Here is a 57,528-nt window from a genome sequence, read left to right as displayed (position 1 = left end):
GGCCTGCTGCCGCAATGCCTCCGCGCGCGGCGTCGGGACCAGGCCGCGGCCGGCGCGGACCAGCAGCGGATCACCGGTCGCTTCCCGCAGCCGCGCCAGCGTGCGGCTCATCGCCGACGGGCTGAGCCGTAGCCGGCTGGCGGCGCGCGCCACGCTGCCTTCGGCGAGCAAAACGTCGAGCGCGAACAGCAGATTGAGATCGGGCGATGCCATCGGCGGATTGTAGCACATGCCATGGCGTTTGGCGCACGAATAAGATGCAAATGCTGCGCCTTCCGCCATTCCACCCCGACGACTAGATCTCGGTTGCGGGACTGACAAGGAGGAAATCGCCATGGCAACTGCCGAGCAGAACGAGTGCGCATCGGCGCCGCAGAAAACCCGGTCCGCAGGCCTGGCCCACTCTCCTGTCTTGGCATTGGCCAGCCTGTCGTTCGCCACGCTGCTGTCGTCGCTTGGAACCAGCATTGCCAGCGTCGGACTGCCTACCCTGATGCAGGCGTTCGGTGCGTCGTTCCAGTCCGTGCAATGGGTGGTTCTCGCCTATCTGCTCGCCATCACGGCCCTGATCGTCAGCGCTGGCCGACTGGCCGATATGGTCGGCCGCCGGCCGTTGCTGCTCGGCGGCATCGCGCTGTTCACGCTGGCTTCGGTGCTCTGCGGCCTGGCGCCCACGCTCTGGCTGCTGGTCGCGGCGCGCGCCGTGCAAGGGCTGGGTGCCGCGCTGATGATGGCGTTGACGCTGGCCTTTGTCGCGGAGACCGTGACCAAGGAGAGAACCGGCAGCGCCATGGGCCTGCTCGGCGCCATGTCGGCGATCGGCACGACGCTCGGACCCTCGCTCGGCGGCTTGCTGATCGCCGGCTTTGGCTGGCGGGCGATCTTCCTCGTCAATGTGCCGCTCGGCCTCCTGACCTTTGCCCTCGCCTGGCTGGCCCTGCCTGCCCGCGGCAAGGCTGCGGGCGTTCAAGGCGGGTTCGACGCGATCGGGACGGTCTTGCTAGGCCTGACGCTCGCCGCCTATGCACTGGCCATGACGCTCGGCCACGGCCATTTCGGCGCCCTCAACACCGGCCTGCTGGTTGCCGCCGGCATCGGCGTCGTTCTGTTCGGCGTCGCGCAGACGAAGGCGAAAAGTCCCTTGATCCGGCTTGCCCGGTTGTACGACATCCGGCTCAGCGCCAGCCTCGCCACGAACCTCGTTGTCGCCACAGTGATGATGGCGACCCTGGTGGTCGCTCCATTCTATCTGTCGCGAGCGCTGGGGCTCAGTGCTGCGATGGTCGGCGTGGTCCTGTCGACAGGTCCGCTGGTCTCCGCGCTCTCGGCGCTCGTCGCCGGCCGCCTCACCGATCGCTTCGGCGCGCACAGGATGATGGCCGTCGGACTGTTCAGTCTTGCCGTCGGAACCTCATTGTTGTCGCTCGCCGCAACAAAACTCGGCATTGCCAGCTATATCGTGCCGATCGCCGTCACCTGCTTCGGGTACGCCCTGTTCCAGACATCCAACAATGCCGCCGTCATGAGCGGTGTCGCTGCCGGCGAGCGCGGCGTGGTGTCCGGCCTGCTCAATCTGTCGCGCAATCTCGGCCTGATCACCGGCGCATCGCTTATGGGCGCCATTTTTGCGGCTGCCTCGACGGGAGAACGGCAAAGCCAGGACATGCTGACCTCAGCGGCAGCCGCGCACGGCATGCAGGTTACCTTTCAGACGGCAACGGTCCTGGCGGTGGCTGCGCTGTTGCTGGCACTGCTCTCGACCCGCGCCGGCGGCAGGCTGTCGGTGCGGCAACAGCCATCATGACCGAAGATAGGGAGCTTACGCTCCCGCCCGCTTGCGCCGCTCATAAAGCATGACCAGCGTTTCGGCGGTCAGCGCCGGCCTCTGTTCGCCCTCGATCTCGACCGTATTGGCGGCCTTCATCAGATACTGGCCCGGCCCCTTGTCCTCCACCGACAACAGCGTCGTGCGCAGCCGGATGCGTGCGCCGACCCTGACGGGCGCCAGGAACCGCACCTTGTCGAAGCCGTAATTGAAGGCGGCTTGCGTGTTTTCGGGGACGATGCCCATGCCCAGCGCCAGCGCGCCGATGATCGACAGCGTCAGATAGCCATGCGCGATCGTGGTTCGAAATGGGCTCTGCCGCTTCGCCCGCTCCGGATCGACGTGGATCCACTGATGGTCGCCTGTGCATTCGGCAAACTGGTTGATGCGGTTCTGGTCGACGGTCGTCCATTCCGACACGCCGAGCTCCTGCCCGGCCATCGCCCTTAACTGCTCGAAGGTCGGCGGCGTTTTCGGCCGTAGTTCCGTCATTCCTGCTTTCCCGGTGGCTCCCAGTGCCTCGGACCACGAACGGACGGCTCCTGTCAATTCGCCCGTTGCGATTCCGTTCCGCCATTTTCCGCCAAACAGCGTCCCTCGTCCATGCTCATGCGCCGCAACCGGCCCACTCCTCTCATGGTTGCGTTGAGAGTCACTTCTTGTCATAGCCCGAGCGGATTTCCTCCATCGCTTCCTTGATGCGGCTGCGCAGGATTTCGATCGATTCGGTGCCGGATTTCTTGACCAGCTCGGCCACTTCGCCGGCATTTTTCAGGGCGGCTTCGAAGGATTTCCTGGCGAACTCCGCCTGTTTTGTCATCAGTTCCTGGGGATTGCCCGGCGCCTTGTAGCTCTGCGCCATGTCGCTGACTTCACGCAGCGTGTCCTGCAGCATCTCGCGCTGTCTGGACAACAATGAGGTCGCGCCGGCAGCTCCCGCCCGCGCCGATCTTTCCAGCGCCTCGAGGTTCTTGCGGTGATGCGCGAGGATCGCCTCGACATTCGGCACCTTCAGGTCACGGCCGAACCGGCTGAACATGTCCAGGAACGAATCGGAGTCGGGTTGTTTGGCCATTGCTCGTGCTCCCCAGTTGTCGCAAATGCTGAACCTCGAGCAATTCCAGGAAAAGTGTGAAACGGTTTTCCGTCAGGAATTGCGTCAAAACAAAGAGTTAGAGCAGGTCGCCGTTTCCTTGAAACGGTGAACTGTTCTGTTCTGGACAATAGCACTCGCGCGCCGTGTGTCCATTCGGACGCCCAAGCAATTCAGCGGCAAATGCAGCATCAGCCAGCGAGAAACAGCCTCTCCGCCGTGTAGAGCACGAGACCGGCCAGGCCGCCGATAATCATGCCATTGAAGCGGATATATTGCAGGTCCCTGCCGATGTTCATCTCGATCAGCCTCGTCAGCTGGGCAAGGTCCCAGCGCTTGACCTGATCGGCGATGAACGTCGACACACCGCTCTTCTGGCTCTCGACGAATGACGACAGCGCCACGACAAAGCCCTGGTTCATGTCGGCCCTGATCTGCGGATCGCCTGAGAGATGGCGGCCGACCTCGACGAACATGTTGGCGAGATGCGCGCGAACAATCGAATTCTCCGCCTTGGCGTCCTGTTCGATGAACAGGCTGAGGCTCTGCCACATGTCGCCGGCGAGCGACTTCACTTCCGGCCGCGCCAGGAAATCGCGCTTCAGCTTCTCGGCCCGTTTGGCGTATTGCTTCGAGGTTCTGAGCCGCTCGATGAAGCTGTGCGCGAAACGGTCGAATTCGGCGCGCATCGGATGGTCGGGATCGGCCCGCACCTCGTCAAGCAGCGAACCGGCGGAAGCGACGATCTTCTTCAGCAGATAGGCGTCGGCTCTGAACAGGTTGAACAGCGACGGCAATTCCTCGCGGATCTTTTCGCGCATGGTCGCCAGCGCTTCCTCGTCGTTCAGGAACCGGCCAATCACCCTGGTGAATTCGTCGAACAGTTTCTGGTGGCGGCGGTCGTCGGTGAGCGCCGACAGCAATTCGGCGGCCAGCGGCGCCAGCGGCACCTTGTCGATCTGCTCCAGCATGCGGCTGGTGACGAAGCCGCGCAGGCCGGATTGCTCGATCGCCGCAAGCGTCTGCGGCACCAACCGCACGACGAAGCGCGACAGGCCGGCAGAGCGTTCGGCGTCAGTCAGCCAGTCGGCGACGAGTGCTGCAAAATCAACCTCGGCCAGCTTTTCGCGCACCGGCTCCGGCGCCAGAAAATTGACCTCGATGAAGCGGCCCAGATTATCGGCGATGCGGTTCTGGTTCGCTGGGATGATGGCGGTGTGCGGGATCGGCAGGCCCAGCGGCCGCTTGAACAGCGCCACCACCGCGTACCAGTCGGCCAGGCCGCCAATGGTCGCCGCCTCCGCGAAGGCCGCCACGAAGCCCAGCCACGGATACTTGGCCTCGAACGATTTGGCCACGGCAAAAACCACGACGCAAAGCACCAGCGCAGCCGTGGCGAGGAACTTTGTCCGCCGCAACGCGAAAAGCTTGGCGCCCGTCTCGGCATCAAAACCGCCAGGCGCCAGGGACGAAGCCGATTGGGACATGATACGCCGCTCCTCATCGATCTCTTGGCTATCTGGCATGGGCTATTTAGGGGGTGTTTGGGCCCGTAGCATGATCGGATGGGCCGATTTCGTCCGGGAATTGCCGGTTTCGCACGCAAAGTTGACAAGAATGTTCATCTATCATGCAATCCCAGTCTGGAATTGTTCCAAGGTATAGGCCATATTCCGATCAGGCCAGTGTGGGCGAATCCGAAACTCCGGGTGAGAAAGCCGCACCAGCACAATCTAAAATCTGGTGCAGTTCCAACGCGCCAGGACTCGGGTGAGGAATGAAATGCGGCTGACGCGCCAGACCAACTACGCCATGCGCATCCTGATGTATTGCGCCGCCAACAACGATCGCCTGAGCCGCATCCCCGAGATTGCGGCCGCCTATTCGGTGTCGGAGCTTTTCCTGTTCAAGATCCTGCAGCCGCTGGTCGAGCATGGCCTAGTCGAGACGGTGCGCGGCAGGAATGGCGGCGTGAGAATCGGCCGCCCCGCCGAGCAGATCAGCCTGTTCGACGTCGTACGGGTGACCGAAGAGAGCTTCGCCATGGCCGAGTGCTTCGAAAACGACGCCGCCGAATGCCCGCTGGTCGACAGCTGCCAGCTGAATTCGGCGCTGCGCGAGGCGCTCAACGCCTTCTTTGCCGTACTCTCCCGCTACACTATCGCCGATATGGTGGCGGCGCGCCCGAATGTGCGTCATTTGCTCGGCATCGACATGCTGGTCCAGCGAGCTCCGGCCGCCTGAGTTTTCTAGTGCATGTCGCTCAAAAGTGGCCCCGGTTTTGAGACAACGACATGCATAAAGACAAAGACCTAAAGCGCGTCGCCTGAGTCCGTTCAAACGCGACGCGCTTTAGGCGGCTGACTGCGGCAAGACGAACGGCATGTTCGCCGCCGGCAACACACCGACCCTTAGCCGACAATCGAACACCTTTTCGATCAGATCGTCGCTCAGCACCTCCTGCGGTGAACCGTCGGCGGCGAGCCGGCCGCGATGCATGACGAAAATCCGGTCGGCATACATGGCCGTCAGATTGAGGTCGTGCAGGATGGCGATCACACCGCCGCCGCGCCGGGCGAAATCGCGGGCGATGTTCATGATGATCAGCTGGTGCTTGATATCGAGGCTGGAGACCGGCTCGTCGAGATAGAGATAGCGCGGCTTGCCGTCCAGCACCGGCGCCCAGACCTGGCACAGCACGCGCGCCAGCTGCACACGCTGTTGTTCGCCGCCCGAAAGCTCCTGATAGAAGCGGCCGGCAAAGCCGTCGAGGTCGACCCGCGCCAGCGCCCGCTCGGGCAGACGATCATCTTCGCCCGGCAGAACGCCGGAACGGCCGCCGATAAGGCCGAGCCTGACCACTTCGTGCACGGTGAAGGGAAAGGACAGCGTCGCGGCCTGCGGCAGCACGGCACGCACGGTGGCGGCCTCCACCGGCCTCATCGCGGAGAGGTCGCGCCCGTTGACGGCCACTGTCCCCGTAAACGCCAGATCGCCCGACAACGCCTTCAAGAAAGTCGTCTTGCCCGAGCCGTTCGGTCCGACGATGGCGGCGATCTCGCCCGGCCGTGCGACAAAATCGACATTAGCGACGATGCGCTTGCCGCCGATCGCCACCGAGACATCGCGTGCTTCGATCATGCCGCCTCACAAGTCGATTACGCCGCGCTTGCGCAGCAGGATCCAGAGGAAGAACGGCGCGCCGGCGATCGCCGTGACGATGCCGATTGGCAATTCGGCCGGCGCCACGATGACGCGGGCAACGGCATCGGCGATCAGCAGCATGGAGGCGCCGAGCAGCGCCGATGCCGGCAAGAGATAGCGATTGTCCGGACCGATCAGCAGCCGCAGCAGATGCGGCACGACGATGCCGACAAAACCGATGCCTCCGCTGACTGCGACAGAGGCGCCGACCGCTGCCGAGACGCCGACGATCGCGGTGTATTTCAGCCGCTGTACCGGGATGCCGAGATGTCCGGCCGTCGCCTCGCCGAGCGCCAGGGCGTTGAGGCCTTTGGCCAGGAACGGCATTGCCGCAAGCGCCAGGATGATGATCGGCCCGACGGAAGCGATCTTCGGCCAGGTCGCGCCGCCAAGCGAGCCCAGCTGCCAGAAGGTCAGGTCGCGCAACTGCCGGTCGTCGGCCATGAAAATCAGGATACCGGTCAGCGCCATGGCAAGGGCTGCGAGCGCAATGCCGGCAAGCAGCATGGTGGCAACCGATGTGCGACCCTGCCGCGTGGCGACGCGGTAGAGCACCAGCGTGACCGCAAGGCCGCCGCAGAAAGCGGCGAGCGGCAAGGCCAGCCCGCCGAGCGCCAGAGTGAGCGGCGCCAGCCACGTCGTGCCGAGCACGATGACGGCGACCGCGCCGAGGCTCGACCCGGCGGAAACGCCGATCAGGCCGGGATCGGCGAGCGGGTTGCGAAACAGGCCTTGCATGACCGCACCCGATACGGCCAGTGCCGCCCCGATGAGCACACCGAGAAGTACGCGCGGCATGCGGATATCGTAGACGATCAGCCGGTCGCGGGCACCAAGCGCGGCGTCGTCCGGCATGGTGCCGGTCAGCCAGTCACGAATGACAGCAACGGCCGATGCATCGGAAGCGCCCGACCTCAGCGACAGGAACATCGAAAGGGCAAGCGCCACACACAGGAGCACAATAACCAGGCGAGCGCGCCCGGAACGATCGCCCTCGGCCACCTTGCCCGCCGCGCCGGTGATCGACTGATCCACCATCGGCTCAGTCCGTGACCTGGCTGCGATAGAGCGAGGCGGCCAGATCGTGGATGGCATCGGCCGTGCGCGGCCCGAAGCCGAGCAGATAGCTGCCATCCATCAGGATCAGTTTGCGGCCTTCACCCGCCGGCGTCGAGGTGATCGACGGGATGGCGAACAGCTCGGCCTCCGCAATCGGCGGTCCGGCATTTTTCATCGCCAGGATCACGTCCGGCCTGGCGGTTACGATGGCCTCGTCGGACATCTGCTTGTAGCCGGAAAAACCTTCAACGGCGTTGACCGCACCGGCGAGCTTGATGATGCCGTCGCCGGCGGTGTCGGTGCCGGCGGCCAGGATCTTGCCGCCCTGGATCGACAGCACGAACAGGACGCGCTTGCGCTGCTTGATCGACGCCGTCTGCTTCTCGGCCGCCTTCAGCTTGGCATCGGTCTCAGCCACCAGCGTCTCGGCCTTGGCGTCGACGCCGAGCGCCTTGCCGACGATGCGGATCTTTTCCAGGATGCCGTCATGGCTGTAATGCTCGGGCACGTCGATGAACGGAACGCTCGACTTTTTCAGCACATCGACCGCTTCCTTCGGCCCACTGCCATGCAGCGCCAGAATGCCCGAAGGATTGACCGACAACACGCCTTCCGGCGACAGCTGGCGCATATAGCCGACGTCGGGCAGCGCGACCGCGGCGGCGGGGTAGCGGCTGGTCGAATCGCGGGCGACGAGATGACCTTCCTCGCCAAGCGCGTAGACGATCTCGGTGATCGAACCGCCGATCGCCACGATCCGCGACGTGTCGGCAAACACGGCCACGTTCTCGCTGGCCGGCACTGGGGCGGCAATAAACAGCGACAGGCCCATGGCCGCGGCAAGCATCCTGAACAGTGAAATCATCGTCGTTTCCTCAGGCTGCGGTCGGGCTTGGAATGCGCGGCAGGTTCTCGGCAAGGAACCGCCAGTCGTCGCGCTCGCCCTCGCCTTCATGGCGCTTGCCGAAGAACTGGATGATCATCTTGCCGTCGGCGCCATAGGCTTCGAGCGAGGTGACATGACCGTCCTTGGTCGGTTTGCGCACCGCCCACACCTCCTGGATGTGGTCGGTGCGCAGATGCAGGTGGAACGTCTCGTCCATCACGTTGATCCACGGCCCCATCGGCCTGATCGACTTGACGGGACCGGAATGGATCTGGATGCAGCCTCGGTTTCCGACAAAACACATGATCGGCATGCCGTCGGCGGCGGCATGGTGGAACATGGCGCCGATGGCGTCATTGTCGAGCAGCCAGGCATAGTCCTGGCCGACCATGCGCACGGCCTGGCGGCGGGTGAGCTTCAGCGTTTTCAACATGCCAAAGAACTGATGCACGTCGGTCAGCCGGCTCCAGCGGTCGCGCAGATCATCGATGTCTGCGGCAATGCCCGACGTCTCCGCGTCGTCGTCGGCCAGGCCTGCGATAGACACGGTCGCCTCCTGGTTCGGCGATTCGAGTGCGGCCACGAGCTTCTGGTAGGCATAGAGATTGGAAGCCGGCCGCAGATGCACCTTGTGCACCGCATCGCCGGCCGCGTCGAAGAATTGCAGGCTGCGGCGGATATCGCCGCCGTCGCGCTTTTCCACGGCAAAGCCATGCGCCCAGACTTTGGGAAAAATGCGCAGGTCGATGTTTTCGCCCAGCACCATGGCGTTGTGCGTGCCTGTGACAACCTTGTCGTAGACGCCGATCTTCTCGTGCACCGCGCTTTCGTTGCGGGTCAGCGCCATCACTTCGCCGACGGCGTCGAGGCCGGTCAGAAGATCGTTGACCCTGGGCTCGACGCGCACGACGCCGTCGCCGCAATGCGCGGCCACCAGCTCGGCCTCGGAAATACCGAGCTCGGCGGCAAGATCGCGCTCGCGCGCTTTCGGATTGTCTGCCCGCGCCCGCCGGATTTCATGCGGGGCGGGTTTTGCGCGCTGGTCCATGTCCTGCTTACCTGTCTGCCGTGTTTGGTCGTTTCGTCACTTGTTGAGGATGAGCTTGCCCTGGCGGGTGATCTTCAGCCGATAGAGCGCGCCATGGTGCTCGATGCCGATCTCGTGCTCGCCCTGGAACAGCGTGTTGGAGGACAGCGTCCGCACCGCCAGCGGCACCCGGTCGAAGCGGGTCGGCGTCTCCTCGGAACGGCGGACGCGGTAACGGAAGTCGTTGGGATTGTGGGTGTTCATCTCTTTCGATCCCTTTCCTGTGCCGGGCAACTGGCCAGGCGTTGCAAAAATGCCGATTCATTTCTTGACTTGAATGATCATGTTTATTAGTCAGTGCAATACCGGACCAAATGAGTCAACATTTAAGACGCCGGACAGAATGAAAAATGCCAGCGAGCACCAAGCCAGCCAGCATCGAACCTGGAATTTTGGAGTTGGGGCATGGGCTTGGGAAATTGTGGACGACTGGGTCTGGCGAACGCCGATCCGGTGCATCGGCCTATGGCAAAGGCAATGGCAGCCTTGCTTGCGGGGGCAGCGACGATCGCGCTGCTGACATCGCCGGCCAGCGCTCAGCCGGCCGCTGACCAGGCCGACCAGACCAGGAAAACCGAGGACACCAAGCCGGCGCCCGCCGGCGCGACCCTGCTGGACAAGATCCTCGTCATCAGCCGCACCGGCGAGACGGCAATCGAATCGCTGGCCTCGGCCAGCCATGTCGACCAGGAACAGCTCGACCGCCGTATGGCGACGACGCCGAGCGAAATGCTGCTCGGTGTGCCTGGTGTCGCCGTGCAGGCCGATGCGCGACGCGTCAGCTCCAGCATCAACATCCGCGGCCTGCAGGATTTCGGTCGCGTCGCCGTCATCGTCGACGGCGCCAGGCAGAATTTCCAGCGCTCCGACCACGGCACGCAGTCGACCTTCTATGTCGATCCCGAGCTCATCAAATCCGTCGATGTCATCCGCGGACCGGTAGCCAACACCTATGGCTCCGGCGCCATTGGCGGCGTCGTCTTCTTCGACACCAAGGATGCGGTGGATTTCCTCAGGCCGGGCGAAACCTGGGCCGGCTCCGTCACCGGGCGCTATGAAGGCAACGGCAAGGGCTGGACCACCAGCGCCAGCGGCGCCTACAAATTCAACGACGATTTGGATGTGCTGGGCAACATCGTCTACCGCGACTACGGCGACTACAAGAATGGCAGCGGCGACACCGTCGCCGGTACCGGTTTCGACGTGCTGAGCGGCCTGCTCAAGACCACAATCCGCCCGAGCGAGAACAGCGAATTGAAGCTCGGCTGGGTCGGCTCGAGCGACGGCTGGACGGAAACCAGCGGCGGCGTGCCGGCCAACGACGTCGACCTGAAGTCGAACACCTTCACCGCCCGCTACAACATCACTGACGACGCCAGGAGCTGGCTCGATCTCCACATCAACGCCTCCTACAACAAGACCAATCTCGACCTCACCACGCTGGTCCCGCAGAACCGCTTCGATCCGTCGACCGGCCTTCCCGTGCTGCTGCCCGTCGGTTCGACCTCGACCTTCGACGTTGGCACGGCCGGCGTCGACATCTGGAACACGTCGCGCTTCGAAACAGCCGGTGGTGCGCACGAATTGACCTATGGCGGCGACTGGGTGGGTGACGATGTCGAGACCGGCGGCACCGCCGGCGGCGACAGCTTCTACACCCCATCGGGCAAGCGTAGTGTTTCGGGCGCCTACATCCAGGACAAGCTCACCTGGGACTGGCTCGAGGTCATTGCCGGGCTGCGTTACGACAATTACAGCCTGGAGGATTCCGACAATGGAACGTCAGGTGATCGTCTGTCGCCGCGCATCACCGTTGGTGTCACGCCCTTCGAAAGCGCCAGCCTGGCGGGCCTGCAGTTCTATGGCACCTACGCCGAAGGCTATCGCTCACCCTCGCTGACCGAAACGCTGATCAGCGGCAACCATCCGGCAGGCGTCACCTTCCCGTTCCTGCCCAACCCAAACCTGCGGCCTGAAACCGGCAAGACCACCGAGTTCGGCGTCAACTACAAGCTGAACGACCTTATCGAGGCCGGCGACGCGTTCCGGCTCAAGGCCGCCTACTTCCACAACGATGTCGACGACTACATCGAAGGCGTCACACTGTCGGCATTCGACCCGACCAGCGGCTGCCCGTTCGGCCCCGGCATTCCGATCTGCTTCCAGTACCAGAACGTCGCCCAGGCCAAGATAAACGGCTTCGAACTGGAAAGCGTCTACGATGCCGCCTGGGGTTATGCCGGGCTCTCCGCCTCGATCACCAACGGCCACACCATCTCCGATGAAGGTGAGCGCGCCGACCTTGCCACCATCCCGTCCTCGCAGGTCACCGGGCAGCTCGGCTTCCGCTTCCTTCAGGACAAGCTGACCGTCGGCGGCGAGGTGCAGTACAACGGCAAGCCGAAGGGCAACCCCGTAGCCAAGGATTATACTCTGGTCAACGCCTTCGCCAGTTACCAGGCCACCGGCAATCTGAAGGTGGACTTCCGCGCCGACAATTTGTTCGACGTCAAATACACCAACCCGCTGAACGGCGGCACCACCGCCGTCATCTATGAACCCGGCATCACGCTGAAGCTGGCCGCAACCATGCGCTTTGGAGGCTGACACCCATGACAAGTTTGACGGCATCGCTTCGGCTCCTGACCTCGACGCTGGCGATGTCGCTTGGCTTGATGCCGGCGTGGGCTCAGTCCGCGCCGGCTCCGCAACTCAGCCTCGAGCTCAAATGCCGCGCAGCCCTCCGAAAAGGGTTGCCGCCTGACCTTCGTCGTCAACAATGCGCTCGGCGCCGATCTTTCCAAGGCGGCATTCGAAATCGCGCTGTTCAACGAGGCCGGCATTGTCGACCGCCTGAGCGTGCTCGACTTCAAGGACCTGCCGGCCGGCAAGACCAAGGTGATCCGCTTCGACCTCGCCGGCACCGACTGCACCAAACTCAGCCGCGTGCTGATCAACAGCGCCACCGAATGCGCCGGCGTCGAACCGGGCGCCTGCATGCGCGGCCTGAAGACGCAGACCAAGACCGGTATCGCATTCGGCGTTTGAGGTGGGTCTGCATCGCGCCTTCCTGCACGACAATGCGACACGACCCGTCGCAGCTCCGCCGTTATGGCCGGCAACCGATCTTGATTTGACAATCCCGCCGCGCTCGCGGCAGGTCTCGCCGCGAACCATGCAGGACATCACCCCCCTCCCCGACGCCGGCAACGAACCGGCGATAACAATGGACGAGCTCGTACAGCCGGCGGCCGCGGACCGCAAATGGACTGTGGCGATCGTCGCGTCCTGCCTGCTCCATGCCGCTGCCGCAGCGGCGTTCATGGTCGCACCCGCCGGGACATTTGATACCGGGAAGGCAATACAGGCCGAAGGCGCCGATCGATCAGGCGCAGACGTCCTCGGCACCGCTTTGCAAAACCCGGTACCCGACGCGGTGGATGTTACCCTGGTAACCGATCCGCAGCCGGCCAACCCCGTCCAACCCACGCCCCAAACCGGGGCGCCTCAAGCCGTAGAGGAGCCGGCGGCGCCCAAATCTGCGCCGGAAGCTGCCAAGCAGGCAACCGTCGCTCCGGATGCACCAACGGCCGCCATCCCGGATGATCAAAGTGTCGCCCCAGAGGGTGAGACGCCTGCACCGTCACCGGTTCAAACGCAGAGTTCGGAGGCGTCTCCCGCCAATGAGCCTGCCGTTGAATTGCCTGCCGCGAGGCCACCAGTCCCAAGCCCGAGGCCAAGTACATCAATATCGGGCGCACCAATATCGGGAGAGACTGGCGGCACGGCAGATGGCGAGGAGCGCGAGGCAACGGCGGTTGCCAGCAAAGGCGGAAAACAGAGCGCGGCGGGCAATTCGATGGAGTCCGGCTACAGCGTTGAAGTACAGAACAAGCTTGTCCGCGCCAACCGCCACGTTTCGAAGGCGGTTCAAGCCAAGGCTCGCAACAATGCCAGGGTCTATTTCGTCGTCATGGCCGACGGCAGCGTCAGCGACTTGCAGCTTGTCGAAAGTTCAGGGTCTGCCGAGCTAGACCAATTCGCTTTGAAACTGGTGCGCCAGCAAGCCCCGTTCCCGCCCATTCCACCCGAGACCGGATTATCAAGTTGGGTGTTCAGGGCGCGGATCGGTCCGTTTTAACCAGCTCGCAGACCTTCGCCAAATCGTCCATCAATTCAAGAGGAAGCCCAATGTACATCGCCATGAACCGCTTCAAGGTCCAGAACGGCTCGGAGACCGCCTTCGAGGATGTCTGGAAGAACCGCGATTCGAGCCTCTCGGAGATGAAAGGCTTCAGGGAATTCCGCTTGCTGCGCGGCCCGGTCAACGAGGCCGAGGGTTACACGCTGTTTGCCTCGCACACGGTGTGGGCAAGCCATGAGGATTTCGTCGCCTGGACCAAATCCGAGAATTTTCGCGCCGCCCATCGCAACACCGGCACCTCGAAGGTGCATTATCTCGGCCATCCGCAGTTCGAAGGCTTTTCGGTCGTCGAAGGGGCCTGATTGAGATTTCACCCGTCGACGAGATCTGACGACGGGCAGATGCCGTCATGTTCCGGTTGAATTCCGGCCGCCCAGTCGCCGAAGCCGCTGGGCAATGTGCAGGCGCAGCCGCCGCCAGGGCTGTCCGCGTGTCAGGTAGCGCGCCAACCGCGGATCACCGGCCAACTCCGGGAACTGGCGCACATGCTGCGTCAGGAATGCAGGTATGAAATTGCGCCCGTTGAGATCGCTGAGCCAGGCAGAATTCGCCAGCAAATAGTCTGCGGCATCCGCCGCCAACACGCTCCTGTAGCTCCTGTATGCAGGCGTTTGCCGCACATTGCCGCCGGCAAAGGCAGTTCCGGTGGACAGGTTGGAGCCATGCAGGCGATAGAGGCCGAGACCTTCTGACAGGATGAGGCTGCCGCCGGCCTGGTGCGCGAGTGTCGCCGTCAGATAATCCGTCCCGACCTTGGCCTTGAACGGGAAGGACAATACCGGTTCCAGCGCGCCACGCCGGTACATGATCGCCGAGCATTGCGACCACAGCCAGCCCGTCACCGCAGGTGCGAAATAGGTTACCGGATGCTCCGATGCGTAGGCGATCCCGGGCGCCATGCCGGCAAGCCGGCCACCGGGCGCGATGGCGACGCCACTGCGATCCGCTCCGGACCGCGGTTTGCGCAAGGCAAGGAAGGTACCGCCCAGCAAGGTGCCGTCGCCATCGACAAGGAACACATCGGAACTCGACAGTGCGGCCGAATGCGTCGTGTTGAGGTGGGCGGACAGATGCGCGAGGAGAAAATCCGGCAGCCACACGTCATCGGCGTCGAGAAACGCGACGAAGGGCGCGTCGGTTGCGGCAAAGCCGTCGCGGAATCCCGCGGTCTGGCCGCCATTCTCCTTGCGCGCCAACAGGCGCAGGCGCGGGTCTTCTATATCCCTTAGAAGCTGTTGGACATGGTCGGCCGAGCCGTCCGTCGAGGCATCGTCGACGATGACGCATTCCCAATTCCGGTAGGTCTGCGCAAGCACCGAGCGGATCGCCTGTTCGACGTACGGCCGATAGTTGAAGCAGGTGATGACCACCGCCACGCGCGGCAGCTCAAACGGTCGGGACGTGTCTTCCATCTGTTCGGCTGCCCCGCTCGAGTTGCTCTCTGTCCCTTGCGCATACCCTTGCAACCCGACGCAGGCAAGCGAGCCGCGAAAAGCCCCCTAGGCCGCCGCGAGCAGGCTGGCATTGCCGCCGGCAGCCGTGGTGTCGACGCAGACAGCGCGTTCATGCGCATAGGCCGCCGGGTTGAGCACCTCGCTGACCAGCGGCACGATCGGCCCGCTGCGGTCGGCAATGACCTTGCGCACGATCCGCGCCGCCTCGGGCCTGCCCGAGAAGGCGACGACATCGACGCGCAGCGAACGCGCTTCGACTGGGTCTGGCCGACCGTCTATGGCCGCCAGCGGCAACCCCTTGCCGGTCAGCGCCGACAGTGCTGCCGGCGCGCCCGGCGCCACGGCCAGCACCGCATTGCCGGCGGCCAGCGCCTGGATCGTCTGGGCAAGCAGCGTTTCGGCGTCCGGACCGAGGCACAGCACCCGGCCGCGCGGCGACAGCGACAGCGTGTTGGCCTCGCCGGTCGGTCCGGGCAGGTCGACCTGGCCGAAATCGATGGCGGCTGCAGCGCCGATCGCTGCAGCGCCCTTGCCGCGCAGATGCTTTCTCAAGATGGCGATGCGGTCCGGCCGCGTCGACCAGCCGCCAAGCGTCGGATCGGGCAGATTGTCGGCCAGTTCGGTCGCCGTCACCTTGTGGCCCTCGGCAATCTCCGTGCCCGCCTCCGGCCCCTTGCGGAACCGCCGGAGATAATGCGGCCCGCCGGCCTTCGGCCCGGTGCCCGAAAGCCCCTCGCCGCCAAAGGGCTGCGAGCCGACGACGGCGCCGATCTGGTTGCGGTTGACATAGATGTTGCCGGCATGGATGCCGTCGACGAAATGCTGGACGCGGCCTTCTATGCGGGTGTGCAGGCCGAAGGTCAGGCCATAGCCCTTGCGGTTGATGGCGGCGATGACGGCGTCGATCCCGTCGGCGTCGAAGCTGGCGACATGCAGCACCGGGCCGAACACTTCGCGCTCCATCTCCTCGATGCCTTTGACCCGGACCACATGCGGCGCAACGAAGCGGCCATCTTTGGGTGCTTCGAGCTTGGCGATCAGCCGGCCCTGCAGCCCCATCTTGGTGCAATACTCGCGGATCGATTCCTGCGCTTCGTCATCGATGACCGGCCCGACATCGGTCGAAATCTGCCAGGGATCGCCGATGGTGAGCGCCTCCATGGCGCCCTTCAGCATCTCCAGCATCTTCTTCTCGACATCCTTCTGCACGTAGAGCACGCGAAGCGCCGAACAGCGCTGGCCTGCACTCTGGAAAGCCGATGCCAGTATGTCGCGCACCGCCTGTTCGGGCAGAGCGGTGGAATCGACGATCATGGCATTGAGACCGCCGGTCTCGGCAATCAGCATGGCGTCCGGCGCAGCCGTCTCGGCCAGTTGTTTCTCGATCAGCTTGGCGACCTCGGTCGAGCCGGTGAAACAGACGCCGGCAATGCGCGGATCCGCGGTCAGCGGTCCGCCGACCGCCGGACCGTCGCCCGGCAGAAGCTGGATGATATCTTCCGGCACGCCGGCCTCGCGCAGCAGTTCGACGGCGCGGAAGGCGATCAGCGGCGTCTGTTCGGCCGGCTTGGCGATGACCGAATTGCCGGTGACGAGCGCTGCCGCGATCTGGCCGGTGAAGATGGCGAGCGGGAAATTCCACGGCGAAATGCACACGATCGCGCCGCGCGCCTCGGTGCCCGCTTCGTTGTTGGCCGCTTCGGCAGCGTAGTAGCGCAGGAAGTCGACGGCTTCGCGCACTTCGGCCACGCCGTCGGCCAGCGACTTGCCGGCTTCCCTGGTGGCGAGCGCGAAAAACTCGACCGCATTGGCCTCATAGAGGTCGGCCGCGCGGTTGATGATGGCGGCGCGCTCGGCGACGGGGCGTTTTGCCCAGGCCGGCTGCGCCTCCACCGCGAAGCGCACCGCGGTCGCGACCTGCTTGGCAGCGGCTTCGGCGACCGTGCCGACGATCTCGGCAGGCTTTGCCGGATTGACCACCGGGCGCTGCTTGCCGTAGCCGGCGGCGCGCGTGATCGGCTTGGCATGCCAGCGCTCGGGTCCGGCAAAGGCCGCCTTGGCATTGTCGATCGCCGCCAGCGTCACCGGATCGGTAATGTCGAACCCCTTCGAATTGCGCCGCCCAGTGCCGAAGATCGCCGCGGGGCGAGCGATTGCCGGATTGGCGGCGGGGCCCTGGCTCTCGACCGTCTCGAGCGGATCGCGCGCAATATCCTCCGGCTCGACGTCCTCGTCGGTGAGCTGATGGACGAAGGAGGAGTTGGCGCCATTCTCCAGCAGGCGGCGAACCAGATAGGCCAAGAGGTCGGAGTGCGCGCCGACCGGCGCATAGATGCGGCACCGCGTGCCTTCGGCCTGGCGCACCGTCTCATGCAGCGCCTCGCCCATGCCGTGCAGGCGCTGGAATTCGAAAGCGTCACGGTTGTCAGCCATCGACAGGACGGCAGCGACTGTATGGGCGTTGTGCGTGGCGAATTGCGGATAGATGCGGTCGGTCATCGACAGCAACTTCCTGGCGCAGGCCATGTAGGAAACATCGGTGTTGGCCTTGCGGGTGAAGACAGGGTAGCCGGAAAGCCCGAGCGTCTGTGCCCGCTTGATCTCGGTGTCCCAATAGGCGCCCTTGACCAGCCGCACCATGATGTTGCGGTCGTACTTTTTCGCCAGCGCATAGAGCCAGTCGATGGTGAAGGCAGCGCGCGGGCCGTAGGCCTGGACGACGACGCCAAAGCCATTCCAGCCGGCAAGCTCCGGCTCGGACAACACACGCTCGATGACGTCGAGCGACAGGTCGAGCCGGTCGGCCTCCTCGGCGTCGATGTTGAGGCCCATGCGCGAATGGCGTGCGGCCAGCGCCAGCGACAGCAGCCGCTCTGCCATCACCGGCAGCATCTTTTCCTTCTGTGCCTCTTCGTAGCGCGGATGCAGCGCCGACAATTTGACCGAAATGCCGTGGTTCTGGCGGATATCGGGACCGTTGGAGCCCGAATCCAGCGAGGAGATCGCGTCGGCATAGGCCTTGAGGTAGCGCAGCGCGTCGGCCTCGGTGCGGGCCGCCTCGCCCAGCATGTCGAAGGAATAGAGATAACCTTTCTGGATCATCGACTTGCCGCGCTTGACGGCTTCCGCAATGGTGCGGCCGAGCACGAACTGCTCGCCCATTTCGCGCATGGCGGCGGCGACCGCCTTGCGGATCACCGGTTCGCCCAGCCGGCGAACCATCGAGCGCAGCGTGCCTTCAATGCCGCCCTCGCCCTCGTCGAGCACACGGCCGGTCAGCATCAGCGCCCAGGTCGAGGCGTTGACGAAGATCGAGCTCGAACCGCCCGAATGCGCCGACCAGTCATGCGGTGCGATCTTGTCGGCGATCAGGTCGTCCATAGTCTCGGTGTCAGGCACGCGCAGCAGTGCCTCGGCCAGGCACATGAGCGCCACTCCTTCCTTGGTGGAGAGGCCGTAGGCGGAGAGAAAAACCTCCATCAGCCGCGGGTCGGACGAGCCGCGCACCGCGCGCACCAGATCCGCGGCACGGGCCGAGACGGCTTTGCGGTCATCGGCCGAAAGTTCTGTCGCCGCAGCTAGCCGCTTCACAGCCGCGTCTTCGTCAGGCAGGTAGTTGGCGCGGATCTGCTGGCGGATGGTGTCGAGCGGCATGGCGGTCCCTGCGGAGCAAGCATCTGTGAGCGGGCCGGCGGTCGCCGGACCGAATGGCGCAAGCTAGCACAGAGCCGCATTTTCAGCCGGTCCAAAGAAATCGACATGGCAGGCGGAGCGGTCTATCATTGCAGCTAAATTGTTATCAAATGGACTGTGATATCGGTGACAGAAGACCAATTGGACCGCATCGACAAAAACATCCTGTCGGCGCTGGCGCGCGACGGGCGGCTATCCATGTCTGGACTGGCCGGCAAGGTCGGCCTGTCGAAGACGCCGGTGCAGGCGCGGGTGAAGCGCCTGGAGAAGGACGGCTATATCAAGGGCTATCAGGCGATCATCGATCGCGAGCGCATGGGCGAAGGCCATGTCGCCTTCGTCCAGGTCAAACTGTCGGACACACGCTCGGCCGCGCTCGATGCTTTCAATCGCGCGGTGCAGGCCGTGCCGGAGATCGAGCAGTGCCACATGATGGCGTCGAGCTTCGATTATCTCCTGAAAGTCCGTACCACCGACATCGCCGCCTATCGCCGTGTTCTCGGTGAGCGCATCTCGGCGCTCCCCCACGTCGCCCAGACCTCGACCTTCGTGGCGATGGAGACGGTCAAGGATCGCTGACTCTTCAGTCCGACAGCGTCTTCAAAAACGCCACCAGCGCCGCGCGTTCGCGATCCGACAGTTGCAACGGGTGCACTTCGGAGGTGCCTTCAACGGCCGCCTCCGCCTTCGCATAGTGCGCCACCACCTCCTCCAGCGTGGAGAACTGTCCGGCATGCATATAGGGCGGCCGTGTCGCCGCGCCCCTGAGCGACGGCGTCTTGTAGGCACGCATCAGTTCGGGTGCTGCCTTGACGATGAAGCGCAGCTCGCCGCAGGCGCCGGCGTCGCCATCGCGGAAGGCGCCGAAGCAGTTGAATGGGTCGGCCTGAACCTGGGCCACCGCATCGAAACGGCCGCGATCCAATGGCAAATCCCTGACCGGCGGCACGCCGGTGTTGTGGAAAGCGTTGTCGGTGAAGCGCGGGCCGTTATGGCAGGTGACGCAATTGGCCTTGCCGATGAACAGTTTCAGCCCGAGCATCTCCTCCGGCGAAAAGGCATCGTCGGCTTTCGGCTTGGCGCCTGACACAAGATCGATGGCAAAGCGGTCAAAGCGTGTCTGTGCCGGTTCGATCGACCGTTCGAAGGCAGCGATCGCCTTGCCGATATTGGAAAAGACGCGGTTGACGCCCTCAGCCTGAGTTGGGGTCATCGCCTTCCAGGCCGCCTGCTCGGCCTCGTTGCCAAGCGGGCTGGCGTTGGCCGGCACGGCGGAAAGATCCGGCAGTGGCCCGAAGATGCGCTCGTAGCGCGCACCAAAGCGCTTCTGGATGTAATGGGCGAAGGCGGCGCGGTTTCCCGCCTGCTCGAGCGGATTTTCCAGCGGCGTCAGCGCCTGCGCCCACAGGCTGTCGCGCCGCCCATCCCAGAAGAACCACGGATTGCGGGCGATGCCGGCCAGCGGCATCGAGCGCCTGTTGGTGCGGCCGACACCGACGGATTGCGGCAGGTCATCCTGGAACTGCCGGTCGATCTTGTGGCAGGTCGAGCAGGATACGTTACCGTCACGGCTCATGCCCTGGTCGAAGAACAGAGTGGAGCCCAGGGCGGCGGCGGCTGGCACGTCGGCGAAGCGGTTGGTGGTGTCGGGTTTGAGCGCCGGCAAGGTGTTCAGCGCCAGCGAAGCGATGGTCTTCTTCTCGGCATCGGAAAAATCCGGTTTGCCGCAGCCGGCAACGAGCACGACCGCCGCCAATGCCAGAAGGCGCAACAGGCCGTTCATCCGCTCACAGCACCACGTTGAAGACGACCGTGTCGGAACCGGCCGCCGCCGAAATGGCGAAGCGCAACTGCCACACGCCGCTCATGGTGAATTTCAGCCCCTCGATGCGGTAACGCCCCTCGCCAAGATAATCGGTCGCCTGCGGACTGGTCGGCAAGCCGTGATTGTGCTGCGGCATGCCGCCGGACACCGAGATCGCCGCACCTTCCACGGAATCGCCCTTGACCGTCTTCAGGGTCAGCAACCAGGATTGCAGTTCGCCTTGCCGGATAACGCCGCGTTCCGGCTGAATGCTGGCGACAAACAAGCCGTTCGCCGTCTTCTTCGAGCGCGAAACATCGGGGCCCGGCGCCGACTGCGGCGCGGTCAGATAGACGATCGCCAATATGCCAGCCAGCAAGGCGGCCAGACCAACGCCCGCAAGAAGATAACGCCATATCGATGCCAAACCGGTTCCTCTTCTGGACATAACGTCTCGGGAAGCAATTCGCGTCCCGCCGCTTCTGTGGGAAAACGCTTCTGGCGCAAAAAACCGCCGCCGCCAAGCATGGCGCTGCCGGCCGCAAAAAGCTACAGCAGCGAACTGGTCCGGAGACAGATACATGGCAGCAGACGGCGTCGCTTCGATCGGTGAATGCATGCTCGAGCTGTCCGGCCAGGCCGGGCCGAACTGGCGCATGGGCTTTGCCGGCGACACGTTCAACACGTTGTGGGCGCTGCATGCGCTGAGCGGCGAGCGGCCGGCGACCTATGTCTCGGCCTTCGGCGACGATCCCTTCTCGCAGGGCCAGATTTCGTTCTTCGCCGAAAACGGCATCGACATCGGCGCCAGCCCGGTCATCCCAGGGGCGCGGCCCGGCCTCTACGCCATCACCTTGACCGGCGCCGAACGCGCCTTCACCTACTGGCGCAGCGACGCGGCGGCCAGGCGGCTTGCCTCGGACCCGGCCGCCTTGGCAAAAAGCCTTGAAAACCAGGCTCTTGTGTATTTTTCCGGAATCACCTTGGCAATTCTGGATGCCGCCGCGCGCAAGACGTTGCTGGCAGAAGTGGCCAAGGCGCGGGCTGCCGGTTCGCTCGTCGCCTTCGACCCCAACTACCGGCCGCGCCTGTGGCAGAGCCGCGAGGAGGCGCAAGCCGCGATCCTCGACGCGCTTGCCGTCACCGACATCGCGCTGCCGACCTTTCCCGACGAGCAGATGCTGTTTGGCGATTCGGCACCGCAAGCGACCGCCGAGCGGTTCGGAAAACTGGTCGGCGAAGTCGTCGTCAAGAATGGCGAGGAACCCGCGCTGATCGCCACTGGCGGAGCCCTGCAGCCGGTTCCGGCCCAGCATGTCGCCACCCCGGTCGACACCACCGGCGCCGGCGATTCCTTCAATGGCGGCTATCTCGCCGCCCGGCTTGCCGGCCATGCCCCGGCGGATGCCGTGCAGCGCGCGCATCGCGTCGCCGCCGCTGTCGTGCAGGTGCGAGGCGCGCTGGCGCCGTTCGAGGTTCTAAGAACCGCTTTCGAGGGCTAAGACCTTAGGGAAGCCTGAAACGATATTCCGTCACCTGATGATAGATCTGGCCCGGCCACAGCGTGGCCTGTGGGAAATAGGGCCGGTTCGGCGCGTCGGGCCATGTCTGCGCTTCCAGGCAAAAGCCGGAAAACGCCTTGTAGCGCCGTCCGTCCAGGCCGCCTGAGGTTGGCGCGACATACTGGCCGGTGTAGAGCTGCAGGCCAGGCTCTGTGGTCCAGACCTCCATCTCGACGCCGGAATTGGCGCCTTGCGCCCACGCCACCTGGTGAAGCGGGCCTCGGGCTGACGCCAGGCAGAAATTGACGTCGTAAGGAAGCTGCTCGCCTTCCGTTTCCATGCGCAGCGGCCGCGCCTGGCGGAAGTCGAAGGGCGTGCCGTCGACAGGTTTGACGACGCCGGTCGGGATCATCTCGCCATCGACAGGCGTATAGGCGCCGGCGTTCAGCATCAGCCGGTGGTCGAGAATGTCGCCGGCGCCGCCATCGTCGAGATTGAAATAGGAATGCTGCGCCAGATTGCACAGCGTCGGCTCCTCGCAAGTGGCGGTCAGTTCCATCGAGAGCGTGCCGGGGATCTTCAGCCGGTAGGTGCAGGTGACGTCGAGCGCGCCGGGAAAGCCCATCGTGCCCTCGGGATCGTGCAGGGTCAGGGTGACAAAATCCCGGCCGTGCAGCGAAACCGTCCACGGCCGATGGAAGAAGCCCTCCGAGCCGCCATGCAGCGTGTGCTTGCCGAGGAAATTGCGCTCGGTCTGGTAGCGCTGGCCGGCAATGGTGAAGCGGCCGTCGCGGATGCGGTTGGCATAGCGGCCGACGACCGCGCCGAAGAAGGCCCGGTCGGTCTCGTAAGGCTCGAAGCGATCGTAGCCCAGCACCAGCGGCGCGTCGTGGCCGGCGAGCCGCAGATCCTGGATGATTGCGCCGAGCCCGATGATGTTGGCGCTGACGCCGCCGCCCCGGATGGTGAAACGGCGAACGGGTTCGCCTGCCTGCGTCGTGCCGAAGACTTCGCCGTCCTTCATCGCTATGTCCAAATGCTAATTCGTCGATCTGTCGACTTAGAGCAATTCCAGGAAAAGTGTGAAACGGTTTTCCGTCCGGAATTGCAAAAAACAAAGAACTGGAGCGGTTCGGCGTTTCCGTGAAACGCTGAACCGCTCCAGTCCGGCTGAATGTCGTCTGGCAAGGGCCGGCCCGCGGCCTGCCTTGCCCTGCCCGTCAATGATTTAGAGGCCGAGGCCGCCAATGCAGACATATTTGGTGTCGAGATAATCCTCGATGCCCTGATGTCCGCCTTCCTTGCCGAGGCCCGATTCCTTGACGCCGCCGAACGGCGCTTCCGGCGTGGTGATCAGGCCTTCATTGACGCCGACCATGCCGTATTTCAGGCCTTCCATGACCCGGAAGGCGCGGCCGAGATCGCCGGTGTAGAAATAGGCGGCCAGGCCGAACTCGGTGTCGTTGGCGAGTGCAATGGCTTCCTCCTCGGTCTCGAACTTGAACACCGGGGCGATCGGGCCAAAAATCTCTTCCTTCATGAAGCGCATGTCAGGCTTCGCATCGGCGATGACGGTCGGCTGGAAGAATGAGCCGCCAAGCGCGTGGCGCTTGCCGCCGGCAACGACCTTGCCACCCTTCGACGTGGCGTCGGCGATGAATTCCTCGACCTTCTCGACCGCCTTCACGTCGATCAGCGGTCCCTGCTGCACGCCCTCTTCCAGGCCCGAGCCAACTTTCAGCGCATTGCTCGCGGTGGCCAGCTTCTCGACAAACTTGTCGTAGATGCCGGCCTGCACCAGGAAGCGGTTGGTGCACACGCAGGTCTGGCCTGAATTGCGGTATTTGGCGGTGATGGCGCCGGCGACGGCGCGATCGAGGTCGGCATCGTCGAAGACGAGGAACGGCGCGTTGCCGCCGAGTTCCATCGAGACCTTCTTGACGGTGACGGACGACTTCTGGATCAGCAGCTTGCCGATCTCGGTCGAGCCGGTGAAGGTGATCTTCGAAACCAGCGGATTGGCGCAGATCTCGTCGCCGATTTCGCCGGCAGCACCCGTCAGGATGTTGATGACGCCCTTTGGGAAGCCGACCTCCTCGGCGAGCGCGCCCCATGCAAGGCCGGAATACGGCGTCTGCGAGGCCGGCTTGACCACGGCGGTGCAGCCGGCGGCAAGCGCGGGGCCAAGCTTGCGGGCAAGCATCGAGGAGGGGAAATTCCACGGCGTGATGGCGGCAATGACGCCGACCGGCTCCTTGGTCACCAGGATGCGGCGATCGCCCCATGGCGATGGCACGACATCGCCATAGGTGCGGCGGCCTTCCTCGGCAAACCACATGATATAGGCGGCGGCCGAACCGATCTCGCCCTTGGATTCGGCGAGCGACTTGCCCTGCTCGATGGTGAGCAGTTCGGCCAGCACATCCTGATTGTCCATCATCGCGTCATGCAGCTTGCGCAACAGCTTCGAGCGCTCAAGCGCGGTCGTCTTGCGCCAGGTCTTGAAGGCTTCGCTTGCGGCTTCGATGGCGCGGCGGGTTTCCGCCTTGCCCGACTTCGGCACGGTGCCGATCTTGAGACCGGTGGCCGGGTTGTTGACGTCGACCGTCTGGCCGCTGTCGGCCTGCACCCATTCGCCGTTGATGAGATTGGCCTGGCGCATGAAATGGCTGGTTTTCTGCAGCATGGTCTAGCCTCCGTTCGGCGCACTGACGGGCCGGTTTCCTGGATCTCTTGAACGAGCGTGCACAATGGCGGCGGAGCCGACACGCTGAAGCCACTGCTCTTTACCTAGGGCAAGCCCGGCAAGCAATTGCAAGATGGCATATAGGCTTTGGGCCAGCCCAACGCCAGAGAAAATTCACATGTAAATTAGTTTGGGCCGCAGCCTTGTCAAAGACCAGCCTTGCCAAAGACCAGCCTTACAGAAGACCAAGCCTACCCAAAGACATGCACCACCACCGTCAGCCAAAAGGCGGTTGTAACAACCGCGCTTGCCGTGGCGATGGTCATCTGGTTCGACGCCAGCGCCTGGCCGGTGTTGAACTGCACGGCGATGAGATAGGAATTGATGCCGGACGGCAGCGCCGCCACCACGACCGCCACTTTGGCCGTCAAGGGCGGCAGGCCAAACAGCCAGACCAGGCCGAGCACCAGCGCCGGCATCAGGAACAGTTTCAGCGTCGACAGCGTCAGCGCCGGTCGGATGTTACCGGAAATGCCGAAACGGCGCAGGCTGAGCCCCATGGCGAACAGCGCCACCGGCCCGGCGGTGTTAGCCAGCGCATCGACCAGCCGCGTCGCAAGGTTCGGCAGCGGCGCGCCGGTGAGGCGCCATGCCAGCCCGGCCAGGATGCCGATGATCAGCGGGTTCGTGAACAGTCTTCTCAGAAAGCTCTGGATGATGCGCAGCGGGTGTACGGGCTCGCTGCCGCCGCGGCCAAATATCTCGAACATGATGATCGAAGCCATCATCATGGTCGGCAGGTGCACGGAAACGAGCAGCGACAGCACTTCGAATCCGCTGGACCCGAATACGCCGAGAACGAAGGGAATGCCCAGCAACACCACATTCGAGAAGGATGACGACACTCCACCGACGATGCCGGTGCGCGCGTCCCGCCCAAAGATCCGTGTCGTCACCAGATGGCCGGCGGCCCATGTCATTGCAACCGCCGCGAAATAAGCACCCCACAGCGACCAGGGCGCCACGCCGTGGAAATCCGAATTCACCATCGTCCGAAACAGCAGCAGCGGCATCGCGACGTTGATGGCGAATTCGGAGATGCCGTCCCCGCTGGCCGGTTTCAGATAGCCGGTGAGCCCGGTGACATAGCCGAGCGCGACGAGGCTGAAGACGAAAAGAACGGTTTCGGTGAGCGGAGACATTTTTCAGGGATAGGCGAGCCCGGATTCCAGCGCAATCGCCATGATCTTCAGAAACTGATCCTCGATCCGCCCGGCGCCTGAATTTGATCATGGTCGGGTGGCAGCGCTATACAGGCTTGGGATCATCAGGGCGGACATACAGCGAATGGTTGCGACGCCGAAACAGCGTCATTTCAGACAGGAGTGGCTGGTCAGACAAGTGTGGCTGGTCAGACAGGGGTGGCTGGCGGCTTTCGTCGCTATACTGCTTTGCCTTGGCGTATCTGTGGCCCAGGCCGCCGAGACCAAAAGTCTCAAGGGCGTGGCGCTGATCATCGGCCAGTCGAAATACGAACACATCGCAGCCCTTGCCAACCCGGCCAACGACGCCCGCGACATGGCCAAGATGCTGACCGACCTCGGCTTCGACGCCCGCAACGTCACCGATCGCGATGCCGCCAAGCTGAAGCGCGATCTCGATCGCTTCGTCGAGGACGCCGAAGGCGCCGACGTAGCCTTCATCTATTATTCCGGCCACGGCATCGAGGCGGGCGGCGAGAACTATCTGGTGCCGGTCGACGCCGACGTCTCGTCGCTGAAAAATGCCGGTGAGGCGCTGGTGCCGATTTCAGCCGTCATGGACGAGCTGAAAAGGGCCGTGCCGGTGACGATCGTGCTGCTTGACGCCTGCCGCACCAACCCGTTTCCGCCGGAGGCGGTCGTGCGCCGCGGGCCGACGGCTTCCGCCGAGCCTGTCGGCGCCGGCGGGCTGGAACCGGTGCGCGGCGCAAAAGCCCTCGCCGATGCCTCATTGGATAATGCCAGCCTGGGAACCGTGGTCGGCTTCGCCGCTGAGCCGGGCCGACCCGCACTTGATGGCGCCGCCGGCGAAAACAGCCCCTACGCCGCCGCCCTGCTGCGCCACCTCACCGCGATGAAAGGCACGGAATTCGGCTCGGTCATGCGCATGGTCACCGAGGAGGTCTATCTCGACACCAAGGCAAAGCAGCGACCTTGGGTCAGCGAGAGTCTGCGTCGCCTGCTCTATTTCGGCGTCGCGCCGCCGGAACCGACCGGCGACGACGGGCTGATCACCGGTGAGCGGCGGCAATTGCTGCTGACCATTTCCGACCTGCCCGATCCCAAACGGGCTCAGGTGGAGTTGGCTTCTCTGCAGGACGGCGTGCCCCTTGACGCGCTCTACGGCGTGCTCAAGGCGCTCGGCACGGAAAAGATCCCTGAGGATCCCAACGACCTGCAGAAGGTGCTGGACAGCCAGGCCGAGCGTCTGAAGAAGATGATGGCCGAGCGCGCCGCATTACGCACCGACGATCCCGAGATCAGTCGCCTGGTCGCATCCGCCGACAAGGCCATAGGCCAGGGCGCCATGGTGACGGCGCGCAAATTCCTCGACGACGCGGTCGGCCGGATCGAGGAAAACAGCGGTGCGGTCGACGAGGCCGAGGACCTGCTCCGGCAAAAGCGCATCGCCGACGCCGCCATCTATGCCAAACGCGCCGACGCCGCCGCGCTGGTCTTCGACTACAAATCCGCCGCCAACGACTATGCCAAGGCGTATTCGTTGGTCGAGAAGTGGGACGAAAAGCTGCGCTGGAACTACAAGAACCAGGAGGCCGAGGCGTTGAACGCTCATGGCTACGCCACCGGCGACCTCGATGCGCTGCAGCACTCCATCGAGGCCTATCGCACCATCTTGAACTTCATCCCCAACGGCGAACAGAATCGCGACTGGGCAATCACCCGCAACAACATGGCGGTGGTGCTGCAGACCATTGGAGAGCGCGAAACCGAGACTGCGCATCTCGAAGAAGCAGCGGTGATTTTCCGCGATTCGCTGGTGGTGTTCGAGCGCGAGAAGGACGACCGCAACTGGGCCGCGGCGCAGAACAACCTGGCCAACGTGCTTCTGAAGATCGGCGAACGCGAGAGCGACCCGCAGCGTCTCAATGAGGCGGTGGCGGCGACGCGCGCCACCCTTGAGAAGCGTCCGCGCGACAAGCTGCCGTTGGACTGGGCCGGTTCGCAGAACAATCTAGGCCTCGCGCTCTATGCACTCTCCGAGCGTGAGCCTGCCGGCGAGCATCTCACCCAGGCGGAAGCAGCCTACCGGCTGGCGCTTGAGGAATACACACGCGAGAAAGCACCCGTGGAATGGGCGATGGTCGAGAACAATCTCGGCAACACGCTTGTAACGCTTGGCATCCAGCTCAACGACAAGGCGAAGATCAACGAGGCGGCCGACGCGTTTCGCGCCGCGCTGGAAGTGCGAACCCGCGAAACTTTCCCGGTGTCCTGGGCGACCAGCCGCCTCAACCTGGGCAATGCGCTGAGCGGTATCGCCCGCTTCGATATGGGCACGGCTACGCTCGAAGAAGCTGCTGCTGCCTATGACGACGCTCTGACGGTGTTTACCCGCAAGCGCTTCCCGATGGACTGGGCGTCAGCCCAGAACAATCTCGGCTCGATCTATCAGACGCTGGGCCAGCGCACCCGTGATGCGGCCAAGCTGGAACAGTCGGCGGCAGCCTTCCAGGCGGCACGGCAGGTCTATGTCAGGCGGAAGTTCCCGCAGGACTGGGCGATGAGCTACTACAATCTCGGCAACACGCTGCAGCTTCTCGGCGGCGTCACCGACAAGCCCGAGCATTACAGCGAGGCGGTCGACGCCTACGGCAATGCGTTGCGCGAGTACAAGCGCGAGACCAACCCGCGGCAATGGGCAATGGCCCAGGCCGGCCTGGGCTCGACGCTGCACTGGTTGAGCATGAGCAATGGCGATGCCAAGACGCTGCAGGATTCGATTGCGGCGCGGCGGGCAGCGCTCGAAATACTCACCATCGAGGCCGCGCCGGTCGACTGGGCCAACGCTCAAAATGGCATCGGTATGAGCCTGCTCAATCTCGGCAATCTCCAGCGGACCGACAAATATCTCAACGACGCCGAAGCGGCGTTCACGGCGGCGCTGAAGGTGTTTACGCGCGAAAGTCAGCCGCTGCAGTGGGCCTTCGAGCAGAACAATATCGGCGACGTCCACTGGAACCGCGCCAGCTATGGCGCGGGCAAGCCGGAATATCTCAAGGCGATCGAATTCTTCGAGAACGCCAAGCAGGGCTTCACCGAAGCCGGCTACACGATCCCTATCCCGCTCACCGATCAGAAGATCGAGCTGGCGAAGAAGCAAATGGCGAAAATGTGAAGCGAACCGAGGGTTCGCCTTTCGCTTGTCTTTGTGCCGGCTTTCCGATCCCTATATCAGAATGACCGGAGCCGGCATCCGGCTCCCGGAAAGGTTTCGATGATTCGATTTGTGCTGTCGCTGTTCCTGCTTGCTGTTCCCGCCGTCGCCCACGCGACCGACGCCGGCTGGGCGCTGCTGCGTGACGGCGGCCATGTCGTGCTGCTTCGCCACGCACTGGTCACCGGCACCACCGACCCCGCCAATTTCGTCATCGACAACTGTGCCACCCAGGTCAATCTATCGGCGCGCGGCAAGCAGCAGGCGAGCAAGATCGGCGCGCTGTTCGGCGCCCGCGCCGCCCCCATCGAGCGGGTGCTGTCCAGCCGCTATTGCCGCTGCCTCGACACTGCCCGCATCGCCTTCGAAGCGGAGCCGGAGCTTTTTGCGCCGCTCGACCTCCTGAGGAGCGATCCGACCGAGAAGGCCGCGCAGCTCGACGCGGTGATGAAGGAAATCCGCGCCTACACCGGTTCCGACAATCTGGTCATGGTCACGCATCTCGAAAACATCGTCGCGCTGACCGGCGTCTCGCCGCGCGAGGGCGAAGCGGTGGTGGTCGAGCCGCAGGGCGATGGCTTGCGCGTGCTCGGCCGCGTCACGTTCTGAGAGAGCCAGTGGTCAAGCTCCGTGAAAACTAAGCTGACGTAACGTCAACTGGAAGGGCCACCGGCTTGTCGGGCGGCCCTTCTTGTCTTCACGGGAGGGCCATCCCATCTGCGCCCCGCGCATCAGGCCTTTTCCTGCCGGGAAAAACCGATTAGACAGCGCCCAAACCAGATGCGGACAGATTCCGCCCGCAACCGAAGGAAGAGCCCTTGTCCACCACGTTCGACAAAGTCGCCAAGATCATTGCCGACACCAGCGAGATCGATATCGACACCATCACTCCCGAGAGCCACACGATCGACGATCTCGGCATCGACAGTCTCGATTTCCTCGATATCGTCTTTGCCATCGACAAGGAATTCGGCATCAAGGTGCCGCTGGAAAAGTGGACCCAGGAAGTCAATGACGGCAAGGCTTCGACCGACGATTACTTCGTCATGAAGAACCTGTGCGCCAAGATCGACGCGCTGGTCGCCGCCAAGACCGCCTGATATCGGCTGGCGCGCGGCCTTGACGGGCTGCGCCGCCTGACCCACAAAGCCGCTCATGAGCAGCCCTCGCGACGTCGTCATCACCGGTATCGGCCTTGTCTCCTCGCTGGGAGAGGGTCCGGATACCCACTGGCAGAAGCTGGCGCAGCCCGGCCTGCAGCCGGTGCTCGAATCCGCGCGCTTTGCGCCCTACACCGTGCATCCACTGCCGGAGATCGACTGGAACCTGCAGATCGCCAAGCGAGGCGACCAGCGGCAGATGGAAACATGGCAGCGGCTCGGCACCTATGCGGCCGGCATGGCGCTGGACGACGCCGGCATCAAGGGCAATGACGAGCTCTGCACGACCATGGACATGGTTGTCGCTGCCGGCGGCGGCGAGCGAGACGAGGCGGTCGATGCCGCCATCCTCGCCGCGTCCGAGAGCCGCAACGACCGCGACGTGCTGCTCAACGAGAAGCTGACCACCGAATTGCGGCCGACGCTTTTCCTGGCCCAGCTCTCCAATCTGCTCGCCGGCAACATCTCCATCGTCCACAAGGTGACGGGATCGTCGAGGACCTTCATGGGCGAGGAAGGTGCCGGCGTCGCCGCCGTCGAGACCGCCGCGGCGCGCATCCGCTCCGGACAGTCGACCCACATACTGGTAGGTGGCGCCTTCCAGACCGAACATTCCGACATGCTGCTCGGCTATGAATTGGCCGGCTATCTGCATCGCGGCCCATGGAAGCCGGTCTGGCAGAGACAGGGCGCCGAGGGCGGCGGCCTGGTCTCCGGCTCCGGCGGCGCGTTCCTGGTGCTGGAGCAGCGCGAACACGCGCAAAGCCGCGGCCGCAAAATCTATGCCGAGCTCGGACCGGTCGTCTCAGGCCGCGCCCGGCGTTCGCGCGGCGAGCTTGACGCCGAGATCGCGACACTGCTCAAACAGGCAACTCTCCCGAACGGCAAGTTGCTGGCCCTGTCGGGCGCATCCGGGGCGCATACCGCAACGTCAGCCGAAAAGGCAGCGCTGGATGCCAATCCGGCGATATCGGCGCGCGGCTTCGCGACGCTGACCGGGCATATGAAGGAAGCGCAGTTTCCATTCGCGGTCGCCCTCGCCGCCCTGGCCGTCGACCGCAAGGCCGCCTACCCCGTTTTCGACGCCGCGGCCGAGAAGCCGTTCGAAGGCATTCCCGAAACCGTGCTCGCAACGGCAATCGGCTATCACCAATTCGAGGGCATGGCGCTGGTCAACGCTGCTTGAAGCAGCGCTGCGCGATCATGCTGCAAAGTTAAGAGGTTCCGGATGGCCAATCTCAGAGATCACATGGGCAGGCCGATCGTCGCCGTCACCGGCATCGGCGTGGTAACCTCGCTCGGCATCGGCAAGGCAGACAATTGGGCGGCACTGACCTCCGGCAAATCGGGCATCCACCCGATCACCCGCTTTCCCGTCGACCACCTCAACACCCGCATCTCCGGCATGGTCGATTTCCTCGACTCAAGCTCGAAAGGCGCCAGCCTGCTGACCTACGAACTGGCCGAAACCGCCGCGAATGAGGCGGTGGCCGAATCCGGCCTCGATTCCTCTGATTTCGGTGGCCCGCTCTTCCTCGCCTCGCCGCCGGTCGAACTCGACTGGCACGACCGCTTCGCGCTCTACAATTCCGACGGCAAAGGCGCCGGCGCCGAAAGGCTGCTCAGGGTGGCGCGCGGGCTGAAGGAAACAGATAGGTTCGCAAGCACGCAGTTCGGCGCGATCGCCGACCGGCTGGCCGACCGCTTTGGCACGCGCGGCCTGCCGATCACGCTGTCGACGGCCTGCGCTTCGGGCGCCACCGCCATCCAGCTCGGCGTCGAAGCGATCCGCCGCGGCGAATGCGACCGGGCGCTGTCGATCGGCGCCGACGGTTCGGCAACCGCCGAGGCGCTGATCCGCTTTTCGCTGCTCTCGGCGCTGTCGACCCACAATGACATCCCTGAAAAGGCGTCAAAACCCTTCTCCAAGGACCGCGACGGCTTTGTGCTGGCGGAAGGCTCCGGCGCTCTGGTGCTGGAATCGCTTGAGGCAGCCCTTGCCCGGGGCGCCAGCGTTCTCGGCATCCTGCGCGGCTGCGGTGAAAAGGCCGACGATTTCCATCGCACCCGTTCCAAGCCCGACGGTTCGCCGGCGATCGCAGCAGTCCGCGCCGCCCTTGCGGATGCCGGCCTGAGCAAGGACGAGATCGACTACGTCAACGCTCACGGCACCTCGACGCCGGAAAACGACAAGATGGAGCATCTGTCGCTGTCGACCGTGTTCGGCGATCGCATCGGCTCGATGCCGGTCTCGTCCAACAAGTCGATGATCGGCCACACGCTGTCGGCGGCCGGCGCCGTCGAAGCAGCGTTTTCGCTGATGACCATGCTCGAAAGCGTCATTCCGCCGACCATCAACTACGACAATCCCGACCCGGCAATCGTGCTCGACGTGGTGCCCAACAAGAAGCGCAATGCCGAAGTCGGCACCGTGCTGTCGAACTCGTTCGGCTTCGGCGGCCAGAACACCTGCCTTGTCATGGCGCGGGAACCGGTCTAAGCGACCTTTTTCAGCCAGACTGAACTGACAGGCCCCATGCGCGCACTGCAACTTATCGAGGACCGCCGTCTTGAAACGGTGGACCTGCCGCCCCCGCCGCCCCCCGCATTGGGCGAAGTCACGCTGCGCATCAAGGCGGTGGCGCTGAACCATATCGACGTCTGGGGCTGGCGCGGCATGGCCTTCGCCAAGCGCAAGCTGCCGCTGGTCGTCGGCGCCGAAGCCTCCGGCGAGGTCGAGGCTGTCGGCCCCGGCGTCTCCAGCCTGCTGCCCGGACAATTGGTGTCGATCTACGGCGCGCGCACCTGCGGCCTTTGCCGCGCCTGCCGCGAAGGCCGTGACAATCTCTGCGAAAATGTCTCGGGCGTCCACGGCTTCCATCTCGACGGCTTTGCCCAGGAGAAGATCAACCTGCCGGCGCGCCTGCTGGTCCCTGCTCCTCCCGGCGTGACCGATGTCGGCGCGGCTGTCGCCCCCGTCACCTTCGGCACCGTCGAGCACATGCTGTTCGACAATGCCAAGCTGCAGCCCGGCGAAACCATCCTCATCCATGCCGGCGGCTCCGGCATCGGCTCGGCGGCGATCCAGCTGGCCAAGCGCATGGGTTGCACCATCATCACCACGGTCGGTTCCAACGACAAGATCGACAAGGCCAAGGCGCTCGGCGCCGACCATGTCATCAACTACCGCGACGATCGTTTCGAAGGCGTCGTGCGCAAGCTCACCAGGAAGAAGGGCGTCGACGTCGTCTTCGAACATGTCGGCGCCGACACCTTTGCCGCCTCGATGCTGTGCCTCAAGCGCGGCGGCCGCCTGGTCACCTGCGGCTCGACCTCCGGCGTGTCGACGCAGATCAATCTGATGCAGCTGTTCCAGCAGCAGCTGAAGCTGCTTGGGTCCTTCGGCTGCCGCATGGAGAACATGGCCAACGCCATGCAGAAGATGGCGGCGGGACAGGTCGCACCTGTCATCGACACCGAAGTCGGCTTCGACGGCATCGACGCCGCGTTGAAGCGCATGGAAGGCCGCGACGTGTTCGGCAAGATCATCCTGCGCGTTTCTTAGGACTATGGTCGGCAAGGTGTTCAAGAAAGCCCGCCGGGACTTCATGTTCCGCTATGGCCGAAGACTGCGCCAGATGGAGCACTGGCTGGTGGCGCGCGTGGCGATGACGATCATCTCGCTGCTGCGCCTCTTGCCCGCGGACAGGGCGCTCAATTTCGCCGACCGGGCGGCACGGCGCATCGGTCCGTGGGTCGGGCGCCACCGTGTCGCCATCAACAATCTGCGCCTTGCCTATCCCGAAAAGAGCGATGTCGAGATCGAGGCCATCGCCTCCGACATGTGGGGCAACATGGCCCGGCTCGCCGCCGAATACATCTTTCTTGACGCCCTCTTCGACTATGATCCGAACGCAGCGACGCCCGGCCGCGTCGAAGTTGGCGGCGCCGATCATTTCCATCAGATAGCTGGCGAGGACAAACCGCATATCCTGTTCACCGGCCATCTCGGCAATTTTGAATTGCTGCCGGTGGCTGCCGCGACGTTCGGCATGAAGATCACGGCGCTGTTTCGTCCGCCGAACAATCCCTACCTCGCCGATTATATCCATTCGACGCGGCGTTCGAGCATGGGCGCCTTGCTGCCGTCTTCGACCGGCGCCTCCTTCGCGTTGGCGTCGATTCTGGAGAAAGGCGGCAATATCGGCGTTTTGGTCGACCAGAAATTCTCCAGCGGACTGGAGACGATCTTCTTTAATCGCCCATGCCAGAGCAATCCGGTTCTGGGCATGCTCGCCCGTCACTATGATTGCGACGTCTATCCGGCGCGATGTGTGCGGCTGCCTGGCAACCGCTTCCGCCTCGAGATCGAGGACAAGCTGACCTTGCCGCGCAATGAAAGCGGCAGCGTCGATGTCGCGGCCACCACCCAACTGCTCGCCAACGTGGTCGAGCGCTGGGTGCGCGAGGATCCGGGACAGTGGATGTGGTTCCACAAAAGGTGGGAAATCTCAGGCCGGCGTCGCCGCCGGCGCGGACAGGCCAACGCCACCGGCCAGGGGCAGCGTCAATCTTAACTCGTCGAAAGCCTCAGTTCGTCACAACGATCCGCGTATTGCCGAAGCCGACTTCGCGCACCATCGCATAGAACATCGCGGCATTGCCGGTGTGCAGCCGCACGCAGCCATGCGATGCCGGACGCCCTAGCTGCCTGACCGCGCCGGTGCCGTGGATGGCATAGCCGCCATGGAAGAACACCGAGTAAGGCATTGGCGACATGTGGTATTTCTTCGAATACCACATCCGCGCCGTGCGTTGCGGCCGATAGGTGCCGCGCGGCGTGAAATAGCCACTGCGGGCGGTCGACACGCTCCAGCGATAAAGCACCTGGCCGTATTGGCTGACGGTCATGGTCTGCGACGAGACGTCGATGCTGGCCACCAGCGAGGCAGCCCTGCTTTCGATGGACGTGCCGAACAGCATCGCCGCAAAAGCAGCTGCCATGAGAACGATTTTAGTCATGGATCAAACCCCTTTGATGCCCCTTGCCTGCCCTGTCATCACGCGGTTTTTCATCTTTTTAACGACAGGTGAGTGATCTAACACACACTCCTTGATAAATTCGCCAATCTAAAGCAGCCAATTTGAACGATTTTCCCGCCATAGTTGCCGCTGCGACACGAAGTTTTCGGCGCCAGCGGCGCGATGCTTGCAAAACCACCCCCTTGCCTGCTCAAATCCGGGAATGAACGAACGACTCTTCAAAGCGATAGACGCCCGTGTTGATGACTTGGTCGCACTGACCGCCGACCTGATCCGCTTCCCGACCATCAACCCGCCTGGCGAAGCCTATCGCCCCTGCGCCGAATATATCGGTGCGCGCCTAGGCAGGCTTGGCTTCGAAACCGAATTCATCCGCGCCGCAGGCACGCCCGGCGACACCGACCGCTATCCCCGCGTCAATGTCGTCGCCCGCTTCGACGGCCGCTCGCCTGGAGCCTGTGTCCATTTCAACTCGCACATCGATGTGGTCGAAGCCGGCGAGGGCTGGAGCGTCGATCCCTTTGCAGGCGTGGTGAAGGACGGCAAGGTCTACGGGCGCGGCGCCTGCGACATGAAAGGGGGCATGGCCGCCTCGATCATCGCGGCGGAAGCCTTCATGGAGGTATTCCCCGACTTTCCTGGCGCCATCGAAATCTCCGGCACCGTCGATGAAGAGTCCGGCGGCTTCGGCGGCGTCGCCCATCTGGCGAAGCTTGGCTATTTCTCGAAACCCAAGGTCGACCACGTCATCATCCCCGAGCCGCTGAACAAGGACCGCATCTGTCTTGGCCATCGCGGCGTCTGGTGGGCAGAGATCGAGACCAAGGGCGAGATCGCGCATGGCTCGATGCCGTTCCTCGGCGACAATGCCGTGCGCCACATGGGCGCCGTGCTGCAGGCCTTCGAGGATGAACTGTTTCCGGCGCTCGACCGCAAGGTGACGCGCATGCCTGTCGTGCCCGAAGGCGCAAAGCGCTCGACCATGAACATCAACTCGATCCATGGCGGCCAGACTGAGGATTTCCGCCCCGGCCTGCCCTCACCCAACGTGCCCGACGCCTGCCGGCTGACCATCGATCGCCGCTTCCTGCTCGAGGAGGACCTTGCCACGGTCAAGAGCGAGGTGACCGATATCCTCGACCGGATGAAGCGCGAGCGCAAAAAGTTCGACTACGAGATTCGCGACCTGATGGAGGTGCTGCCGCTGATGACCGAGCGCGACGCGCCGGTGGTCAAGGCGGTGGCGCAAGGCATCATGGCGATCTTCGACCGCGAGCCGGATTATGTCATTTCGCCAGGCACTTACGACCAGAAGCACATCGCCCGCATCGGCCACATCTATGATTGCATCGCCTATGGCCCGGGCATTTTGGACCTCGCCCACCGGCCCGACGAATGGGTCGGTATCTCTGATATGGTGGAGTCGGCCAAGGTGATGGCGATCGGGCTCAATGTGCTGCTCAGGGGCACGGCCGCGGGCTGAACCATCGACTTCGCTGAAAAAACATTCCTCCCCGCGCCGCTGCAGAGCACGAAACGCAATTTACTCCACCTCGAAATCACGCTTCTATCGCACAAGGGTTCGAGCATTTGGGAGTTGCACGATGAAATTGTGGAAAACCATTCTTGCCGCCGCGGTGCTGGCACTGGCCGGCAGTCAGGCATTTGCCGCACGCACCGACCTGGTGATCGGCATTCCGCTCGAGCCGCCGCATCTCGATCCGACCGCCGGTGCTGCCGCGGCGATCGACGAAGTGCTCTACGCCAACGTCTTCGAGGGCCTGACCCGCATCGGCCCGAATGGCGAAGTGCTGCCCGACCTTGCCGAGAGCTGGGCCATTTCCGACGATGGCAAGGTCTACACCTTCAAGCTGCACACCGGCGTCAAATTCCATGACGGCAGCGACTTCGACGCCAGCGACGTGAAGTTCTCGCTCGACCGCGCCCGCGCCGACAATTCCGTAAACGCGCAAAAGGCCCTGTTCGCCGCCATCGATACGGTCGAAGTCGTCGATCCGACAACGGTCAAGGTGACGCTGAAGAACCCGCAGGGGTCGTTCCTCTACAATCTGGGCTGGGGCGACGCGGTGATTGTGGCGCCCGAGAGCGCCGACACCAACAAGGAAAAGCCCATCGGCACCGGCCCGTTCAAATTCCAGAGCTGGGCCAAGGGCTCGTCGATCACGCTGGTCAAATCCAACAACTACTGGGGCGCTCCGGTATCCCTCGACAAGGCCGAGTTCCGCATCGTTCCCGACGCCGCTGCCGCCGTGCCGGCGCTGCTCTCCGGCGACATCCAGGCTTTCCCTTTCTTCGATCCCGACAGCGTCGCGCAGGTCAAGGACGATCCGCGCTTCAAGGTGGTGATCGGCTCGACTGAGGGCGAGACCATTCTGGCGATCAACAACAAGAAGCCGCCTTTCGACAAGCTCGAGGTGCGGCAGGCAATTGCCTTCGCGCTCGACCGAAAGGCGATCATCGACGGCGCCTCGGCCGGCCTCGGCGTGCCGATCGGCTCGCACATGTCGCCCGCCAGCAAGGCCTATGTCGACCTCACCGGCCTGTACCCGCACAATGTCGACAAGGCCAAGGAGCTGCTGAAGCAAGCCGGCCTTGAAAACGGCATCAAGGCGACGCTGAAACTGCCGCCGCCTTCCTACGCACGGCTTGGCGGCGAGATCATCGCCTCGCAGCTGCGCGACGTCGGCATCGACCTCGAAATCATTCCGGTCGAATGGGCGCAGTGGCTGGACCAGGTGTTCACCAAGAAGGATTACGACCTGACCATCGTCTCCCACACCGAGCCCAACGACATCGATATCTACTCGCGCAAGGATTATTACTTCAACTACGACAATCCGGCCTTCGACAAGATCATCGCCGAGCTGAACCTCACCTCCGACGACGCCAAGCGCAACACGCTGCTCGGCGAGGCCCAGAAGATCCTGGCCGACGACGCCGTGGTGGGGTTCCTCTATGAACTGCCGAAGGTCGGCGTCTGGGACGCCAAGCTGCAGGGCCTGTGGGAAAACGCGCCGATCCAGGCGAATGACCTGACCAAGGTGAAGTGGGCGGATTGAGGCGGCGGGCCAAAGGGCGGCGTTTGCGCTCCCTCACACCCCCCTCTGCCCTGCCGGGCATCTCCCCCGCAAGGGGGGAGATTGGGCTATCATCTCCGCTTTCGCCTATCGCGAACGTTGAACGCTGGTCGACGACACAGAAACTGCTGATCTCCCCCCTTGCGGGGGGTGAGGAGTGGTCCGCGCAGCGGACGGAAAGCCAACTGCTTGGCTTTCCGAACAACGAACGCCCGAAGCGACAGCGAAGGGCCGGGTCCGGCAGGACAGAGGGGGGTGGGCGGGAACTCGACTTTCAAGGCGCAGCCGCACCGGGCGCCCCTCCACCATGACCGCCTACCTCCTCAAACGCCTCGCCATCGCCATCGCAACCTTGATCCTGGCCTCGATGGTCGTCTTCGCCGTACTCGAAATCCTGCCCGGCGATCCGGCGCGGCTGATGCTTGGCCTCAACGCCAGCGCCGAGCAGGTCGAACTCCTGCGCAACCAGATGGGCCTCAACGCGCCGCTTCTCCTGCGCTACCTCCACTGGGTCGGCGGTCTGCTCAGCCTCGATTTCGGCCGCTCCTACACTTATTCAGTGCCGGTCATCGACCTTGTCCGCGAGCGCATGGCGGTTTCCCTGCCGCTGGCGCTGATCGCGCTGACGCTGTCCACCATCATTGCCATTCCGGTCGGGCTCTATTCCGCCAGTCGGCGCGGCCGCGCCGGTGACACGATTGCCATGGGTGCCGCGCAGCTCGGCGTCGCCGTGCCGAACTTCTGGTTCGCGCTGATGCTGATCTACCTCTTTGCCGTCTGGTTGCGGCTGGTGCCGGCCGGCGGCTTTCCCGGCTGGAGCGCCGGCGCCTGGCCGGCGCTGAAATCGCTGCTGCTGCCGGCCATCGCCCTCGCTCTGCCGCAGGCCGCGATCCTGGCGCGCGTTGCCCGCTCCGCGCTGCTCGAGGTGCTGAACGAGGACTATATCCGCACCGCCCGCGCCAAGGGCCTGCCCTATCGCGCCGTACTATGGCGGCACGCGCTGCGCAACGCGATGATCCCGGTTCTGACCATTCTGGGCCTGCAATTCGCCTTCCTGCTCGCCGGCACCATCATCATCGAGAACGTCTTTTATCTGCCTGGTCTGGGACGGCTGGTGTTCCAGGCGATCACTCAGCGCGACCTGATCGTGGTGGAAAGCATCGTCATGCTGCTGGTCGTCGCCGTCATTGCAGTCAACCTCGTCGTCGACGTCTCCTACGCCATCGTCGATCCGCGCCTTCGAGGCCGGCAATGACGCTGCACATCGACATCCCGCAGGAGACGTTGGGCAGCATTCTGGCCAAGGCCTTCCGCAACCGCTCCTTCCTCATCGGCTTCGCCATCACGGTGCTGGTGGCTGCAATAGCGGTCATCTCCTACGTCTGGACGCCCTACGACGTGACCAAACTGGTGATCTCGGACAAGACGCTCGCGCCCTCCGCGGCGCACTGGTTCGGCACCGATCATTTCGGCCGCGACATCCTGTCGATGATCATGGTCGGCGCCCGCAACTCGATCGCCGTGGCGCTGGTCGCGGTCGGCATCGGCATGGGCGTCGGCGTGCCGCTCGGCGCCTTCGCCGCGGCGCGCGGCGGGTTCGTCGACGAGGCGCTGATGCGGCTGAACGACCTCGTCTTCGCCTTCCCGGCGCTGCTGTCGGCGATCATGATCACCGCCATCTTCGGACCGGGCGCAATCAACGCCATCATCGCAATCGGCATTTTCAACATCCCGGTGTTTGCGCGCGTCGCCCGGGCCGGTGCGCTGGCGATGTGGCCGCGCGAATTCATCCTCGCCGCGCGCGCCGCCGGCAAGAGCAAGACGCAGATTACAATCGAGCACGTGCTGCCCAACATCGCCACGCTGCTTCTGGTGCAAGGCACCATCCAGTTCGCGCTCGGCATTTTGGCCGAAGCCGGTCTCTCCTATGTCGGCCTCGGCGCCCAGCCGCCAATGCCGAGCTGGGGCCGCATGCTGTTCGACGCTCAGACGCGCATGGTGGTGGCGCCGTGGATGGCCATCTTCCCCGGCATGGCCATTGTCGTCACCGTGCTTGGGCTCAATCTGCTCGGCGACGGCATCGCCGACATACTCGACCCGAAATCGCGGCGGCAGCGATGAGCCTGCTGCAGATCGAGAACCTGTCGCTGGCGATCGGCGACACGTCGATCCTGAAAGGGGTCGACCTCTCCGTCGCGCCCGGCGAGGTGATGGGCCTGGTCGGAGAATCCGGCTCGGGCAAATCGATGACGGCGCTGACCATCATGCAGCTTCTGCCGCATGCTGCGCGCGCCACCGGCCGCGTGACCTTCGACGGCATCGATATTCTGGCCGCAACCGAGGACCAGATGTGCGCGCTGCGCGGCGACGACATCGGCATGGTGTTCCAGGAACCTATGACGGCGCTTAACCCGGTCAAGACCATCGGCGAACAAGTCGCCGAAGGCATACGCTGGCACACCAAAGCCAGCCGCGCGGAAGCCGAAGACCGGGCGCGCAAAATGCTCGACCGCGTCGGCCTGCCCGAGGCGAAGTTCCCGCTGTCGCGCTATCCGCACGAATTGTCGGGCGGCCAGCGCCAGCGCGTCGTCATCGCCATTGCCTGCGCATTGAAACCCAAGCTGCTCATCGCCGACGAACCGACCACGGCGCTCGACGTAGTGCTGCAGGCGCAGATCCTCGATCTGTTGCGCGGCCTTGTCAGCGAAAACCGCATGGGCCTGCTTCTGATCTCGCACGATCTCGCCGTCGTCACCGAAATGGCCGACCGCATCACCATCCTGCGTCATGGCGAGGTGATGGAAGCCGGCGACACCGCACGCACGCTATCGGAACAGCTGCATCCCTACACGCGCCAGCTGGCGCTGGCCTCCATGCACGTGCCCGCGCGCGCCAAGGTTCACGCCACCGGCCAGGGCAAACCGCTGCTTGAGGTCGAAGGCGTGACACGGGACTATCCGGGCCGGCGCACCTCCCTGTTCAAGTCAGCGGCTCCAATCCGCGCCGTCGAGGACGTGTCCTTGTCGCTGGCGCCGGGCCAATCGGTGGCGCTGGTCGGCCGCTCCGGCTGCGGCAAGTCAACGCTTGCCCGCATGATCCTGGCGCTCGACAAATCGACATCGGGAACGATCCGCTTTCGCGGCGAGACCATCACCGGCAAAAGCGAGGCGGAGCTCAAAGCCGCGCGGCGCGACATGCAGGTGGTGTTCCAGGATCCCTACGGCTCTTTCGACCCGCGCCAGAAGGTCGAGAAACTGGTCGCCGAGCCGCTGCATGTACTGGAAAAGAAGCCGACACCGGCCGAGCGGCGCGAGATGGTGGCGCATGCGCTGCACGAGGTCGGCCTCGGCACCAGCGACATGGACAAATATCCGCATGAGTTTTCCGGCGGCCAGCGCCAGCGCCTGTCGATCGCCCGCGCCATCATCACCAGGCCGAAGCTGGTCGTCGCCGACGAGCCGGTCTCGGCGCTCGACGTCTCGATCCGCGCCCAGATCCTCGATCTGTTCGCAGAGCTCAACCAGAAGCTCGGCATCGGCTACCTCTTCATCACCCACGATTTGACCGTCGCCCGCGCCATCACCGATGAGGTGCTGGTCATGCATGACGGCAGGATCGTCGAGCGCGGCAAGACCCGTGACGTACTCGATCATCCGCAGTCGGAGGCGGCCAGGGCGCTGGTCGAGGCTACGCCCGATCTGCATCGGGCGATCGCTCACCGTATGCAGGAACAGGGGTGAGTGACCGGTTCGCGCAGCGAATTCATCGTGCCAGTGGCACGATGAAAGGTCACGAACGCTGGGACGCTGCGAAGCAGCGGGGACCCGGCTGGGCGGCCGTTGCCCCTGGTCTGCCTCACTCCTCCGGCTTCACCACATCGACCGGGCTGATGTCGAGCAAATCGAGCGTGCGGCGCAGCAGCCGCACTTCGCTCTCGGCCAGCTTGGAATCGGCTTTGGCGATCTCCGCCATGTGGAGCGCCAGCAACTTGCGCCGTTCGACATCGAGATCGCGGAAGAGCGCAATGGCTTGCGAACCGTTGGTCTCGTAGCCGAAATCATTGAGATATTCGATGACCGCGTCGATGCTGGTTTCCGGGATGCCGAAGGCGTCCTTGCAGATACGCCGGAAGGCGACCATTTCGCTCTCCGAAACCGAGCCGTCGGCCAGGATCATGCGAAACAGCATCAAGAGTTCCGCCGACAGCACGGGGTCGTCGGCAACCTTGCGCACGCCGGGGTCACCATCGAAGATCGAGCGTATCTGGTCGAGCAATGCCATCGCCAACAGTGTCCCTCTTTTCCGAGCCCGCCCAGTGCATATGACCCAAAATTGCCCAGCGGTATTGGGATAATGACATGCACCACAGGAAATCCAAGCGCAACGCGCTTGGATGGACGTAGCGCGGAATCGGCCTTGCGCAAACCAGATGGCCATGAGAAGGCGCGGCATCACCTTTCCCGCCGGAATGTTCAGAAATCCCGATGCTCGACCTCGCTACCCACACCGTCATCATGCTTGCCTTGGCCGCCTTTGCAGCCGGCTTTGTCGATTCGATAGCCGGCGGCGGCGGGCTGATCACCATCCCGGCCCTGCTGCTTGCCGGATTCCCGCCGGTCGCAGCACTTGGAACCAACAAGCTGCAGGGCATTTTCGGCACCGCTTCGGCGACCATCCACTATGCCAGGAATGGCCGTGTCGATCTGCGCCGACAGCTGCCATCGGCGCTTCTGGCCCTTACCGGCAGTGCCGTCGGCGCCTTGCTGGCGGCATTCGTGCCAGGTGATCTCCTGCGGGCGCTGCTGCCGCTGCTTTTGATCGCCATCGCGATCTACTTCGCCGTGAAACCCAACATGAACGATGTCGACCGCGCCGAGCGCCTGTCGCCCTTCCTGTTCGGGCTGGTCATCGCCCCTTTGGTCGGCTTCTATGACGGGCTGTTCGGGCCGGGAGCCGGCTCCTTCTATATGCTGGCCTTCGTCAGCCTTGCCGGCTTCGGCGTGCTCAAGGCGACGGCACACACCAAGCTACTCAATTTCGCCTCCAACATCGGCGGCTTCATCGTCTTTGCGGTCGCCGGCGTCGTCTACTGGAAGATCGGGCTGATGATGGGCGTCGCCCAGTTCCTCGGCGCCCGGCTCGGCGCCAGCCTTGCCATCCGCATCGGCGCCCGGCTGATCAAGCCGCTGCTGGTGATCATCTGCCTGGCTCTGGCGGTGAAGCTGCTGGCCGACCCGGCGAACCCATTGCGCCAGCTGATTGGTGTATAAGCCTCACGCCTGATAGAGTGCCGTTGTACGAATCATGTTGGAGGGACCACACATGAATCTTAGTGCACCCACTCAGCTTGTTTTCATCATATCCCTTGTCATCGCCATCATCGGCGTGCTCGCCGCGCTTGGCGTTCTTGCGTTCATTCCTCTGGCTGCGGTGTGGATTGTCCTCATCGCATACATCGTGCTTGCCGCCGCCTGCCTGATGCGCGGCGCCTAGGCGCCCGCGACTTCTGCAATTCGAAGCGCCCGGTCAAAAGCCGGGCGCTTTTGCTTTGGATGCATGGTCCGTTAGGCTCTTCCGCGCGGAGGATGACCATGTCCGGCGAGACGGAGCGCCACGATCAACAGCACCGCCCGGTGGCCGACCGGTTCGAGATGGTGCGGCGCGCGCCGGGCCTGCGGCTGCAGAACGCGGTCACCGACATTTGTGGCTATCGCGAAACGGCGCCCGGCCATTTTCGCAATGTCGAATACGCCTCGCTCACCGTCCCGCTGGTGATCAGTTTCGCAGAATCCTTCGCCATCGGCCTTGGTCCTTCAGCGCCGCGTCGAAGGTCGGCGAAAGCGCCCGAACTTCGACATCCACGGAGTGGAAACGAAGCGGACGCGCAGACCCGAGGATGGCGAAACGGTGGACGGTCCTACCTTGCTAACCCAAAAATCGCATCGCACTCAAGATGGCGCTCCAGCTCGGTGGCGATCTCGTCCAGCGCTTTTTCCACGTCCGCGCGATAGTCGATGCCGCCGCCTTTCACGCCGAGGCTTTCCAGGAATCTCGCCCGGAAAGCGTCGGCGGAAAACAGGCCGTGCAGATAGGTGCCAAAAACCTTGCCGTCGGCGGAAATCGCACCGTCGTCGATGCCGTTGATCACAGCCGACGGCCGCGCCATGTCCGGCCCGGTGGTGCGGCCGAGATGAATTTCGTAGCCCTCGAGCGCCAGGCCGAACGGCACTGAGCGGGCGCTGACATTGCGCACCGTCTTTTCCGGTTCCATTACCGTCTCGATGTCGAGCAGGCCGAGTCCCTCGGCCTCGGTGACACTGCCCTCGATGCCATCGGGATCGCGCACCAGGCGGCCGAGCATCTGGAAACCGCCGCAGATACCGACGACATGGCCGCCGCGTTTGCGGTGCGCGAGGAGATCGCGATCCCAGCCATTCTCGCGGAACTTCATGAGATCGCCGATCGTCGATTTGGAACCGGGAATGACCACCAGGCCGGCATTCTCCGGCAAGCGCTGCCCCGGCGGCACGAACACCACTTCGACCTGCGGTTCGGCCTTGAGCGGATCGAGATCGTCGAAATTGGCGATGCGCGACAGCATCGGCACGGCGACCTTCAACGCCCGCTTCTCGCCCGACGTCAGGCGTTCGAGCACGACCGAATCCTCGGACGGCAATCGCGCCGCCGCCTTCAGCCACGGCACGACGCCAAAGCAGCGCCAGCCGGTGAAGCTTTCGATCGACCGGATGCCGTCGTCGAACAGCGAGACATCGCCGCGGAACTTGTTGATGAGGTAGCCGACGATCATGCGCCTGTCTTCCTCCGGTAGGATCAGATGCGTGCCGGCGACCGAAGCGATGACGCCACCGCGGTCGATGTCGCCGACCAGAATCACCGGCACGTCGGCGCGTGTGGCAAAGCCCATATTGGCGATGTCGCGGCTGCGCAGGTTGATTTCGGCCGGCGATCCGGCGCCCTCGACGATGACCAGATCGGCGCCCTCACCGACCTTCGTCCAGGACTCCAGCACGGCGTCCATCAGCCCCGCTTTCATTGTCTGGTAGTCGCGCGCTCGCGCGTCGCCGAACACCTTGCCTTGCACGATCACCTGCGAACCGATATCGCTCTGGGGTTTGAGCAGCACCGGATTCATATGCACGGTCGGCTGAACACCACACGCCAGCGCTTGCAGCCATTGCCCACGGCCAATCTCGCCGCCGCCGGGGCGGTTGTCGCCCGGAATGTCGGCGACGGCGGCATTGTTCGACATGTTCTGCGGCTTGAACGGCCTGACTTTCAGCCCGCGATTCCTGGCCGCGCGGCAGAGCCCCGCCACCAGCACCGTCTTGCCGACATCCGAACCCGTGCCTTGCAGCATGATCGCCTTGGCCATGCTCAGCCCCTGCCCTGCGCGCCGGAAACGGTCGACTTCTGCGACAGCGGCCCGCCGCGCCAGATGTAGAGCGCCAGCAACGGTTCGCTGCCGGTGCGCATGGCATGGCTGACATTGGAGGCGTGATGGATAATTTCGCCCGCCTGGCGGATGTGAAAGCCGCCCTCGCCCATGCGCCATTCGGTGCCGCCGGTCAGCGGAATGTAGATCTCCTCGGCAATGTGATGATGGTCGGGATAGGTGATGCCGGGCCCCAGGATCAGCAATCCGGCCGCGACCTCTTCATTGGCGAAATGGCCGCGCGTGCCAAACACCTCCAGCCAGCCGTATTTTTGCAAGAACGCTTCACCAAAATCGCTCGCGTTGTAGGTCTGCCCCCAGCACAGATCGTCACGACGCTCCGCCAGCAGTTGCACCAGAGGCTGCGGGTCCGGCGGCGCCAGTTCGACAATGCGGTCGAGCAGACCAAGGCAAGGCAGCGGATGCGCTTCGAGCACGCGCGCCGTCATATTCCAGCCGATCCGGGTCACGGCGTCCCGCACCAGCGCGTTGTCCACGCCCCGGAGATAGGCATGGAAGCGGTCGAGCAATTCGTCGAAATATGTCGGCACGCAATGCTCCGTTGATCCATTCATGCACAGCGGCTGCGCGGCGAGCCGGGTTGCGCGGCGGCATCATTGGTCTAGATTGAGCGGCGCGCAAAGCCAAAAACAACAGGCCAGCAAGCCAACCCCAACTGGGGAAACACAGGGAGCACGCCATGGACGCCGCGGTCGATGCGAGCACCAGTCAGTTCGAACTCAATGAGGAGCAGCGCGCCATCCAGGAGATGGCACAGGCCTTCGCCGCCGATCGCGTTGCGCCCAATGCGCTCGAATGGGACCGGGCAAGACACTTTCCCGCCGATGTAATCCGCGAGACCGGCCCGCTTGGCCTTGGCGGCATCTATGTCAGGGACGATGTCGGCGGCTCGGCGCTCGGCCGGCTCGACGCCGTGCTGATCTTCGAGGCACTGTCGCACGCCGATCCGGCGTTTTCCTCCTTCATCTCGATCCACAATATGGCGGCGTCGATGATCGACCGCTTCGGCGACGACGAGCAGCGCCAACGCTTCCTGCCGAAGCTGACCTCGATGGAATGGCTGGCGAGCTACTGCCTGACCGAGCCGGGCTCAGGCTCGGATGCCGCGGCGCTGAAGACGCGCGCGGTGAAGAGCGGCGACGACTATGTGCTTAACGGCGCCAAGCAGTTCATCTCCGGGGCCGGCGACAGCGACCTCTATGTCGTCATGGCGCGCACCGGCGCCGACGGGCCGAAAGGCATTTCCACCTTCGTTGTATCGAAGGATGCGCCCGGCCTGTCCTTCGGCGCCAACGAGCACAAGATGGGCTGGCACATGCAGTCGACCCGCCAGGTGATCTTCGAGGACTGCAAGGTGCCGGCTGCAAACCTGCTGTCGGGGGAAGGCGCAGGTTTCGGCATCGCCATGGCCGGCCTTGACGGCGGCCGCCTCAACATTGCGGCATGCTCGCTCGGCGGCGCGCAATCGGCGCTCGACAAGGCGCTGTCCTATACCGCCGAGCGCAAGGCTTTCGGCTCGAAGATCAACCAGTTCCAGGCGCTGCAGTTCAGGTTGGCCGACATGGAGACCGAATTGCAGGCAGCGCGGATCTTTCTCTACGCCGCCGCCTCGAAACTCGACCGCAAGGCGCCGGATGCCGGCAAATGGTCGGCCATGGCCAAGCGCTTCGTCACCGACATCGGCTTCAACGTCGCGAACGAGGCGCTGCAGCTGCATGGCGGCTACGGCTATCTCCATGATTACGGCATCGAAAAACTGGTGCGCGACCTGCGCGTCCACCAGATCCTCGAAGGCACCAACGAGATTATGCGCGTGATCATCGCGCGGGCGTTGATCGGACGGCAGTAGGCAGTAGGCAAAGGATGACCGGCAAGATCAACTCGTACAAGGATCTTATCGTATGGCAGCAGGCGATGGATCTGGCTGTCAGCACCTACTCATTGACCAAGACATGGCCCAAAGAGGAATTATATGGGCTGACCAGCCAAATCCGCCGTTCAGCAACCTCTATCCCTGCAAACATCGCGGAAGGCTATGGCCGAGACAACCGAGGCTCCTATCAGCAATTTCTCAGGATAGCCCAAGGCTCGCTGAAGGAGTTCGAGACACACCTCCAAATCGCTCAACGCATTGGCGTTGCCACGCATGGGCGAGCTGAGCACCTGCTTCTGGCGGCCGAGGCCATCGGAAAGATGCTTCGCCAACTTATTATCAAAATCGCACCCAAATAGGTCGCCCTACTGCCTACCGCCTACTGCCTACTGCCTACTGCCTACTGCCTACTCATCATGGAGCACCGCTATGACCACTGTCGCCTTCATCGGCTTGGGCAATATGGGCAACCCGATGGCTGCCAATCTCGTCAAGGCGGGGCACGTGGTGCACGGCTTTGACCTGATGCCGGAAAACCTCACCGTCGCCCGCGAGCATGGCGTCATTGTCATGGCGAATGCTGTTGTCGCGGTGAAAGACGCCGATGTCGTGATCACCATGCTCCCCGCCGGCAAGCACGTGCTCTCGGTCTACGAGGACATCGCATCCAAGGCCAAACCAGGCGCCCTGTTCATTGATTCCTCGACCATCGATGTCGAGTCGGCCCGCAAGGCGCATGCCGTAGCAAGGAAGCAAGGGCTGCATTCGATCGACGCCCCCGTCTCCGGCGGCACCGGCGGTGCTGCTGCGGGAACGCTAACCTTCATGGCCGGCGGCGCCAAGGATGCCTTCGCTAAGGCCGAACCGGTCCTGAAGCCGATGGCCGGCCGCATCGTCCATTGCGGCGACGACGGCGCCGGTCAGGCAGCCAAAATCTGCAACAACATGATGCTCGGCATTTCGATGATCGGCGTCGCAGAGGCCTTCGTGCTGGCCGAAAAGCTCGGCCTCTCGCATCAGGCCCTGTTCGACGTTGCCTCGACCTCGTCGGGCCAGTGCTGGTCGCTGACCACCTATTGCCCGGTGCCGGGTCCCGTGCCGGCCTCACCCGCCAACCGCGACTACAAACCGGGCTTTGCCGCGGCACTCATGCTGAAGGACCTGAAGCTGGCGCAGGAGGCGGCCCAAAGCGCCGGCGCGGTGACGCCAATGGGGGCCGAAGCAGCCCAGCTTTATGCGCTGTTCAACGCCCAGGGAAATGGCGGATCGGATTTTTCCGGCATCATAAATTTCCTTCGCGGCAGTTCTCTATAAGTTTCGAATTTGGCAGCGCTTTTCTCGATTTTTATTGCGCGAAAAAATTGCAAATTTAGATTTGCTTAAGCTCTCGATAACCCGGCGGTAACGATGTGCCTATATAACGGATGGCGAGGCGGACATATCGCATCCGCCCGGCGCTCCGGATCAGGTCTCGCGTACCGGAGCCCGTAAGTTTCGCAAGTGTATTGTTGGCGAAATGCCGTGCGTATCTGGCAAAGCCGCGTTCCCATGGAGCGCGGTTTTTGCGTCTTGCAGTACTATACTGCTCGGTCTGAATTATTATTCCGATTGCAGCGTTCGGAATTGCCTCATGGTCTTCATTGACCAGCACGATCGGTGCGCTGACCCCGTCGACCCTGACGATAAGCAGGCGCACAGTCCGGGCGCCCTGTTTGCAAGGCGCCCGGCGCTCGTTCCATCTACTTCTTGCGCAAATCCGCTTGCGCCAGATCCAGCGCTTTGGCGATGCGATCGCAAGCCATGTCGATCGTCGCGCGGGTCCAGATCAGCGGCGGCGACAGGATCATCGTGTCGCCGGTGGCACGCAGCATCAGGCCTTGGGCGATGGCGTGGTCGCGAATGGTGACGGCGGCACTGCCCGCCGGCAGGAAGCGCTCCTTGGTCGCCTTGTCCTTGACGATCTCGATCGCGCCCATCAGCCCGATCGATCGCACCTCGCCGACCAGTTCGTGGCCGGCAATGCGCTCTTGCAGCGCTTGGGCGAAATACGGACCGGTGTCGTTCTTGACCCTGTCGACCAGGCCTTCCCGCTCCATGATCTCGAGATTCTTCAGCGCCACTGCGCAGGCCACCGGGTGACCCGAATAGGTATAGCCGTGGTAGAACTCGCCGCCCTTTTCGACCAGCGTCGCCGCGATACGGTCGCCGACCAGCAGCGCCGACAGCGGCTGATAGCCCGAGGTCAGTGCCTTGGCCGTGGTGATGGTGTCGGCCTCGACGCCGAAGGTCTGCGCCGCAAACCATTCGCCGGTGCGGCCATAGCCGGTGATGACCTCGTCCAGCATCAAAAGCACATCGTATTTGCGGCAGATGCGCTGCACTTCCGGCCAATAGCTCATCGGCGGTATTTTCACCCCGCCCGCGCCCATCACCGGCTCGCCGATGAAGGCCGCCACCTTGTCGGCACCGGCTTCGAGGATGGCGTCCTCGACGGCCTTGGCCGCGCGCAGGCCGAAATCATGGTCGCTTTCGCCAGGCAGCGCCAACTCATAGGCATAGGGCATCATGACATGGACGATGTTGGGCACCGCCCCGCCGAGCTGCTTGTGCATCAAATCCATGCCGCCCAGCGACGTGCCGGCGACGGTCGAGCCGTGATAGGCCGACTTGCGCGAGATGATGCGGTTCTTCTCCGGCTTGCCTTCCAGCACCCAATAGTGGCGCACGAGCCGCAGCGCCGTGTCGTTGGCCTCCGAGCCGGAGGAGCCGTAAAACACCTGGGCGATGCCCGTGGGCGCCAGCTCGGCCAGCTTCTTCGACAGCAGCACGGGCGTCGGCGTCGAGCATTTGAAGAAGGAATTATAGTAGGGCAATTCCTTCATCTGCGCGTAAGCGGCGTCGGCCAGCTCGTCGCGGCCATAGCCGACATTGACGCACCACAGCCCGGCCATGCCGTCGAGTATTTCGGTGCCGTCGGCATCGTAGATGAACGGGCCGTTGGCGTGGGTGATGATGCGCGAGCCGGTCTCGCGCAATTCCTTGTGGTCGGTGAAGGGATGCAGATGATGCGCGGCGTCAATCTGCTGAAGCTGCTTCAGCGAATAGTTCTGGTAAGTCATGGGTTTGCTCTTTCCTCTGGAATCAAACCGGCAAGCTGCCGGGGCGACTTCGTCAGAGGACGGCGGGCGGCGAATAGCCGATGCGGGCGCACAGCCTGAGCAGTTCGGCGCGCAGCGTGCGCGGCGACGGTGTCACCGCGACCCCGAAGGCGCCGGATGTGCTCATGTAGACCATGGCTGCAGTCTATGCCGCCCGAGGCCCGGAATTCAAGCGGTGCCGCTCAATACCCTTTGCAGGAACACGTATTTCATGGCGGTTTGCGCCGCTTGCGGCCGGCGGTCGCCGCGCCCGCCATGGCCGCCTTCCGTCTCCTCGAAGAACAACGTCTTGCCGTGACCTGCCTCCTGCAGCTTCGCCGCCATCTTGCGGGCATGGCCGGGATGGACGCGGTCGTCGGCGGTCGATGTCGTGAGCAGCACCGGGGGATAGTCGGCATCGGCCGAGACATGATGGTACGGCGAATAGGCGGCGAGCCACTTGGCCTCTTCCGGTTTTGCCGGATCGCCATATTCGCCGATCCACGAGGCGCCTGGCGGCAGTTCGGTGTAGCGCAGCATGTCGAGCAGCGGCACCTCGATGATGACGGCGCCGAACAGTTGGGGATGCTGCGTCAGGGAAACGCCGGTAAGCAGGCCGCCATTCGAGCCGCCCTGGATGCCGAGGGAAGCAGCCGTGGCTATGCCGCGCCTGACGACGTCCTCAGCCACCGCGGCGAAATCGTCGAAGGCAGTCTGGCGATTGCCCTTCAGCGCCGCCTGATGCCAGGCCGGCCCGAACTCGCCGCCACCGCGGATGCAGGCCTGCACATAGGCGTTGCCCTTTTCCAGCCACAGCCTGCCGCGCACGCCGGCATAGCCGGGCAGCAGCGGTATTTCGAAGCCGCCATAGCCGTAGAGCAGCGTCGGCACCGGACCCTTCTGGTCGCGCCGCCTGACGACGAAATACGGGACCATTGTGCCGTCCTTCGAGCGCGCCTCGAACTGTTCGGAGACCAGCGGCGCGGCGTCGAACCGAGCCGGCTGCGATTTCACGGTGGCCAGCGTCGCCCCGTTATCATCCGACCAGATGATCGAACTCGGCGTCAGGAAATCGGTGAAGGAGAAGGAGACGCTGGAACCGAAATGCTCAGCATGCGCGATGCCGACATTGCCGTTCTCGGGCAGCGCCACCGGCTTCAGCGACCAGCGGTCGCCGCTGCGCTCGGCGACAACGACCTTGCCGCGCACATTGTCCATCAGATTGATGAACAGCCGGTCCTGAGTGCGGGCAATGCCGGCGACCGAAACACGGTGCGCTGGCGCGAGCATGGTTTCAACAGGGCCCAGGTCGCCGGTGTCCATCCAGTGTTCGAAATCGAAGGAATAGAGGCCGTCCGGCAAGCACTCAGTGCCGCCCGGCGCCGTCCATGGGCTGCGCACCCCGAACACGAACCGGCCCTTGAACAGCGCGGTGTCGGTGACATCGTCCGGCAGCGGGATGCGCCGGTTTTCGCCCGACGGCAGGCGCAGAAAACTGTGCGAGGAGAAGAAGGCGATCGTGCGGGCCAGAAACAAATACTGCCTGTCGCCATCATGCTCGACCCCCGCGCCGGCCGCGAGATCCTGCTTCTCGGCCTCGAAGATCGGCGTCGCCTCCTCCAACCGGGTGCCGCGCTTCCACAGCTTGACGACGCGCGGATAACCGGACTGGGTCTTGTCGTCTTCATTGAAGGCAGCCGAGACAATGACCGTGTCCTTGTCCAGCCAGGAAAAGCCGGATTTCGAGGCGGGAGCGCGGAAGCCGCCCTCGATGAATGATTTGGTCTCGATGTCGAATTCGCGCATCTCGCTGGCATCGCCGCCATCCGGCGACATCGCCACCAGGCAAAGGTTGAAATCGGGGTAAAGGCGGCTGGCGCCGCTGAACACCCACTTCACCCCCTCCTTGGCCGACAGCACGTCGAAGTCGATGATCGTCTCCCACACAGGCTTCTCGGTCTTGTAGGAAGCAACCGTCGTGCGGCGCCAGAGGCCGAGCACATTGGTCTTGTCTTGCCAGAAATTATAGACTTGGCCGTTGAGCGCGGCACCGGCCGCAATGTTGTCCTCGGCCGTCATCAGGTCGAGCGCCGTCTCGAAGGCCGCCTGGTAGGACGGATCGCCCTGTAGTTCGGCCACGGTGATCTCGTTCTGGCGATGCACCCAGTCGAGCGATTCCTTGCTGGTCCGGTCCTCCAGCCAGAGGAACTTGTCCTCCGCGGTGGCATCCGTCTGGCGTTTTGTCATCGATTGGGTCACGCATAGTCTCCAGGCTAGTGGCGGGCAGCCCTGCCTACATCGCGTTGCAAGCGGTTTTATTCAAGATGGTGACGTCAGGTCATCGGGGGTATGCGGCCTCAAACCATCCGCCGGCGCAGGACCGTGGCCACAGCCAGTGCCAGACAAATCGTGCCCAGCGTGATCGGCAGGCCGGAGGCGCCCATCACATCCATGACGCCACCCGCCAGCGGCGGCACCACGATGCCGCCGATGCCCCACATCAGGGAGAAGGCGGCATTGCCGGCGACCAGCGCCGAGCCGGTAAAGCGCTCGCCGAGTTCGATGATCGACATGGTGTAGATGCCATAGGAGACCGCGCCCCAGATAAAGACGCAAGGCCAGATCAACGGCGTCTCGATCAGCAGCGGCAGCAGCACGCAGCCCAGCACAGTCACCACGACGCAGACGAATCGCACCAGCCGCGCCGTCAGCCGTTCCGCCAGCAAGCCGAGCGGCACCTGCATGGCGATGTTGCCTGCGATCATCACCGACAGCAGCGCCGACATGCGCGCTTCCGCGATGCCATAGTGCGTGCCGTAGACCGGGAGCAGCGCCAGCACGCCCTGTTCGAAACCGGCGGCAACGACCACCGCCGACAGCAGTAGCCATGCCAGTGGCACGAAGCCCATGACCGAAACCCGGCGCCCAGCTTCGTCGACCTTCGGCAGTCGCGGCAGCACCAGCGCGAGGAAGGCGCCGCAAAAGATGAAGGCGGCGATCCCCACCAGGAATGGCGGCCATCCCACGGTGCCGACAGCGAGCAGGCAGAGCGGCCCGGCAGCGAAGCCGGCCGAGATGATGGTTGAATAGACACCCATGACGCGACCGCGGCGCGATGGCGGCGCCAGTGCAATGACCCAGATTTCGCTCAAGACATAGAGCGGATTGGTCACCACCCCGATCAGGAAGCGCAGCGGAAACCACAGATAGACATTCTGCGTCCACCCGATCAGCGCCAGAACGATCGCCGAAAGCGCCGCGCAGGTAAGCGCGGTGCGCCCTGCCCCGAACCGGCGCGCCAGTGCCGGGATCAGCGGCGACGAGGCAATGAAGCCGATCGGCGTCATTGCCGCCGAGAGCCCGATGATGGCCGGCGAAACGCCTTGGCGTTGCAGGATGAAGCTCAGCAGCGGATAGGACAGGCCTTGCGCGATGGCGAACACCGAGACGGTCGCGATCACGCCGCTGATCGCCGCCCACTGCATCTTCTCGTTGTCAGCTTCCGCCAGGTTCATCATTGGGACCTAAACCAGATTCAGGACTAGCTTTTCTGTCCGACGCGGGTAAGCCCCGCCCCGGGAAAAACCGTTTGCTCCAGACAAGGCCTGTCAGGAGTTTTTGGGCTTGTCAGGAGTTTTGGCCTGTCAGGAGTTTTGGGCCGTCAGGAGTTTTGGCGCTTGAACGATCGATAGAGCGCGAAGCTCACCAGCAGCGCGTCGAGTCCGGCGATCACCACCGGCAGGCCGAGCGGACCGATGGTCTGCATCAACGCACCGGCGCCAGGCGGGCCGACAATGCCGCCGGCGCCCCACATCAAGGCGAAGGCGGCGTTGCCGGCGACCAGCACGGTTCCCCTGAAGCGGCTGCCGAGCTCCACCAGCGCCATGGTGTAGACGCCGTAGCCAACAGCGCCCATGACGAGAAGGACGAGCCAGATCGCCGGCGTCGTGATCAGCAACGGCAGCAAAACCGCGCAGGTCGTTGTCGCCAACGCACAGAAGATGATCATCGCCCGCCCGCCGAAACGCTCGGCCAGCAGGCCGAGCGGGATCTGCAGGAAGATGTTTCCCAGCGACAGTGCCATCACCAAGGCCGCCAGCGTCCTTTCGGGCAGGCCATAGGCGGCACCGAAGACCGGCATCAAAGCGTAGGTGCCCTGCTGGACCGCCGCCGAAACCAGCACGGCAAACAACAGCGCCGGCGCCAGCCTGGCGAAACCGAAAAAGCCGCCGGGCAATTGGCCGTCATCCTCGAAGCCGGCGAGGCTTGACGAAACAGCACGAAGGATCGCGGCGCACAGGATGAAGCCGGCCATGCCGACCAGGAAAGGAACCCAGCCCGATATCCCTACCGCGGTCAGGACCAAAGGCCCCGCAGCATAGCCAGCGCCCAGCACGGTGTTGAATGCCCCCATCACCCTGCCGCGGCGCGACGGCGGCGCCAGCGACAGCGCCCATACTTCGCCCAGTATATAGAGCGGGTTGATGACGATACCGATGATGAAGCGGATGACGAACCAGCCCACCCAGTCCTGCAGGTAGCCGATGCCGAGGAAGCACAGCGCCCCAATCAATGAGCAACCCACAGCCAGGTTGCGCGCGCCGACCAGCCGAATGGCTGCCGGCACGAACGAGGCCGAAAGGATCAGGCCAAGCGGCATCATCGCTGCCGACAAGCCGATCAGCGCCGGCGACATGCCTTGCTTCTGCATCAGCAGCGTAAACAGCGGCGAGCTCAGCCCTTGCGCCGCACCGAACATCGCGAGGGCGGCAGTTACGCCGGCAAGCGCCGCCCATTGCGTCCCCGCTTCGCCATCGCTCGAACCGGTCGCAGCCATGATGCCTTCCACATGAATTGCCGGCCCATCCAGCGGCAAACCACTGAGCTAGCGGTTCGATTTAGGGAAAGGAAGGGCCGCGCCTGAAATCCCCTTGCGCCAAGAGCCGCAGTGGGCGCGTCCTGTCCGCTAATCCCCGGCAAGGTTGTCAACTATCGGACTGCCGTTCGGGCATGTCGCTTCCCTCGTCCTAGTGGTCGCCGCCTCCGCAATGGCCGGACAGCCGCCGGTCCATTATGCCGCCCGCTACCAGCATCGTACGAGGACCATCATGACCGCCGCCCTGCATCCAGCCGAACCGCCTTTGGCAACCGACCGGGCCCGTCGCGGTGGCCGTGCGGGCAAGCGCGCCGGCGGCTCGGCCGCCTTCGAACAGCCGGCTTTTCGGCAACTGAGAAATCCGCTAACGCCGACCAAGCTGGTCTCTGACGACGAGCTGGAATCGATCCACCTCGCCTCGCTGCGCGTCTTGAGGGAAATAGGCGTCGACGTGCTGCATGACGAAGCGCGCCGCATGATGAAGGAAAACGGCGCCGATGTCCGCGAGGGCAGCGAGCGCGTGCGCTTCGACAGCGACATGATCCTCGATCTCATCTCCAACTGCCCGTCGGAATTCACGCTCCATGCCCGCAACCCGGCGCACAATGTGCGCTTCGGCGGCAACAATGTGATCCTGTCGATGATGGCGTCGGCACCGAACTGCTCCGACCTCGATCGCGGCCGCCGTCCGGGCAACCAGCAGGACTACCGCAACTTCCTGTGTCTGGCGCAGATGCACAACATCCTGAACTGCACCGGCGGTTATCCGGTCGAGCCGACCGACATCCATCCTTCCGTGCGCCACCTCGAATGCATCCGCGACCTCGCCACGCTGACCGACAAGGTGTTCCACATCTATTCGCTCGGCAAGGAGCGCAATGTCGACGGCATCGAGATCGCCAGGATCGCCCGCGGCATCAGCCATGAGCAGATGCTCGAAGAGCCGTCCGTCTTCACCATCATCAACACCAATTCGCCGCTGAAACTGGATGTGCCGATGATGGAAGGCATCATCCAGATGTCGAGCAAGGGTCAGGTCGTCGTCATCACGCCCTTCACCCTGTCCGGCGCGATGGCGCCGGTGACCATCGCCGGTGCGCTGGTGCAGCAAAATGCCGAGGCGCTGTCCGGCATCGCCTTTGCCCAGATGGTGAGAAAGGGCGCGCCGGTTGGCTATGGCGGCTTCACCTCGAATGTCGACATGAAGTCAGGCTCGCCGGCCTTCGGCACACCTGAATATATGAAGGCGCAGCTTGTCGGCGGCCAGCTTGCCCGCCGTTACAAGATCCCCTACCGCACCTCCAATACCTGCGCCGCCAACACCGTCGACGCGCAGGCAGCCTATGAAAGCGTGTTCTCGCTGTGGGGCGCCATCCAGGGCGGCGGCAATCTGATGATGCACGGCGCCGGCTGGCTCGAAGGCGGCCTGCGCTGTTCCTACGAGAAGACCATGCTGGACATCGACCTGTTGCAGATGGTGGCCGAGTTCCTCACCCCGCTCGACCTGTCCGACGAAGCGCTCGGCTTCGACGCCATCCAGTCGGTCGGCCCCGGCGGCCATTTCTTCGGCACCCAGCACACGCAGGACCGCTACAAGACAGCCTTCTACTCGCCCATCCTCTCCGACTGGCGCAATTTCGAGACCTGGGCCGAAGCCGGATCGCCGACCGCGCTGGAAAAGGCCAACAAGGTCTGGAAGGAGCGGCTGGCATCCTACGAGGAACCCTATATGGACCCGGCAATTCGCGAAGAGCTCAACGACTTCGTCGAAAAGCGCACGTCCGAAGGCGGCGCGCCGACCGATTTTTGATCAATGTTGTTGATGAACAGTCGACCCCCACTCCGTCGGGGGTAGCCGCCCACCCGGTACCCCCGCGGCGGGGGGGGGCTCAGGCGCGGCGCCCTTCACTGTGTAATTTAGTAGACAGGGCGG

50 protein-coding genes and 2 pseudogenes (1 of these 52 only partly in view) are annotated in these 57,528 nt (G+C 63.9%); 27 read left to right on the top strand and 25 right to left on the bottom strand.

Translation table 11 applies throughout. The annotated features are described in order from the left end of the window. Positions 1-213, bottom strand: partial view of a LysR family transcriptional regulator gene (locus NKI06_RS22125; RefSeq protein WP_352987154.1) — the beginning only. Its footprint begins 681 nt before the window's first position; 213 of the gene's 894 nt are visible here — the first part of the coding sequence; its start codon is at positions 211-213; the stop codon falls past the left edge of the window. 121 nt (positions 214-334) lie between these two features. On the opposite strand from NKI06_RS22125, the gene NKI06_RS22120 reads away from it, so the two are divergent. Then, the gene (locus tag NKI06_RS22120; protein ID WP_352987152.1) at positions 335-1,804 is read left to right on the top strand and encodes an MFS transporter; all 1,470 of its coding nucleotides are present in this window, start codon (positions 335-337) and stop codon (positions 1,802-1,804) included. Positions 1,805-1,819: 15 nt separating this feature from the next. Here NKI06_RS22120 and NKI06_RS22115 read toward each other — a convergent pair whose 3' ends face one another. From NKI06_RS22115 to NKI06_RS22105, 3 genes are all read right to left on the bottom strand, one after another. Next, a complete protein-coding gene (locus NKI06_RS22115; RefSeq protein ID WP_023681725.1) occupies positions 1,820-2,317 on the bottom strand; it encodes a MaoC family dehydratase in 498 nt (165 codons plus the stop codon). Positions 2,318-2,477: 160 nt separating this feature from the next. Next, entirely contained in the window at positions 2,478-2,900 is a 423-nt protein-coding gene (locus tag NKI06_RS22110; RefSeq protein WP_023672638.1) for a phasin family protein, read from the bottom strand. Between the two features lie 209 nt (positions 2,901-3,109). Then, positions 3,110-4,405 carry a DUF445 domain-containing protein gene (locus tag NKI06_RS22105; protein WP_023714385.1) on the bottom strand — a complete coding sequence of 432 codons (1,296 nt, stop codon included), beginning with the start codon at positions 4,403-4,405 and terminating at the stop codon, positions 3,110-3,112. Between the two features lie 295 nt (positions 4,406-4,700). Here NKI06_RS22105 and rirA point away from each other — a divergent pair, with 295 nt between their 5' ends. Continuing rightward, positions 4,701-5,162 carry an iron-responsive transcriptional regulator RirA gene (rirA, locus tag NKI06_RS22100; protein ID WP_023672640.1) on the top strand — a complete coding sequence of 154 codons (462 nt, stop codon included), beginning with the start codon at positions 4,701-4,703 and terminating at the stop codon, positions 5,160-5,162. A gap of 108 nt (positions 5,163-5,270) precedes the next feature. On the opposite strand, the gene NKI06_RS22095 is transcribed toward rirA, so the two are convergent. The 5 genes from NKI06_RS22095 to hemP are packed head-to-tail and all read right to left on the bottom strand — an operon-like array spanning position 5,271 to position 9,358. Further along, a complete protein-coding gene (locus NKI06_RS22095; RefSeq protein ID WP_352987149.1) occupies positions 5,271-6,059 on the bottom strand; it encodes a heme ABC transporter ATP-binding protein in 789 nt (262 codons plus the stop codon). A 6-nt stretch (positions 6,060-6,065) separates the two neighbouring features. Next, a complete protein-coding gene (locus NKI06_RS22090) occupies positions 6,066-7,160 on the bottom strand; it encodes a FecCD family ABC transporter permease (protein WP_352987147.1) in 1,095 nt (364 codons plus the stop codon). Positions 7,161-7,164: 4 nt separating this feature from the next. After that, positions 7,165-8,046 carry a heme/hemin ABC transporter substrate-binding protein gene (locus NKI06_RS22085; protein WP_031208051.1) on the bottom strand — a complete coding sequence of 294 codons (882 nt, stop codon included), beginning with the start codon at positions 8,044-8,046 and terminating at the stop codon, positions 7,165-7,167. Positions 8,047-8,056: 10 nt separating this feature from the next. After that, positions 8,057-9,115: a hemin-degrading factor gene (locus NKI06_RS22080; RefSeq protein WP_352740570.1), complete on the bottom strand. Its 1,059-nt coding sequence runs from the start codon at positions 9,113-9,115 to the stop codon at positions 8,057-8,059. Between the two features lie 36 nt (positions 9,116-9,151). Further along, complete coding sequence (hemP, locus tag NKI06_RS22075) at positions 9,152-9,358, bottom strand: hemin uptake protein HemP (protein ID WP_023673860.1); 207 nt, start codon at positions 9,356-9,358, stop codon at positions 9,152-9,154. Between the two features lie 273 nt (positions 9,359-9,631). On the opposite strand from hemP, the gene NKI06_RS22070 reads away from it, so the two are divergent. The 4 genes and pseudogenes from NKI06_RS22070 (at position 9,632) to hmuQ (ending at position 13,660) form a co-directional block, all read left to right on the top strand. Next, the gene (locus tag NKI06_RS22070; RefSeq protein ID WP_352987144.1) at positions 9,632-11,761 is read left to right on the top strand and encodes a TonB-dependent hemoglobin/transferrin/lactoferrin family receptor; all 2,130 of its coding nucleotides are present in this window, start codon (positions 9,632-9,634) and stop codon (positions 11,759-11,761) included. Positions 11,762-11,766: 5 nt separating this feature from the next. After that, positions 11,767-12,202, top strand: a pseudogene (locus NKI06_RS22065) (hypothetical protein). Between the two features lie 178 nt (positions 12,203-12,380). After that, the gene (locus tag NKI06_RS22060) at positions 12,381-13,295 is read left to right on the top strand and encodes an energy transducer TonB family protein (RefSeq protein WP_352987142.1); all 915 of its coding nucleotides are present in this window, start codon (positions 12,381-12,383) and stop codon (positions 13,293-13,295) included. Positions 13,296-13,345: 50 nt separating this feature from the next. Next, on the top strand, positions 13,346-13,660 hold the full coding sequence (gene hmuQ, locus NKI06_RS22055) for a heme-degrading protein HmuQ (protein ID WP_023818079.1): 315 nt from the start codon (positions 13,346-13,348) through the stop codon (positions 13,658-13,660). Positions 13,661-13,705: 45 nt separating this feature from the next. Here hmuQ and NKI06_RS22050 read toward each other — a convergent pair whose 3' ends face one another. Together NKI06_RS22050 and putA are read right to left on the bottom strand one after the other, a co-directional pair. Further along, the gene (locus tag NKI06_RS22050; RefSeq protein ID WP_352987139.1) at positions 13,706-14,770 is read right to left on the bottom strand and encodes a glycosyltransferase; all 1,065 of its coding nucleotides are present in this window, start codon (positions 14,768-14,770) and stop codon (positions 13,706-13,708) included. Positions 14,771-14,857: 87 nt separating this feature from the next. Then, positions 14,858-18,466, bottom strand: a complete 3,609-nt coding sequence (gene putA / locus NKI06_RS22045) for a bifunctional proline dehydrogenase/L-glutamate gamma-semialdehyde dehydrogenase PutA (RefSeq protein WP_352987137.1) — start codon at positions 18,464-18,466, stop codon at positions 14,858-14,860. A gap of 165 nt (positions 18,467-18,631) precedes the next feature. Here putA and NKI06_RS22040 point away from each other — a divergent pair, with 165 nt between their 5' ends. After that, the gene (locus NKI06_RS22040) at positions 18,632-19,084 is read left to right on the top strand and encodes an Lrp/AsnC family transcriptional regulator (protein ID WP_023714376.1); all 453 of its coding nucleotides are present in this window, start codon (positions 18,632-18,634) and stop codon (positions 19,082-19,084) included. Positions 19,085-19,088: 4 nt separating this feature from the next. Here the strand turns inward: NKI06_RS22040 and NKI06_RS22035 are convergent, their stop codons facing one another. Both NKI06_RS22035 and NKI06_RS22030 read right to left on the bottom strand, forming a co-directional pair. After that, positions 19,089-20,288: a cytochrome-c peroxidase gene (locus NKI06_RS22035; RefSeq protein WP_023714375.1), complete on the bottom strand. Its 1,200-nt coding sequence runs from the start codon at positions 20,286-20,288 to the stop codon at positions 19,089-19,091. Between the two features lie 4 nt (positions 20,289-20,292). Beyond that, complete coding sequence (locus tag NKI06_RS22030) at positions 20,293-20,736, bottom strand: FixH family protein (RefSeq protein ID WP_023739071.1); 444 nt, start codon at positions 20,734-20,736, stop codon at positions 20,293-20,295. 154 nt (positions 20,737-20,890) lie between these two features. On the opposite strand from NKI06_RS22030, the gene NKI06_RS22025 reads away from it, so the two are divergent. Further along, a complete protein-coding gene (locus NKI06_RS22025) occupies positions 20,891-21,811 on the top strand; it encodes a sugar kinase (protein WP_352987134.1) in 921 nt (306 codons plus the stop codon). Positions 21,812-21,815: 4 nt separating this feature from the next. Here NKI06_RS22025 and NKI06_RS22020 read toward each other — a convergent pair whose 3' ends face one another. The 3 genes from NKI06_RS22020 to NKI06_RS22010 all read right to left on the bottom strand — a co-directional run bounded on the left by NKI06_RS22020 (position 21,816) and on the right by NKI06_RS22010 (position 25,699). Next, positions 21,816-22,841: an aldose epimerase family protein gene (locus NKI06_RS22020; protein WP_023681740.1), complete on the bottom strand. Its 1,026-nt coding sequence runs from the start codon at positions 22,839-22,841 to the stop codon at positions 21,816-21,818. Positions 22,842-23,039: 198 nt separating this feature from the next. After that, complete coding sequence (locus NKI06_RS22015) at positions 23,040-24,497, bottom strand: NAD-dependent succinate-semialdehyde dehydrogenase (protein ID WP_023707861.1); 1,458 nt, start codon at positions 24,495-24,497, stop codon at positions 23,040-23,042. A gap of 251 nt (positions 24,498-24,748) precedes the next feature. After that, positions 24,749-25,699 carry an AEC family transporter gene (locus tag NKI06_RS22010; RefSeq protein ID WP_352668820.1) on the bottom strand — a complete coding sequence of 317 codons (951 nt, stop codon included), beginning with the start codon at positions 25,697-25,699 and terminating at the stop codon, positions 24,749-24,751. Positions 25,700-25,844: 145 nt separating this feature from the next. Here NKI06_RS22010 and NKI06_RS22005 point away from each other — a divergent pair, with 145 nt between their 5' ends. The 7 genes from NKI06_RS22005 to NKI06_RS21975 all read left to right on the top strand — a co-directional run bounded on the left by NKI06_RS22005 (position 25,845) and on the right by NKI06_RS21975 (position 34,671). Further along, complete coding sequence (locus NKI06_RS22005; RefSeq protein ID WP_352987131.1) at positions 25,845-28,895, top strand: caspase family protein; 3,051 nt, start codon at positions 25,845-25,847, stop codon at positions 28,893-28,895. Positions 28,896-28,994: 99 nt separating this feature from the next. Then, a complete protein-coding gene (locus NKI06_RS22000; RefSeq protein WP_023670442.1) occupies positions 28,995-29,543 on the top strand; it encodes a histidine phosphatase family protein in 549 nt (182 codons plus the stop codon). Positions 29,544-29,752: 209 nt separating this feature from the next. Continuing rightward, positions 29,753-30,034, top strand: a complete 282-nt coding sequence (locus NKI06_RS21995) for an acyl carrier protein (protein WP_010909964.1) — start codon at positions 29,753-29,755, stop codon at positions 30,032-30,034. A 55-nt stretch (positions 30,035-30,089) separates the two neighbouring features. After that, positions 30,090-31,280 (top strand): beta-ketoacyl-ACP synthase, encoded by a 1,191-nt coding sequence (locus tag NKI06_RS21990; RefSeq protein WP_023833824.1) that lies wholly within the window; start codon positions 30,090-30,092, stop codon positions 31,278-31,280. A 42-nt stretch (positions 31,281-31,322) separates the two neighbouring features. Continuing rightward, entirely contained in the window at positions 31,323-32,594 is a 1,272-nt protein-coding gene (locus tag NKI06_RS21985; protein WP_352518703.1) for a beta-ketoacyl-ACP synthase, read from the top strand. Between the two features lie 36 nt (positions 32,595-32,630). Next, positions 32,631-33,659 carry a zinc-binding dehydrogenase gene (locus NKI06_RS21980; RefSeq protein WP_027050309.1) on the top strand — a complete coding sequence of 343 codons (1,029 nt, stop codon included), beginning with the start codon at positions 32,631-32,633 and terminating at the stop codon, positions 33,657-33,659. A 4-nt stretch (positions 33,660-33,663) separates the two neighbouring features. Then, positions 33,664-34,671: a lipid A biosynthesis lauroyl acyltransferase gene (locus tag NKI06_RS21975; RefSeq protein WP_352518704.1), complete on the top strand. Its 1,008-nt coding sequence runs from the start codon at positions 33,664-33,666 to the stop codon at positions 34,669-34,671. Positions 34,672-34,684: 13 nt separating this feature from the next. Here NKI06_RS21975 and NKI06_RS21970 read toward each other — a convergent pair whose 3' ends face one another. Then, the gene (locus tag NKI06_RS21970) at positions 34,685-35,116 is read right to left on the bottom strand and encodes a L,D-transpeptidase (RefSeq protein ID WP_352987128.1); all 432 of its coding nucleotides are present in this window, start codon (positions 35,114-35,116) and stop codon (positions 34,685-34,687) included. A 223-nt stretch (positions 35,117-35,339) separates the two neighbouring features. Between NKI06_RS21970 and NKI06_RS21965 the strand changes: the two genes are divergently transcribed. The 5 genes from NKI06_RS21965 to NKI06_RS21945 all read left to right on the top strand — a co-directional run bounded on the left by NKI06_RS21965 (position 35,340) and on the right by NKI06_RS21945 (position 41,975). After that, the gene (locus NKI06_RS21965; protein WP_352987126.1) at positions 35,340-36,620 is read left to right on the top strand and encodes an acetylornithine deacetylase/succinyl-diaminopimelate desuccinylase family protein; all 1,281 of its coding nucleotides are present in this window, start codon (positions 35,340-35,342) and stop codon (positions 36,618-36,620) included. Positions 36,621-36,741: 121 nt separating this feature from the next. Beyond that, the gene (locus NKI06_RS21960; protein WP_352987123.1) at positions 36,742-38,217 is read left to right on the top strand and encodes an ABC transporter substrate-binding protein; all 1,476 of its coding nucleotides are present in this window, start codon (positions 36,742-36,744) and stop codon (positions 38,215-38,217) included. 325 nt (positions 38,218-38,542) lie between these two features. Beyond that, the gene (locus tag NKI06_RS21955; RefSeq protein WP_352497839.1) at positions 38,543-39,490 is read left to right on the top strand and encodes an ABC transporter permease; all 948 of its coding nucleotides are present in this window, start codon (positions 38,543-38,545) and stop codon (positions 39,488-39,490) included. Continuing rightward, positions 39,487-40,356, top strand: a complete 870-nt coding sequence (locus NKI06_RS21950) for an ABC transporter permease (RefSeq protein ID WP_352987121.1) — start codon at positions 39,487-39,489, stop codon at positions 40,354-40,356. The genes NKI06_RS21955 and NKI06_RS21950 overlap by 4 nt, the downstream gene beginning before the upstream one ends. After that, on the top strand, positions 40,353-41,975 hold the full coding sequence (locus NKI06_RS21945) for an ABC transporter ATP-binding protein (protein WP_352987119.1): 1,623 nt from the start codon (positions 40,353-40,355) through the stop codon (positions 41,973-41,975). Before NKI06_RS21950 ends, NKI06_RS21945 begins: the two co-directional genes overlap by 4 nt. A gap of 115 nt (positions 41,976-42,090) precedes the next feature. Here the strand turns inward: NKI06_RS21945 and NKI06_RS21940 are convergent, their stop codons facing one another. Further along, complete coding sequence (locus NKI06_RS21940) at positions 42,091-42,522, bottom strand: TerB family tellurite resistance protein (protein WP_023688142.1); 432 nt, start codon at positions 42,520-42,522, stop codon at positions 42,091-42,093. Between the two features lie 197 nt (positions 42,523-42,719). Between NKI06_RS21940 and NKI06_RS21935 the strand changes: the two genes are divergently transcribed. The 3 genes and pseudogenes from NKI06_RS21935 to NKI06_RS21925 all read left to right on the top strand — a co-directional run. Then, positions 42,720-43,505, top strand: a complete 786-nt coding sequence (locus tag NKI06_RS21935; RefSeq protein ID WP_352987117.1) for a TSUP family transporter — start codon at positions 42,720-42,722, stop codon at positions 43,503-43,505. Between the two features lie 52 nt (positions 43,506-43,557). After that, positions 43,558-43,728 (top strand): hypothetical protein, encoded by a 171-nt coding sequence (locus NKI06_RS21930; protein ID WP_023670429.1) that lies wholly within the window; start codon positions 43,558-43,560, stop codon positions 43,726-43,728. A 98-nt stretch (positions 43,729-43,826) separates the two neighbouring features. After that, positions 43,827-44,045 (top strand): annotated as a pseudogene (locus NKI06_RS21925) (AraC family transcriptional regulator); the annotation flags it as partial. Positions 44,046-44,152: 107 nt separating this feature from the next. Here NKI06_RS21925 and NKI06_RS21920 read toward each other — a convergent pair. After that, positions 44,153-45,628 (bottom strand): cobyric acid synthase, encoded by a 1,476-nt coding sequence (locus NKI06_RS21920; RefSeq protein ID WP_352987115.1) that lies wholly within the window; start codon positions 45,626-45,628, stop codon positions 44,153-44,155. A 2-nt stretch (positions 45,629-45,630) separates the two neighbouring features. Continuing rightward, positions 45,631-46,239 (bottom strand): dimethylsulfonioproprionate lyase family protein, encoded by a 609-nt coding sequence (locus tag NKI06_RS21915; RefSeq protein WP_352459147.1) that lies wholly within the window; start codon positions 46,237-46,239, stop codon positions 45,631-45,633. Positions 46,240-46,388: 149 nt separating this feature from the next. Between NKI06_RS21915 and NKI06_RS21910 the strand changes: the two genes are divergently transcribed. From NKI06_RS21910 to mmsB, 3 genes are all read left to right on the top strand, one after another. After that, positions 46,389-47,558: an isobutyryl-CoA dehydrogenase gene (locus tag NKI06_RS21910; RefSeq protein ID WP_352987112.1), complete on the top strand. Its 1,170-nt coding sequence runs from the start codon at positions 46,389-46,391 to the stop codon at positions 47,556-47,558. Positions 47,559-47,572: 14 nt separating this feature from the next. After that, on the top strand, positions 47,573-47,941 hold the full coding sequence (locus NKI06_RS21905) for a four helix bundle protein (RefSeq protein WP_352987110.1): 369 nt from the start codon (positions 47,573-47,575) through the stop codon (positions 47,939-47,941). Between the two features lie 70 nt (positions 47,942-48,011). Further along, positions 48,012-48,896 (top strand): 3-hydroxyisobutyrate dehydrogenase, encoded by an 885-nt coding sequence (gene mmsB / locus NKI06_RS21900; protein WP_352987108.1) that lies wholly within the window; start codon positions 48,012-48,014, stop codon positions 48,894-48,896. 425 nt (positions 48,897-49,321) lie between these two features. On the opposite strand, the gene NKI06_RS21895 is transcribed toward mmsB, so the two are convergent. The 5 genes from NKI06_RS21895 to NKI06_RS21875 form a co-directional block, all read right to left on the bottom strand. After that, a complete protein-coding gene (locus NKI06_RS21895) occupies positions 49,322-50,701 on the bottom strand; it encodes an aspartate aminotransferase family protein (RefSeq protein ID WP_352987107.1) in 1,380 nt (459 codons plus the stop codon). 52 nt (positions 50,702-50,753) lie between these two features. Continuing rightward, a complete protein-coding gene (locus NKI06_RS21890) occupies positions 50,754-50,876 on the bottom strand; it encodes a hypothetical protein (protein ID WP_023670422.1) in 123 nt (40 codons plus the stop codon). Positions 50,877-50,908: 32 nt separating this feature from the next. Further along, positions 50,909-52,966 carry a prolyl oligopeptidase family serine peptidase gene (locus NKI06_RS21885; protein ID WP_502900607.1) on the bottom strand — a complete coding sequence of 686 codons (2,058 nt, stop codon included), beginning with the start codon at positions 52,964-52,966 and terminating at the stop codon, positions 50,909-50,911. Between the two features lie 110 nt (positions 52,967-53,076). Beyond that, on the bottom strand, positions 53,077-54,234 hold the full coding sequence (locus NKI06_RS21880) for an MFS transporter (protein WP_352987103.1): 1,158 nt from the start codon (positions 54,232-54,234) through the stop codon (positions 53,077-53,079). A gap of 146 nt (positions 54,235-54,380) precedes the next feature. Next, positions 54,381-55,556: an MFS transporter gene (locus NKI06_RS21875; RefSeq protein WP_352657565.1), complete on the bottom strand. Its 1,176-nt coding sequence runs from the start codon at positions 55,554-55,556 to the stop codon at positions 54,381-54,383. Between the two features lie 271 nt (positions 55,557-55,827). Here NKI06_RS21875 and NKI06_RS21870 point away from each other — a divergent pair, with 271 nt between their 5' ends. Next, on the top strand, positions 55,828-57,405 hold the full coding sequence (locus NKI06_RS21870) for a trimethylamine methyltransferase family protein (protein WP_352987101.1): 1,578 nt from the start codon (positions 55,828-55,830) through the stop codon (positions 57,403-57,405). Positions 57,406-57,528: the final 123 nt, after the last annotated feature.

Source organism: Mesorhizobium sp. M0772, from assembly GCF_040320135.1.
Taxonomy (GTDB): Bacteria; Pseudomonadota; Alphaproteobacteria; order Rhizobiales; family Rhizobiaceae; genus Mesorhizobium.
Note: the sequence above shows the minus strand (reverse complement) of the source record. Positions and strands in the feature narration are given on the sequence as shown.

Coding starts and splice junctions, on each gene's coding strand:
- NKI06_RS22120 (WP_352987152.1), top strand. CDS start 335: ATGGCAACTGCCGAGCAGAACGAGTGCGCATCGGCGCCGCAGAAAACC.
- NKI06_RS22115 (WP_023681725.1), bottom strand. CDS start 2,317: ATGACGGAACTACGGCCGAAAACGCCGCCGACCTTCGAGCAGTTAAGG.
- NKI06_RS22110 (WP_023672638.1), bottom strand. CDS start 2,900: ATGGCCAAACAACCCGACTCCGATTCGTTCCTGGACATGTTCAGCCGG.
- NKI06_RS22105 (WP_023714385.1), bottom strand. CDS start 4,405: ATGTCCCAATCGGCTTCGTCCCTGGCGCCTGGCGGTTTTGATGCCGAG.
- rirA (WP_023672640.1), top strand. CDS start 4,701: ATGCGGCTGACGCGCCAGACCAACTACGCCATGCGCATCCTGATGTAT.
- NKI06_RS22095 (WP_352987149.1), bottom strand. CDS start 6,059: ATGATCGAAGCACGCGATGTCTCGGTGGCGATCGGCGGCAAGCGCATC.
- NKI06_RS22090 (WP_352987147.1), bottom strand. CDS start 7,160: ATGGTGGATCAGTCGATCACCGGCGCGGCGGGCAAGGTGGCCGAGGGC.
- NKI06_RS22085 (WP_031208051.1), bottom strand. CDS start 8,046: ATGATTTCACTGTTCAGGATGCTTGCCGCGGCCATGGGCCTGTCGCTG.
- NKI06_RS22080 (WP_352740570.1), bottom strand. CDS start 9,115: ATGGACCAGCGCGCAAAACCCGCCCCGCATGAAATCCGGCGGGCGCGG.
- hemP (WP_023673860.1), bottom strand. CDS start 9,358: ATGAACACCCACAATCCCAACGACTTCCGTTACCGCGTCCGCCGTTCC.
- NKI06_RS22070 (WP_352987144.1), top strand. CDS start 9,632: ATGGCAGCCTTGCTTGCGGGGGCAGCGACGATCGCGCTGCTGACATCG.
- NKI06_RS22060 (WP_352987142.1), top strand. CDS start 12,381: ATGGACGAGCTCGTACAGCCGGCGGCCGCGGACCGCAAATGGACTGTG.
- hmuQ (WP_023818079.1), top strand. CDS start 13,346: ATGTACATCGCCATGAACCGCTTCAAGGTCCAGAACGGCTCGGAGACC.
- NKI06_RS22050 (WP_352987139.1), bottom strand. CDS start 14,770: ATGGAAGACACGTCCCGACCGTTTGAGCTGCCGCGCGTGGCGGTGGTC.
- putA (WP_352987137.1), bottom strand. CDS start 18,466: ATGCCGCTCGACACCATCCGCCAGCAGATCCGCGCCAACTACCTGCCT.
- NKI06_RS22035 (WP_023714375.1), bottom strand. CDS start 20,288: ATGAACGGCCTGTTGCGCCTTCTGGCATTGGCGGCGGTCGTGCTCGTT.
- NKI06_RS22025 (WP_352987134.1), top strand. CDS start 20,891: ATGGCAGCAGACGGCGTCGCTTCGATCGGTGAATGCATGCTCGAGCTG.
- NKI06_RS22015 (WP_023707861.1), bottom strand. CDS start 24,497: ATGCTGCAGAAAACCAGCCATTTCATGCGCCAGGCCAATCTCATCAAC.
- NKI06_RS22010 (WP_352668820.1), bottom strand. CDS start 25,699: ATGTCTCCGCTCACCGAAACCGTTCTTTTCGTCTTCAGCCTCGTCGCG.
- NKI06_RS22005 (WP_352987131.1), top strand. CDS start 25,845: ATGGTTGCGACGCCGAAACAGCGTCATTTCAGACAGGAGTGGCTGGTC.
- NKI06_RS22000 (WP_023670442.1), top strand. CDS start 28,995: ATGATTCGATTTGTGCTGTCGCTGTTCCTGCTTGCTGTTCCCGCCGTC.
- NKI06_RS21990 (WP_023833824.1), top strand. CDS start 30,090: ATGAGCAGCCCTCGCGACGTCGTCATCACCGGTATCGGCCTTGTCTCC.
- NKI06_RS21985 (WP_352518703.1), top strand. CDS start 31,323: ATGGCCAATCTCAGAGATCACATGGGCAGGCCGATCGTCGCCGTCACC.
- NKI06_RS21980 (WP_027050309.1), top strand. CDS start 32,631: ATGCGCGCACTGCAACTTATCGAGGACCGCCGTCTTGAAACGGTGGAC.
- NKI06_RS21975 (WP_352518704.1), top strand. CDS start 33,664: ATGGTCGGCAAGGTGTTCAAGAAAGCCCGCCGGGACTTCATGTTCCGC.
- NKI06_RS21970 (WP_352987128.1), bottom strand. CDS start 35,116: ATGACTAAAATCGTTCTCATGGCAGCTGCTTTTGCGGCGATGCTGTTC.
- NKI06_RS21965 (WP_352987126.1), top strand. CDS start 35,340: ATGAACGAACGACTCTTCAAAGCGATAGACGCCCGTGTTGATGACTTG.
- NKI06_RS21960 (WP_352987123.1), top strand. CDS start 36,742: ATGAAATTGTGGAAAACCATTCTTGCCGCCGCGGTGCTGGCACTGGCC.
- NKI06_RS21955 (WP_352497839.1), top strand. CDS start 38,543: ATGACCGCCTACCTCCTCAAACGCCTCGCCATCGCCATCGCAACCTTG.
- NKI06_RS21950 (WP_352987121.1), top strand. CDS start 39,487: ATGACGCTGCACATCGACATCCCGCAGGAGACGTTGGGCAGCATTCTG.
- NKI06_RS21945 (WP_352987119.1), top strand. CDS start 40,353: ATGAGCCTGCTGCAGATCGAGAACCTGTCGCTGGCGATCGGCGACACG.
- NKI06_RS21935 (WP_352987117.1), top strand. CDS start 42,720: ATGCTCGACCTCGCTACCCACACCGTCATCATGCTTGCCTTGGCCGCC.
- NKI06_RS21930 (WP_023670429.1), top strand. CDS start 43,558: ATGAATCTTAGTGCACCCACTCAGCTTGTTTTCATCATATCCCTTGTC.
- NKI06_RS21920 (WP_352987115.1), bottom strand. CDS start 45,628: ATGGCCAAGGCGATCATGCTGCAAGGCACGGGTTCGGATGTCGGCAAG.
- NKI06_RS21910 (WP_352987112.1), top strand. CDS start 46,389: ATGGACGCCGCGGTCGATGCGAGCACCAGTCAGTTCGAACTCAATGAG.
- NKI06_RS21905 (WP_352987110.1), top strand. CDS start 47,573: ATGACCGGCAAGATCAACTCGTACAAGGATCTTATCGTATGGCAGCAG.
- mmsB (WP_352987108.1), top strand. CDS start 48,012: ATGACCACTGTCGCCTTCATCGGCTTGGGCAATATGGGCAACCCGATG.
- NKI06_RS21895 (WP_352987107.1), bottom strand. CDS start 50,701: ATGACTTACCAGAACTATTCGCTGAAGCAGCTTCAGCAGATTGACGCC.
- NKI06_RS21890 (WP_023670422.1), bottom strand. CDS start 50,876: ATGGTCTACATGAGCACATCCGGCGCCTTCGGGGTCGCGGTGACACCG.
- NKI06_RS21885 (WP_502900607.1), bottom strand. CDS start 52,966: ATGACAAAACGCCAGACGGATGCCACCGCGGAGGACAAGTTCCTCTGG.
- NKI06_RS21880 (WP_352987103.1), bottom strand. CDS start 54,234: ATGAACCTGGCGGAAGCTGACAACGAGAAGATGCAGTGGGCGGCGATC.
- NKI06_RS21875 (WP_352657565.1), bottom strand. CDS start 55,556: ATGGCTGCGACCGGTTCGAGCGATGGCGAAGCGGGGACGCAATGGGCG.
- NKI06_RS21870 (WP_352987101.1), top strand. CDS start 55,828: ATGACCGCCGCCCTGCATCCAGCCGAACCGCCTTTGGCAACCGACCGG.